45 protein-coding genes, 2 tRNA genes and 1 pseudogene (1 of these 48 running past the window's edge) are annotated in these 57,671 nt (G+C 39.8%); 25 read left to right on the top strand and 23 right to left on the bottom strand.

Features of this window, described 5'->3' with window-relative positions; all coding sequences use genetic code 11:
* Positions 1 to 436 carry the 3' portion of a hypothetical protein gene (locus ASG14_RS07965; protein WP_056870549.1) on the top strand. It extends 344 nt beyond the left edge of the window, so only the last 436 of its 780 coding nucleotides appear in the window; its start codon lies beyond the left edge, outside the window; its stop codon occupies positions 434 to 436.
* A 29-nt stretch (positions 437 to 465) separates the two neighbouring features.
* Positions 466 to 1,113, top strand: coding sequence for a hypothetical protein (locus ASG14_RS07960; protein ID WP_056870548.1), 648 nt, complete (start codon positions 466 to 468; stop codon positions 1,111 to 1,113).
* On the opposite strand, the gene ASG14_RS07955 is transcribed toward ASG14_RS07960, so the two are convergent.
* Positions 1,099 to 1,278: a hypothetical protein gene (locus ASG14_RS07955; RefSeq protein WP_157274872.1), complete on the bottom strand. Its 180-nt coding sequence runs from the start codon at positions 1,276 to 1,278 to the stop codon at positions 1,099 to 1,101. The two genes, ASG14_RS07960 and ASG14_RS07955, sit on opposite strands and share 15 nt — an antisense overlap.
* A 246-nt stretch (positions 1,279 to 1,524) precedes the next feature.
* Between ASG14_RS07955 and ASG14_RS07950 the strand changes: the two genes are divergently transcribed.
* From ASG14_RS07950 to ASG14_RS07930, 5 genes are all read left to right on the top strand, one after another.
* Complete coding sequence (locus tag ASG14_RS07950) at positions 1,525 to 2,217, top strand: hypothetical protein (RefSeq protein ID WP_162238721.1); 693 nt, start codon at positions 1,525 to 1,527, stop codon at positions 2,215 to 2,217.
* Positions 2,218 to 2,257: 40 nt separating this feature from the next.
* The gene (locus tag ASG14_RS07945) at positions 2,258 to 2,953 is read left to right on the top strand and encodes a hypothetical protein (protein WP_056870545.1); all 696 of its coding nucleotides are present in this window, start codon (positions 2,258 to 2,260) and stop codon (positions 2,951 to 2,953) included.
* Between the two features lie 291 nt (positions 2,954 to 3,244).
* Complete coding sequence (locus ASG14_RS07940; protein ID WP_056870544.1) at positions 3,245 to 3,985, top strand: LytTR family DNA-binding domain-containing protein; 741 nt, start codon at positions 3,245 to 3,247, stop codon at positions 3,983 to 3,985.
* A 71-nt stretch (positions 3,986 to 4,056) separates the two neighbouring features.
* Positions 4,057 to 4,647: a hypothetical protein gene (locus tag ASG14_RS07935; protein WP_056870543.1), complete on the top strand. Its 591-nt coding sequence runs from the start codon at positions 4,057 to 4,059 to the stop codon at positions 4,645 to 4,647.
* 21 nt (positions 4,648 to 4,668) lie between these two features.
* Positions 4,669 to 5,919 carry a sensor histidine kinase gene (locus ASG14_RS07930; RefSeq protein ID WP_056870542.1) on the top strand — a complete coding sequence of 417 codons (1,251 nt, stop codon included), beginning with the start codon at positions 4,669 to 4,671 and terminating at the stop codon, positions 5,917 to 5,919.
* Between the two features lie 236 nt (positions 5,920 to 6,155).
* Here the strand turns inward: ASG14_RS07930 and ASG14_RS07925 are convergent.
* From ASG14_RS07925 to ASG14_RS07915, 3 genes are all read right to left on the bottom strand, one after another.
* Positions 6,156 to 6,239: transfer RNA gene (locus tag ASG14_RS07925), tRNA-Leu, on the bottom strand.
* Between the two features lie 49 nt (positions 6,240 to 6,288).
* Positions 6,289 to 6,361: transfer RNA gene (locus tag ASG14_RS07920), tRNA-Gly, on the bottom strand.
* A 92-nt stretch (positions 6,362 to 6,453) separates the two neighbouring features.
* Entirely contained in the window at positions 6,454 to 6,942 is a 489-nt protein-coding gene (locus tag ASG14_RS07915) for a regulatory protein RecX (protein WP_056870541.1), read from the bottom strand.
* Positions 6,943 to 7,003: 61 nt separating this feature from the next.
* Here ASG14_RS07915 and ASG14_RS07910 point away from each other — a divergent pair, with 61 nt between their 5' ends.
* Together ASG14_RS07910 and ASG14_RS07905 are read left to right on the top strand one after the other, a co-directional pair.
* Positions 7,004 to 9,463, top strand: coding sequence for a bifunctional UDP-N-acetylmuramoyl-tripeptide:D-alanyl-D-alanine ligase/alanine racemase (locus ASG14_RS07910; protein ID WP_056870540.1), 2,460 nt, complete (start codon positions 7,004 to 7,006; stop codon positions 9,461 to 9,463).
* A gap of 167 nt (positions 9,464 to 9,630) precedes the next feature.
* A complete protein-coding gene (locus ASG14_RS07905) occupies positions 9,631 to 10,221 on the top strand; it encodes a DUF502 domain-containing protein (RefSeq protein ID WP_056870539.1) in 591 nt (196 codons plus the stop codon).
* A 78-nt stretch (positions 10,222 to 10,299) separates the two neighbouring features.
* Here the strand turns inward: ASG14_RS07905 and ASG14_RS07900 are convergent, their stop codons facing one another.
* From ASG14_RS07900 to ASG14_RS07890, 3 genes are all read right to left on the bottom strand, one after another.
* Positions 10,300 to 10,797, bottom strand: coding sequence for a hypothetical protein (locus ASG14_RS07900; protein WP_157274869.1), 498 nt, complete (start codon positions 10,795 to 10,797; stop codon positions 10,300 to 10,302).
* A gap of 355 nt (positions 10,798 to 11,152) precedes the next feature.
* Complete coding sequence (locus ASG14_RS07895; RefSeq protein ID WP_056870537.1) at positions 11,153 to 11,860, bottom strand: TIGR00730 family Rossman fold protein; 708 nt, start codon at positions 11,858 to 11,860, stop codon at positions 11,153 to 11,155.
* 19 nt (positions 11,861 to 11,879) lie between these two features.
* The gene (locus tag ASG14_RS07890) at positions 11,880 to 13,388 is read right to left on the bottom strand and encodes a sodium:solute symporter (RefSeq protein WP_056870536.1); all 1,509 of its coding nucleotides are present in this window, start codon (positions 13,386 to 13,388) and stop codon (positions 11,880 to 11,882) included.
* Positions 13,389 to 13,603: 215 nt separating this feature from the next.
* Here ASG14_RS07890 and recR point away from each other — a divergent pair, with 215 nt between their 5' ends.
* The 3 genes from recR to ASG14_RS07870 all read left to right on the top strand — a co-directional run bounded on the left by recR (position 13,604) and on the right by ASG14_RS07870 (position 16,247).
* Positions 13,604 to 14,221 carry a recombination mediator RecR gene (gene recR / locus ASG14_RS07880; protein ID WP_056870534.1) on the top strand — a complete coding sequence of 206 codons (618 nt, stop codon included), beginning with the start codon at positions 13,604 to 13,606 and terminating at the stop codon, positions 14,219 to 14,221.
* 134 nt (positions 14,222 to 14,355) lie between these two features.
* Positions 14,356 to 15,174: an SDR family oxidoreductase gene (locus tag ASG14_RS07875; RefSeq protein ID WP_056870533.1), complete on the top strand. Its 819-nt coding sequence runs from the start codon at positions 14,356 to 14,358 to the stop codon at positions 15,172 to 15,174.
* A gap of 218 nt (positions 15,175 to 15,392) precedes the next feature.
* Positions 15,393 to 16,247 carry an alpha/beta hydrolase gene (locus ASG14_RS07870; RefSeq protein WP_056870955.1) on the top strand — a complete coding sequence of 285 codons (855 nt, stop codon included), beginning with the start codon at positions 15,393 to 15,395 and terminating at the stop codon, positions 16,245 to 16,247.
* Positions 16,248 to 16,388: 141 nt separating this feature from the next.
* Here the strand turns inward: ASG14_RS07870 and ASG14_RS07865 are convergent, their stop codons facing one another.
* Positions 16,389 to 17,336, bottom strand: coding sequence for an ion channel (locus tag ASG14_RS07865; RefSeq protein WP_056870532.1), 948 nt, complete (start codon positions 17,334 to 17,336; stop codon positions 16,389 to 16,391).
* Between the two features lie 312 nt (positions 17,337 to 17,648).
* Here ASG14_RS07865 and trpD point away from each other — a divergent pair, with 312 nt between their 5' ends.
* The 8 genes from trpD to ASG14_RS07825 all read left to right on the top strand — a co-directional run bounded on the left by trpD (position 17,649) and on the right by ASG14_RS07825 (position 28,324).
* On the top strand, positions 17,649 to 18,635 hold the full coding sequence (gene trpD / locus ASG14_RS07860) for an anthranilate phosphoribosyltransferase (RefSeq protein WP_056870531.1): 987 nt from the start codon (positions 17,649 to 17,651) through the stop codon (positions 18,633 to 18,635).
* Entirely contained in the window at positions 18,635 to 19,291 is a 657-nt protein-coding gene (locus tag ASG14_RS07855) for a phosphoribosylanthranilate isomerase (RefSeq protein WP_056870530.1), read from the top strand. The genes trpD and ASG14_RS07855 overlap by 1 nt, the downstream gene beginning before the upstream one ends.
* A 31-nt stretch (positions 19,292 to 19,322) precedes the next feature.
* Positions 19,323 to 20,504, top strand: a complete 1,182-nt coding sequence (gene trpB / locus ASG14_RS07850) for a tryptophan synthase subunit beta (protein ID WP_200940330.1) — start codon at positions 19,323 to 19,325, stop codon at positions 20,502 to 20,504.
* 84 nt (positions 20,505 to 20,588) lie between these two features.
* Positions 20,589 to 21,356 carry a tryptophan synthase subunit alpha gene (gene trpA / locus ASG14_RS07845; protein ID WP_056870529.1) on the top strand — a complete coding sequence of 256 codons (768 nt, stop codon included), beginning with the start codon at positions 20,589 to 20,591 and terminating at the stop codon, positions 21,354 to 21,356.
* Between the two features lie 439 nt (positions 21,357 to 21,795).
* Positions 21,796 to 22,401 carry a TetR/AcrR family transcriptional regulator gene (locus ASG14_RS07840; RefSeq protein WP_056870528.1) on the top strand — a complete coding sequence of 202 codons (606 nt, stop codon included), beginning with the start codon at positions 21,796 to 21,798 and terminating at the stop codon, positions 22,399 to 22,401.
* Between the two features lie 71 nt (positions 22,402 to 22,472).
* A complete protein-coding gene (locus tag ASG14_RS07835) occupies positions 22,473 to 23,675 on the top strand; it encodes an efflux RND transporter periplasmic adaptor subunit (RefSeq protein ID WP_056870527.1) in 1,203 nt (400 codons plus the stop codon).
* A 55-nt stretch (positions 23,676 to 23,730) separates the two neighbouring features.
* Entirely contained in the window at positions 23,731 to 26,928 is a 3,198-nt protein-coding gene (locus ASG14_RS07830; protein ID WP_056870526.1) for an efflux RND transporter permease subunit, read from the top strand.
* The gene (locus tag ASG14_RS07825) at positions 26,915 to 28,324 is read left to right on the top strand and encodes an efflux transporter outer membrane subunit (RefSeq protein WP_056870525.1); all 1,410 of its coding nucleotides are present in this window, start codon (positions 26,915 to 26,917) and stop codon (positions 28,322 to 28,324) included. The genes ASG14_RS07830 and ASG14_RS07825 overlap by 14 nt, the downstream gene beginning before the upstream one ends.
* Before the next feature lie 148 nt (positions 28,325 to 28,472).
* Here the strand turns inward: ASG14_RS07825 and ASG14_RS07820 are convergent, their stop codons facing one another.
* From ASG14_RS07820 to ASG14_RS07810, 3 genes are read right to left on the bottom strand one after another with little or no spacing between them, the layout of a single operon-like run.
* Positions 28,473 to 30,599, bottom strand: coding sequence for a xanthine dehydrogenase family protein molybdopterin-binding subunit (locus ASG14_RS07820; RefSeq protein ID WP_056870524.1), 2,127 nt, complete (start codon positions 30,597 to 30,599; stop codon positions 28,473 to 28,475).
* A gap of 12 nt (positions 30,600 to 30,611) precedes the next feature.
* A complete protein-coding gene (locus ASG14_RS07815) occupies positions 30,612 to 31,592 on the bottom strand; it encodes a xanthine dehydrogenase family protein subunit M (RefSeq protein ID WP_056870523.1) in 981 nt (326 codons plus the stop codon).
* A 12-nt stretch (positions 31,593 to 31,604) separates the two neighbouring features.
* Positions 31,605 to 32,387 (bottom strand): 2Fe-2S iron-sulfur cluster-binding protein, encoded by a 783-nt coding sequence (locus ASG14_RS07810; RefSeq protein WP_056870522.1) that lies wholly within the window; start codon positions 32,385 to 32,387, stop codon positions 31,605 to 31,607.
* Between the two features lie 383 nt (positions 32,388 to 32,770).
* Between ASG14_RS07810 and ASG14_RS20515 the strand changes: the two genes are divergently transcribed.
* Both ASG14_RS20515 and ASG14_RS20510 read left to right on the top strand, forming a co-directional pair.
* The gene (locus ASG14_RS20515) at positions 32,771 to 32,920 is read left to right on the top strand and encodes a DUF1508 domain-containing protein (RefSeq protein ID WP_235528541.1); all 150 of its coding nucleotides are present in this window, start codon (positions 32,771 to 32,773) and stop codon (positions 32,918 to 32,920) included.
* A 45-nt stretch (positions 32,921 to 32,965) separates the two neighbouring features.
* Positions 32,966 to 33,103: pseudogene (locus ASG14_RS20510) on the top strand (YegP family protein); the annotation flags it as partial.
* 152 nt (positions 33,104 to 33,255) lie between these two features.
* On the opposite strand, the gene ASG14_RS07800 reads toward ASG14_RS20510, so the two are convergent.
* The 4 genes from ASG14_RS07800 to ASG14_RS07785 form a co-directional block, all read right to left on the bottom strand.
* Complete coding sequence (locus ASG14_RS07800) at positions 33,256 to 33,747, bottom strand: 2'-5' RNA ligase family protein (protein WP_056870521.1); 492 nt, start codon at positions 33,745 to 33,747, stop codon at positions 33,256 to 33,258.
* A 136-nt stretch (positions 33,748 to 33,883) separates the two neighbouring features.
* A complete protein-coding gene (locus ASG14_RS07795) occupies positions 33,884 to 37,114 on the bottom strand; it encodes an error-prone DNA polymerase (RefSeq protein ID WP_056870520.1) in 3,231 nt (1,076 codons plus the stop codon).
* A gap of 5 nt (positions 37,115 to 37,119) precedes the next feature.
* The gene (locus tag ASG14_RS07790; protein WP_056870519.1) at positions 37,120 to 38,622 is read right to left on the bottom strand and encodes a DNA polymerase Y family protein; all 1,503 of its coding nucleotides are present in this window, start codon (positions 38,620 to 38,622) and stop codon (positions 37,120 to 37,122) included.
* A 1-nt stretch (position 38,623) separates the two neighbouring features.
* On the bottom strand, positions 38,624 to 39,355 hold the full coding sequence (locus ASG14_RS07785; protein WP_056870518.1) for an ImuA family protein: 732 nt from the start codon (positions 39,353 to 39,355) through the stop codon (positions 38,624 to 38,626).
* Positions 39,356 to 39,459: 104 nt separating this feature from the next.
* Between ASG14_RS07785 and ASG14_RS07780 the strand changes: the two genes are divergently transcribed.
* Both ASG14_RS07780 and ASG14_RS07775 read left to right on the top strand, forming a co-directional pair.
* Positions 39,460 to 40,086, top strand: a complete 627-nt coding sequence (locus ASG14_RS07780) for an alpha-ketoglutarate-dependent dioxygenase AlkB (protein WP_056870517.1) — start codon at positions 39,460 to 39,462, stop codon at positions 40,084 to 40,086.
* The gene (locus ASG14_RS07775; protein WP_056870516.1) at positions 40,079 to 40,531 is read left to right on the top strand and encodes a hypothetical protein; all 453 of its coding nucleotides are present in this window, start codon (positions 40,079 to 40,081) and stop codon (positions 40,529 to 40,531) included. Before ASG14_RS07780 ends, ASG14_RS07775 begins: the two co-directional genes overlap by 8 nt.
* 169 nt (positions 40,532 to 40,700) lie before the next feature.
* Here the strand turns inward: ASG14_RS07775 and ASG14_RS07770 are convergent, their stop codons facing one another.
* The 3 genes from ASG14_RS07770 to ASG14_RS07760 form a co-directional block, all read right to left on the bottom strand.
* Positions 40,701 to 41,621, bottom strand: a complete 921-nt coding sequence (locus tag ASG14_RS07770; protein WP_082491448.1) for a type IX secretion system membrane protein PorP/SprF — start codon at positions 41,619 to 41,621, stop codon at positions 40,701 to 40,703.
* An 8-nt stretch (positions 41,622 to 41,629) separates the two neighbouring features.
* Positions 41,630 to 47,407 carry a CehA/McbA family metallohydrolase gene (locus tag ASG14_RS07765; protein WP_056870514.1) on the bottom strand — a complete coding sequence of 1,926 codons (5,778 nt, stop codon included), beginning with the start codon at positions 47,405 to 47,407 and terminating at the stop codon, positions 41,630 to 41,632.
* A gap of 439 nt (positions 47,408 to 47,846) precedes the next feature.
* Positions 47,847 to 48,467 carry an L-threonylcarbamoyladenylate synthase gene (locus tag ASG14_RS07760; RefSeq protein WP_056870513.1) on the bottom strand — a complete coding sequence of 207 codons (621 nt, stop codon included), beginning with the start codon at positions 48,465 to 48,467 and terminating at the stop codon, positions 47,847 to 47,849.
* Positions 48,468 to 48,678: 211 nt separating this feature from the next.
* Between ASG14_RS07760 and ASG14_RS07755 the strand changes: the two genes are divergently transcribed.
* The gene (locus ASG14_RS07755) at positions 48,679 to 50,340 is read left to right on the top strand and encodes an FMN-binding glutamate synthase family protein (RefSeq protein ID WP_056870512.1); all 1,662 of its coding nucleotides are present in this window, start codon (positions 48,679 to 48,681) and stop codon (positions 50,338 to 50,340) included.
* Between the two features lie 153 nt (positions 50,341 to 50,493).
* On the opposite strand, the gene asnS is transcribed toward ASG14_RS07755, so the two are convergent.
* The 5 genes from asnS to ASG14_RS07730 form a co-directional block, all read right to left on the bottom strand.
* Positions 50,494 to 51,942, bottom strand: coding sequence for an asparagine--tRNA ligase (gene asnS, locus ASG14_RS07750; protein ID WP_056870511.1), 1,449 nt, complete (start codon positions 51,940 to 51,942; stop codon positions 50,494 to 50,496).
* A 156-nt stretch (positions 51,943 to 52,098) separates the two neighbouring features.
* Positions 52,099 to 53,745: a M28 family metallopeptidase gene (locus tag ASG14_RS07745; RefSeq protein ID WP_056870510.1), complete on the bottom strand. Its 1,647-nt coding sequence runs from the start codon at positions 53,743 to 53,745 to the stop codon at positions 52,099 to 52,101.
* Positions 53,746 to 54,015: 270 nt separating this feature from the next.
* Positions 54,016 to 55,002 carry a transglutaminase family protein gene (locus ASG14_RS07740; RefSeq protein ID WP_056870509.1) on the bottom strand — a complete coding sequence of 329 codons (987 nt, stop codon included), beginning with the start codon at positions 55,000 to 55,002 and terminating at the stop codon, positions 54,016 to 54,018.
* A gap of 53 nt (positions 55,003 to 55,055) precedes the next feature.
* On the bottom strand, positions 55,056 to 55,991 hold the full coding sequence (locus ASG14_RS07735; protein WP_056870508.1) for an alpha-E domain-containing protein: 936 nt from the start codon (positions 55,989 to 55,991) through the stop codon (positions 55,056 to 55,058).
* 10 nt (positions 55,992 to 56,001) lie between these two features.
* On the bottom strand, positions 56,002 to 57,450 hold the full coding sequence (locus ASG14_RS07730; protein ID WP_056870507.1) for a circularly permuted type 2 ATP-grasp protein: 1,449 nt from the start codon (positions 57,448 to 57,450) through the stop codon (positions 56,002 to 56,004).
* Between the last annotated feature and the right edge of the window lie 221 nt (positions 57,451 to 57,671).

The raw sequence follows: 57,671 nt of genomic DNA, 5'->3' as shown, positions 1-57,671 counted from the left end.
AAAGCTTTGGAAACAAAATACTTCGGTGTTGTGGAACAGTAGCGATTGTGGTTTTTGTTTCGAAAATGGCGTAACGCTTGCGCTAAAAATTAAAAATAACACATTAATTGTGGAGCAAACATACTGGCACAATTCCCGCCACACAAGCATGTTTCGAAATGTTTTTCGCTATCAAAACAGCGATTGGTTTTTAATCGGCTCCACTTATAACGACCGTTACAACTGTGGCTTCGACCACACATACGACATCAATTTTTCTACAAAAAATGTACATATAGACTACGACGGAGAAGACTGCGACGATGGGACGCCTCAATTTCCAAAATCGACAAAGAACTTTAAATACCCCTTCAAGGCGATTCCGAAAATGGATGGTTTTATTGCGGGCAAAGTGGAGCTAAAAATTCCAAATTCGAAGCAATATTTTTATTATTAAATTCGAAGCAGAAACCTCAGCAAACTGATATGAAAAAAATATTCTTTGGCTTGATTATGATTTTGTTTGCATTGGCGTGTAACAACAAGTCGAACAATACTCAAACCCCGAAAGATTCGGTTGCGAATGCCATTAACACGAGCAATGCCGATAGCACCATTGTAATGCCGGTACCGGTAGCTCAGCCTCTAGATACAAGTCAAACAAGCAGTGCAGCAACAGAAGAAAAAGAGATTAACTATAGCGATAGCATCAACTTTGAAAAGTTCCACACCGATATCTCTAAGTCGCACATTGCGCCAGCTCCAATAGATTGGTCTAGTTATCCCGGTGCCCGGGATTTTAAAACCCGCATTACCGAATCTTATAAAACCACCGAGGTGAGTTTTGCAGGCCATTATGTGCTATCCACGTTTGGCTGCGGGGCAAGTTGTATTATGGGTTTCATGGTTGATGTTAGAGACGGTAAAATTTACGATTTACCACTAGGTGAAGAAAACTCCTGCCTTTTCGCAGAAGATGCGGTGCTTTGTAAAAGTTCGAGCAGGCTGTTCGTTTCCGGGGTTTGTAAAGAAAATCATGACGATAAACAGGTTTATTACAAAGCATACCTCTGGAATGAAGATAAAAAGGAATTTGCGCCAATAAAGGCAGATGAATTTTTAAATCAAAAATAAAGCAAAGTCTTCAGGTTTTGGAAAACGAGGGTTTGCCATTTCATCGGTTCCATAAGCCCTGCTATCCGTTACAATTTTTTTGTGCTTTCGGTAAGTTTTACCGATAGCAGTAATATTGTGCCAACTAAAAGGCATATGCTTTTGGCCAATAAAAAAGATTTTCACTGTTATCAGGTTTAGAAAATGAGGCATTTTGCTACGAATCGTAAATGGAAGCCAGCGAATTGTAATTGAGAATGCCTTTTTTCAACATGAAGAGGTTTATTTGCGATTTATTACAAAACATGCACACCAGGCTAAAACCCATTTTAATCTTAAGTTCCGTTTTCTTTTGCAATGTTGCGTTTGCCGAATCGAAAAAAAGTTAAAGGTTTTAAGCTTGGTGCTGTAAGTTATACACTTTATGCGCACATGAAGCAGCAAGAACATCTAATGCCAAGCCTGTTGCCAAGTGAAGCCGACATTAAGACTGCGCACTTCATTAATTTGAACGAGACTGAGATGGAAATGTATTCAACCCAAAGAAAAGAGAAACCAACTAAAACACATTTCTTAACATTAGTATCCATGTTGGCAGTTTTCACATTTTTTGTAAACTGCCGCTCAAACCGCAATGGCTATGAGGGCGACTTAGTTCCTATAAAAGCCGAAACCGATAAAATTGCTGGTTACCAGCAAATTGTAGAACTGATTATTAAAAACAACAATCGGATAAAAGATGAAATAAAACACCCGGAAAAGTATGAAGACAGGGACTACAGGGATTTTAAAAGCTTTAAACACAGAAAATACAGCATTATCGATAGCCTGAACCAGCTTTCAGATACATTAAAACTACGCTTTACTACGTTGGTAGAGCATGGATTGCAGATAGAAGGCAAAGATACAACCATCAACTTTAGCTCTTCTGCTGGCGATTACTACATGCGAAGTAATAAAAAGGATAGTGATGCTTGTTGCACGCTTTTTAAGCATTATATTATTTATAGTACCAAAGCCATGGAAGTATTTAAAATTGAAAATGATGATGACGATACGCCGAACGCAGTATATAAAATCAAAGATCGATATTACTACTGCATTAGTTCGCGACTGGAATATTGATTTGAACTACAACCACCAGAAATTAAACTAACTGCATACAATGAAGAAAGTAATCTACAACGCAATTTTAATAGCCATAATTTTGGTAACCATTTATCAAATTATTTGTCTTCCATTCACCTTTTATATATGGGGAATTGGCATGCTCATTTTTTGGATTTGGGTTAAGCGGGATATCACTGAGCTTATCGCGTGGTTATTTGAAAAGAAAAAAACAATCGAAAAGCCATTTCAAGAAAAACGCGTCATCAACATGCCAGATTTTGAAATACAAAAAGGGTCTTATATCGAATTGGTTAAACACTGTTGCCCAACACAAACTCAGCAAAAATTAATGCCTTTTTTTGAAAATTTAACCGATTATCAAGGGAATTACAATTATGGCACAACACTAAATTATGTAGTTGATTGTTCGACGGAGAAAAGTTTAGGTTTTATAGAACGATTAGACTGGAAACAGGAAGTTGAAGACTTAATCCTGATTCTCGACGATATATTGAACAAAAACTATAATGGGTTAAAAGTTGATTTCCCAAAAGAAATAGGCGGAAACACAACCTTATTTCTTGAAGACGTATTTGGAACTTACAACAAATGCTTAAATGAACACGGAATGCAGATGGGTTTTATAGATACGCAGTCTGACGAATACGTGTTTTTTGTGCATAAAGTGTTGGATAGGGATGAGGTTGCAAAACTCATAAATTTTATCGGTTATAACTATTTCGAAAAATAAATTGGCGTCTGGCGGCTATTTCATCGGCCAAATCTAAGCTTCCGTTTTATGATCCGGCTGTTAGGTTTTTGTCAGGGTTTCAGTTTTTGCCCGGTTTTTGCATTATGGTTGCAAAATTTACCAAGCACTGGAAAGTTCCCCGGCTAAATTTGGAGCATAAAAAAGCATTTTAAAAAAAGCCCGGCCTGCTTATTTTATAAAGGAAGGTTTTATAAGAGACATATTTCATAGGAACAAAGAGCGTGTGCAGCAGTATGCAGCTGTTAAATGCCTTATCAATTTCATTAATCAATGCTAACAATTGCCATTATCGAAGATGAAGTAGCCATCAGAAAAGAGATAACTTGGTTACTGGAAAGAGCGCCTGATGTTAAAATTGTTGGGTACAGCACCAACGTTAAGGACGCTATCAAACTCATCGACCTGCAAAAGCCCGATATCATTCTCATGGATATTCAACTCATCGATGGTACTGCTTTCGATATTTTAAATGGGTTGAAAGACATTCCTGAAAATATTATTTTTATAACTGCTTACAATCAATTTGCCATAAAGGCAATAAAATTTGGTGCGCTCGATTACCTTTTAAAGCCTGTTGATGCTGATGAACTTAGCGATGCCCTGGAACGATATCGAAAAAAAAGGGATAAGAATCGTTACTGGAACGAGCGTCTGGCGATTGCCCAACAATCCATTATTGAGGAAAATTTACCCCAGAATATTGTGCTGCACACGATAAGTCAAACCCATATTATTTTAGTAAAGGATATTATTTATTGTAAGGGCGACGGTCCTTACACTTTTTTCTACCTGGAAAATGGAAAAAATCTCTTGGTTTCAAAACCCTTAAAACATTATCAGGAAATATTGGGATCACCCTTTTTTTTGCGCACCCATCAATCGTATTTGGTAAATAAAAACTATATAAATAAAATTTCTAAATCGGAGTATCTGGTGCTGAAAAACGATGAAGAAATTCCTGTTTCCTCCCGCAGAAGGAACTATGTTCTGAATGCTTTATCTGCTCCTTAATGAATTTTCGAATACTACTCTTCAGTTGTATGTTTCTTTTTGTCTGTTCTTGCAAGCAGCGATTCTCCAAATTGGAAAGCGATAAATTACTTGCTTACAACAAGGCAATTGATGAACTCGCGACAAAACCAACCCATCCAAATAACGCCGATAGTATTTTAAATACCTGGAAAGTATTTAATAGAGATGCAGTAGTGTTGGCAGATACCAATTTAAATGCCAGTGTAAAATATAACCTGGGCAGAATGTATGCTCAGAAAAATGTTGATAGCTCGAAATTTTACTTGCAACAAGGACTAGAGCTGGTAGAGCAGGGCAGCGATTTTTTGGCTGTAAAAGCCCGAATTTACACGGGCATGGGCAACCTTGCCTACAGCGAAACGCTCGAACATCAGGCAAACTACTACTATAACAAAGCTGCGATTATCGTACTCGCAGATAGTACAGTAAAGCTGAGCGATATGTCGAAAGCAATCATGTTATTGTCTGCATCGCAAAGCAATAAAAATTTGCAGCAATACAGTCTCGCGTACAAAATGGATTTAGCTGCCTTTAAGCTGATGCCGAAATTACCGCCAAATTCGGTCAATCAACAGAAAGTATTGGTGCAGTTGATAATCGATATTTACAAATCAAATTTGCCCGATAAAGATGTTGAATGATACCTTAAAAAACTAGAAAGATTGCAGGCCACCTATCCTTACGATTTTAACCCCAGGTTTTTGTACGATTGTAAATTGTTCTATTTCGATAAGCATAAAAACGCTGACAGTGTTTTGAAATATGCTTTGCTCAACACGAAGGTTGATGAAAAGATGTATGATGTAAATAGATTGGACGAAACATCGATGAGCAATCTTTATATTTCTTACGTTAACATTCTTATAAATTACACCAGGTTGAAAGACTTTACCAGGGCAGCTGTTTACAAGAAGAAAACAGAAGATTTGCTTAAGCAAAGCAGCAGATTTTTAAAATACGAAGATTTAATAAGAGGATATCAAGCCCGCTCAGACTATTATGCTGCTGTCGGACAAAAGGGCAAAGCGCTTGATGCGGCCAACGAGGCAATCAAACTTCAAAAGGAAAACTTGGGGCGTGAAAACACACAGGCAATTGCGGAAATGAATGCACTTTACCAAATACAGGTCAAAGATAAATCTATTAGTACGCTTAATAAAGATATCAAGCTAAATAACTTAAAACTCGAGCGAAACCGACTTGTTTTGCTCATCACCGCTTTAATTGTTTTGTTGCTGCTTATTTTCATCATCCTGTACTACAGCATTTACAAACAACATAAACTTAAACAAGAAAAAGAAAAAGTACAATTGCAACAGCAATTACTGCGAACGCAAATGGAGCCGCATTTCATTTTCAATACGCTCTCTGCCTTGCAGAGTTTCATTCGCCTGGAAGAGAAAGATAAAGCCATTAAATACCTGCACCAATTCAGTCGCTTATTAAGGAGCAGCCTGGAGTTAAGCCGCGAAAAATTAGTGCCTTTAAGCGACGAAATTGAAACCTTGGAAAACTACCTCAGTTTGCAACAGATGCGATACAACAATGCATTTCAGTTTTCCTTGCAAACTCCAAATGAAGATTTAGATGCCATAATGTTGCCGCCTATGCTTGTACAGCCTTTCGTAGAAAATTCAATTTTGCACGGCTTAAACTTAAGCCAAAATAATGGTTTCATTCAAGTGAATTTTGTTTTGACAGACCAAATTTTAAAGGTTGACATTATGGACAGCGGACAATTCCTAAGCGAAAATAAGGTGCAAAACCATCATTCACTTTCGAGTATTATTTGTGAAGAAAGATTGCAATTGCTAGGGAAGGAGCGTAATCAAAATGCAGGTGTTACTTATGCTAAAAATCGCAACGGCGGGACTTTGGTTACCTTAAACATTCCAACCAGCCCAATAGCGTAGAAATTTTTTATGGGCTAGTTATCAGTATTTTAAATTAACGTGTTTCAGTTTGTTGTCAAGCATTTAAACAAATCTTTGGCGATTTACCTTATCTTTTTATCTTCGAGTACCGTTTTTTGCTGGCTTTCTAGTGCCAGTTAAATCTCAAAATAGGGCGAAACATTTTAGCGCTGAACCAGTTTCCAAATAAAAAAGCCATCTGCTGAGATGGCTTTAATTCGATTATTTTTTTGAAGTACTCGGGGCGGGAATCGAACCCGCACGCCTTTGAAAGCACAGGATTTTAAGTCCTGCGTGTCTACCAGTTCCACCACCCGAGCAGGTGATTAGCCTTTTAAAATAAATGCTTTCTGGTAGGAAAGCATTTAGAGCGAAAGACGAGATTCGAACTCGCGACCCCGACCTTGGCAAGGTCGTGCTCTACCAACTGAGCTACTTTCGCATTTACAAAACAGTGTACCGTTTCGTTTTGGTGATGCAAATATAGACAGATTTATATTTCTGTCAAGAGATTTTTTATTAAAAATTTAATATTTAGTTTAAATTGCTGGCTTTCAGCGCAAGTAAAATCAAATCATTTTCAAATCCTCTTCCCTGGAGATAGGTCATTAGCTTCATTTTTCGTTTTAAAGCGTTTGATTCCCCTAAGGTGTTTGCTTTTTTTACCGCTAAATTTTCCAAAGTTCGCATGTAATCATCATCATCCAAACTGTAAAGTGCTTTTTGTAAAAGTTTATCAGGAACCCCCTTTAACTTTAAGCCTTGTTTAATTTTTATTCTTCCCCATTTTTTGATGTTAAATTTCCCCGAAGCATACGATTTTGCAAACCGTTCTTCATTTAAAAAATTGTTTAGAATTAGTTCAGTCAAAATTTCCTCCAGTTCATCGCCCCGCATTCCCCATTCTACCAATTTATAGCGAACTTCCTTTTGCGAACGTTCCTGGTAAACGCAAAAACTTTCGGCCTTGGCGAGTGCCTGTTTTTTGTCTAATATTATACCTTCTTGTTTACCAGTTTTCATAATTATTTACTGAAATTCGTAAAAATAAGAACGATAACTGTATTTTTCTGAATTTAATAACATGAACGACCCAAGTTATACAATTTCCAAAATTGCTGAAATATTAAATGCTGATGCCAGAATAATTGATACACAGGCAATTATCCAATACCTTATAATTGATAGCCGTTCGGTTGCGGTTCCCGGGAATTCGTTATTTTTTGCCTTGTCTTCGCACCGCGATGGACATGAATTCATTAGAGACGCTTATAATAAAGACATCAGAAATTTTGTAATTACGGAAGAAAAGTATGTGCAAGAATATTCGGATTGCAATTTTATTGTTGTTGCCAATGCGCTGTCTGCGTTACAAAAACTGGCAATAGCACACCGAAGTCATTTCGACCTAAAAACGATAGGAATTACAGGTAGCAACGGGAAAACAATTGTTAAAGAATGGTTGTACCAACTTTTGGCAGCTGATTACAATATTGTTCGCAGTCCGAAAAGCTACAACTCTCAAATTGGGGTAGCGCTTTCTGTTTGGCAAATTGAAGCAGTTAATACCCTTGGGATTTTTGAGGCCGGAATTTCCGCGGTTGATGAGATGGAAATTCTTGCCGATATCATTCAGCCTCAAATTGGCATTCTTACCAATATTGGCGAGGCACATGCAGAAGGTTTCAGTTCGAAGCGAGAAAAACTGAAAGAGAAGCTGAAATTATTTAAGGATACAGAACTATTTATTTATTCTCCTGATTATGTTGGGGAAGTCAGTTTTAGAGATTTGCCTGGCAAAACGAAATTTAGCTGGAGCAGTAAGCAGCCTGCCGATTTACGGATTGTTGCTGTGGAACCCATAGAAGGAAATTGTTATTTACGGGCAATTTACAAGGATAGAGAAATAGAATGTATGCTTCCTTTTAAAGATAAGGCATCAATTGAAAACGGTATGATTTGTTGGGCAACATTGCTGGCTCTTGGATATTCTGCAGAACAAGCAGATTTGCGCCTGGAGAAATTAAGCCATGTAAGTATGCGTTTAGAGCTTAAAACCGGGATTAATCAGTGTTCCATTATCGATGATTCTTATAGCGCAGACATTTCCTCTCTTGCAATTGCTTTAGATTTCCTGAACCAGCAGAATCAACATCCCAAGAAAACCGTTATCCTATCCGAATTATTTGAAACCGGTCAGGATGATTTCGACTTATACACAGAAATCGCTGATTTGTTGGCACAGAAAAAGGTAAACCGATTGATAGGAATTGGACCTCATATTGCCAGATATGCCGAACTTTTTCAACTTGAAACGGAGTTTTTTGAAGATACGCTAGCATTTATAGAAGCCTTTCCTGGCATGCAGTTTAGCCATGAAACCATTCTGGTAAAGGGTGCACGACGATTTGAATTTGGCCGGATCAGTAAACTTTTGACGCAAAAAGTTCATGATACAGTTTTGGAAATCGATTTAAATGCAATGGTTGGCAACCTGCAATTTTACCGCTCAAAAATTAAACCCGGTGTGAAAATTATGGCTATGGTAAAAGCCTTTTCTTACGGAAGCGGTAGTTTTGAAATTGCCAATTTATTACAGTTTCATAAAGTTGATTACCTGGCGGTTGCCTATGCAGATGAAGGTATCGCATTACGTAAAGCAGGAATCACCTTGCCAATTATGGTAATGAGCCCGGAAGAGTCGGCTTTTGAAGCGATTATTAAACACAACCTCGAGCCCGAAATTTACAGTCTGGAAATATTAAACAGTTTCCTAAATGCACTTTCAGATTACGACTTTGATTACCCGATACACATCAAAATTGATAGTGGAATGCATCGTTTAGGTTTTGATAAAAAAGATGTCGAGCACTTATCAGCTATGCTAAAAGATTCACAGCGTGTAAGCGTGCAAAGTATTTTCTCCCATCTGGTTGCCAGTGCAGAGGCCGAGCATGATGGTTTTACACAAGCGCAGATAGATAAATTTAGCGCCATTGCTACGGAACTAATCGCTGTCTTGACTTACAAGCCTTTGCTGCACATTGCCAATACTTCGGGTATTAGCCGCTGGCCCGATGCGCAAATGGATATGGTACGATTGGGAATCGGTTTATATGGTTTCGATTCTGCCCTTGCAAACAATCGTGGCTTGCAAACTACTATGGTGTTAAAAACTACGGTTACGCAGGTTAAAACCCTCGATGCAGGGGAAACCGTTGGTTACAGCAGGAAAGGCGTGCTGCCGAACGGAGGTAAAATTGCTACTGTAAAAATTGGATATGCTGATGGATATAGCCGTGCTTTTGGCAATGGTATCGGTAAAATGCTTATCAACGGCAATTTAGTTGCAACAATTGGCTCGATTTGTATGGATATGACCATGCTCGATGTTTCCGGAGTTGACGTTAAGCCGGGTGATGAAGCAATTGTTTTTAACCGCGAGCATGACATTATGGAACTTGCTAAACAAGTGAACACAATTTCTTACGAAATTCTTACCAATATATCTCAAAGGGTAAAACGGGTCTATTTTTACGAATAAATTGGCTTTATTTTTTGTGATTAAGTCATTTGGTTCAATAGGTTTACTCCAGATATGGTTATTTTTGATAGGATATCGGTTAAGAATGAAGCTTTAAGTTATTCAGGTTGCCAACCATTGCACCAATGGCTAATGAACTATTGAACATTTTTGAATAAGTTTGCAGCATGAACAAAGTAGGGAAAGCCGTTTTAAACTATCTTATCAAAGGTTTATTAATCGTTGTGCCTATCGCTGTGAGTATTTTCATTGTGGTCTGGGCTGTAACAACAGTTGATAGCTGGCTGAATGTTAACAACATTCTCGGCGTAAACCCCCGCACGGGCGAGAGCAGAAACATTCCTGGCTTAGGCTTGCTTACCGTTTTAACAATTATTTTACTCGCCGGAATCTTTGTTACAAATTTGGTAACAGAGCCAATGTACAATTGGTTTCAACGCATGATGCACCGTTTGCCTCTGCTAAACTTCATCTATTCTTCGATAAAGGATTTGACTGAGGCTTTCGTTGGCGATGAGAAAAAATTTAATCATCCGGTGCTTGTAGAAGTGGAGGGCGGGTTGCGAAAGATTGGTTTTCTTACTCAAAATGATTTGCGGAAAATAGATTTGGCTGATGAGGTTGCTGTCTACTTTCCACTGTCTTATTCGTTTGCCGGCCAGTTATGCATCGTGAAAAGGGAAAAGGTGAAAGATTTGAATATCAGTGCCGCCGATGCAATGAAACTGGTGGTAAGTGGTGGTGTGAGTGGACTGTGATATTGCCGGAAGTTACTTCTTGATAATAGACTAAGGAATCAATTTCGATAAGCTAAAACCTTGGTTATCAATGCATGCCTAAACCAGAATATTTCTGGTAAACGACATCAAAATTACCAGTAGTACCAAAGCATATAAAATCCTTGAGTAATATTCGCGTATAAACAGGCCCGTAAAAATTAGAATTTCATCGTCCATATTTGCGTGAATGAGACCGCTGTTAGTTGATGAATTATAAATAATTTGCTTGGCTTTGTGGTTATTTATTGTCCACCGGCTTAGCCAGCTATTCTGGAAGCTCCAATCGAATACTTCGCCAGAGGTAAAAAGTATTTTAGCTTTAAAACCTACCCAGTCATACCGGATAATCGCCAACACTTCATTTTTGTTGTTTAGAATCTTGGTTTCAGGATTGGAATAACCTTCACTTTTTAAAAGATATATACCTTGTTGCGTTGTTGCTATAGCCGAGTTTTTAAGCGAACTAAAATTGAGGGAAAATTTCAGCAATGCGTTGCCAAATACCTGATAATTGCTATCAAATAAGCCTTTTCTCCAATTTAAAGTTTGCTCCATATTTTTTGGATTTTTATAATTTAACAATCATGCGATGTCGCGATTAGCAATTCTTGGTACGAGAGCAGCAACAAGTTCAGCGGGTATTTTGTTGTAATTTTTTTATTAAAGCTGGCAAAATTAGCATCCTGCCGTCGTATCAAGGCACTTTTTTTGCTGAATGAGTTTCGCCATTCTAATTACGTTATTACTTAGATAACGGTTTCTAAAAGTTGTTACATATAAATTATGAGGCATAAAAAAAGCGTTTGTAAAACAAACGCTTAAACAATTATTAATTTTTGAAGGATTACATGCCAGATGACCTCAAGCTCTAAAATTTTCGCAATGGTTATAGCCCTTCAAACAATCTAATCTAAAAATTCGGTTTCAATACATACTTATCATAGAATCTAAAAATATGCTCAGCAGCCTCTTCAGCAGTATCTACCAATCGGAAAAGATTTAAATCTTCTTCATGAATATTGTGTTCTGCCTGCAACATCGTCCCTTTAATCCAATCGATTAATCCGCTCCAGTAATCTTTGCCTAGCAATACGATTGGAAAACGGGCAATCTTGCCGGTCTGAATCAAAGTCAAAGCCTCAAAAAGCTCATCCATTGTGCCGAAACCGCCGGGTAAAACCACAAAACCCTGACTATACTTCATAAACATCACCTTGCGTACAAAGAAGTAGTCGAACTCGAGCAACTTGTTATGGTCTATATATTTGTTGTGGAATTGCTCAAATGGCAACTCAATGTTTAAGCCAACCGATTTACCGCCATTTGTATGTGCACCTTTATTACCAGCTTCCATAATGCCGGGGCCTCCGCCGGTAATTACGCCATAACCGCGGTCGGTTAATAGCTTGCCACATTGTTCTGCAAGTTGGTAATATCTGTTTGTTTGTGCCGTTCGGGCAGAACCGTAAATCGTAACACAAGGGCCAATTTTGGCAAGTTTCTCAAAACCATCCACAAACTCAGCCATTATTTTAAATATCTGCCAGGAATCCGTTACCTTGATTTCCTGCCAATCTTTATTTTCAAAAGCACTTCTAATTTTTTCTTCACTCGTCATATAATCTGTATACTAAATATTAAAACCTGGTTTGCGCATCAGTTTTTTTGCTGATGAAAAGCAAGCCGATAAATGTGATTAAACCGTTTATTAAAATCAGTTCTACACTAAAAACGTAACCCCCCAATAATTCTTTTGAGTAGCTAGAAAGCAAGTAACATAAAAAAGGCGATAATATGCAAACTATCGGCACTAATTTATCATGCAAGCCGCGTTTTTTTACAAACAGTCCAAAACTATAAAGTCCTAAAAGCGGGCCGTAGGTATAGGAGGCTATGGTAAAAATTAAACTCACGACCGATGAACTATTCAATGCATTAATAACGATGATAACCAGAAACATTAAAATTGAGAATGCAATATGAACGGTATGCCTTTTCTTAACCGCACTTCCATCATTCTGTTTATCGGCTTTGGCCATCCCTAAAAAATCTACACAAAAGGATGTTGTTAACGCTGTAAGAGCAGAATCTGTAGTCGCGAAGGTTGCAGCTGTTAAGCCCAGCATAAAAATAATAGCAGGCACGGCACCTAAATTATTTAGCGCAATTTCAGGAAAAAGCAAATCTGTTCTCGGTTTACCAGTTATGTGATCCAATGGAATATCGATGCCGTTTTTTGCAGCGAAAATGTATAGCAAAGCGCCAACACTTAAAAAGAAAACGTTTAAAATTACAAACACACCGGTAAAAGTAAACATGTTTTTTTGCGCCTCTTTTATGGTGCCCATGCTTAAATTCTTCTGCATTAAATCCTGGTCCAAACCCGTCATGGCAATGGTTACAAAAATACCACCAATAAACTGCTTGCTGAAATACCATTTGTTAGTTAAGAAATCATCCCAAAAGAATATTTTTGAATAGCTGCTGTCTTTGATGGTTTCAAAAGCCTGCGGAATACTAAAATTTAAACTATTACAGATGAAATAGATGGTTAAGAAAACCGATAAAACCAGAAAAAACGTTTGCAGCGTATCAGTAATAATGATGGTTTTTAAGCCACCTTTAAAGGTGTAAGACCAAATTAAAGCCAAAGATATTAATATGGTCAGCCAGAACGGAATGCCATAATTATCGAAGATAAAACGCTGTAGAACAATTACTACTAAATAAAGCCTGGTTGCCGAGCCAAGTGTGCGACTTAACAGAAATATTGATGCTGCGGTTTTGTAACTGTAATGGCCCAAACGCTGTTCAATATAACTATAAATGGATGTTAGATTCATCCTGTAATACAGAGGCAGCAGCACGGTGCAAATAATTATAAAACCAACGGCATTACCTAAAACAAATTGAAAATACTGAAACTGGTTTCCTGCGGGGGCACCAACTTCGCCGGGAACGGAAATAAATGTTACACCTGAAAGCGCTGTTCCAATCATTCCAAAGGCCACTAAGTACCATTTCGAATTCCTGTTGGCAACGAAAAAAGAGTTGTTATCAGAAGAGTTTTTTGAGGTTACAAATGAGATAATTATCAGTACCAGGAAGTAACCGATTAAAAAGCACAAGAGAATGGTTGGCGACATAGTTTTGTTTTAAGGTGCTAAATGTAAGAAATTACGATTTAAAGTCAAGGGTTTAGAGAATTGTAATATTGGTCGGTAGATAAATTGCCAGTTTAATATATGCTCGGCAACGTAGTTAATTAGTTTTTCGATTGCGAAATGCAGTCGTTTAGCAATATCATAATATAACAACCAAACAATTTTTCGAATCAAACTTTTAGTATATTTTTGCATATATGAATTTTTCATCCAAACTGCTGGAAGATGCGGTAAACGAATTTTCGAAATTACCGGGTGTTGGGCAGAAAACAGCTTTACGACTGGTTTTACATCTTTTAAATAAGGAACAGGAAGAGGTGAATCAGTTCGGGAATACGTTAATTAAGCTTAAGCAACAAATAAAAAACTGCAGCATTTGCTACAACATTTCCGATCACACCATTTGTGAAATCTGTACTTCGCACAAGCGAGATAGAGAAACGATTTGTGTGGTTGAAGATACCCGCGATGTTATGGCGATTGAAAATACAGGTCAATATTTTGGCGTTTACCATGTTCTTGGCGGCTTAATTTCGCCTATGGATGGTGTCGGTCCTGCAGATTTATACATCGATGGCTTAGTTCAACGCGTTTCAGCAGGCGATGTTAAAGAAGTGATATTGGCGCTTAGTCCTAATATGGAGGGCGATACCACACTGTTTTACCTTTATAAAAGATTAAAAGAGTTTAACATCCCGATTACAACAATTGCCAGGGGAATTGCTTTTGGTGGCGAACTGGAATACACCGATGAGATAACGCTTGGCCGTTCTATTATTACCCGCGTACCGTACGAAAACGCGATGATGAAATAATAATTTATAGAGCCGGTTTGTTAAATAGCCAGAGCTCGCCTTTGGTGCCAGTCTTTAACCAAAAACCGCTGAAAATTCTGTAAATGGCATCCAATCACATACTCAACACAGCTACCTAGATATTTGCGAATAAAATGAATTTAAAAGATAAAGTTATCATCATTACAGGTGCATCAAGCGGAATTGGAAAAGCCTGCGCCGAAGAATTTGCTAAACGCGGTGCCAATTTGGTTTTGGCGGCAAGGCAATATGTTACCCTTTGCGAGATAACAGCCGATTTAGAACGTAAATACGCGATTCGGGCAGTTGCTGTTCAAGCGGATGTGAGTAAAGAAGCCGATTGCGAATTAATCATAAAACAAACTTTAGTCTCTTTCCAGAAAATTGATATTCTCGTAAACAATGCGGGTTTATCAATGCGGGCACTTTTTAACGATTTAGATTTATCGGTGTTGAAAAATTTGATGGACGTAAACTTCTGGGGAACAGTTTACTGCACAAAATATGCCCTGCCAGAAATTTTAAAAACCAAAGGCACTGTCGTTGGAATTTCTTCAATTGCTGGCTTTCGTGGTTTACCTGGACGAACGGGTTACTCGGCCTCTAAATTTGCCATGAATGGCTTTATGGAATCTTTGCGCACTGAATTGCTAAAAACCGGTGTTAACGTTTTGTTGGCTTGTCCGGGTTTTACGGCATCAAACATTCGGGTAACTGCTCTTTCCAAAGACGGTGCTGCGCATGGGGAAACCAGCATGGATGAGGGTAAAATGATGACATCGGAAGAAGTTGCGACAATTATTGCAGACGGTATTGAACAGCGAAAAAGAACGTTGATTATGACCGGACAGGGGAAATTAGCTGTTTGGATGAATAAACTCTTTCCCTCATTTGTTGATAAGAAAGTTTTTGATCTGTTTGCGAAAGAGAAAAATCCATTGATTAAAGGGTAGGTCATCAATAGCCTAACACGCTTCTCTTTTTGGTATTGGGTTTTTTTATTGCTTCTGGCACTTCACCTTATTTTTTTCGTAAAGGATTTGCCTGGCATATTGGATTTAATGGTTAGTATTTTTAATAAGCCTGAAGTATTTGTCAATCAAGCTCTAATAAAATCCACTTTGCCAACAATTTCGTTTGTTTACTGTTGAATGGAAAAGCCATTTTAAATATGATAAAATATTTCTTTTTAGTGATGCTCTTGTTTCAAACCATTATATCATCCGCTCAGGTAAAAACAGCAAAAAACTTAAATTACGCAGGCAACACAGACGAAAAAAACACGCTCAATATTTTTTATAAAAAAGATAGCATAAAAAATAAGCCTGTTTTGATTTTTATTCATGGCGGCTCCTGGAGCAGTGGTAAAAAAGAAACTTATTGGTGGCTGGGTAGAAACTTTGCCAGAAAAGGAATTGTAACAGTTATTATTAATTATCCGCTGGCGCCTGATGCACAATTTGAAAAAATGGCCGCCGATTGTGCTTTGGCTGTGAAATGGGTACAACAAAACATAGCGGACTACACCGCAAGTCTGGATAAGATTTTTGTAATGGGGCATTCGGCAGGTGCGCATCTAGGCGAATTGATTAATGCTGATCCAAAATATTTTAAGCAAGCCGGTCTCAAAAACCCAATCAAAGGGATGATTTTGAACGACCCTTTCGGACTGGATATCTATCAATATTTAACTGAAGCTGAAAAGGATGACTATTACTACGATTTTCTAAGAACTTTTAGTAAAAAACCTGAGGTTTGGAAAGTTGCCTCACCTCTGGATTACGTAAACAACATTAAAAATCCGCATTTGCTTTTTTATGGAAGCAAAACCTATCCTGCCATCAAAATACAAACCCCAAAATTATACGAAAAGCTAAAAGCCAATAACGTAGTTGCAGAAATGAAGGAAGTGAAAGGGAAAAGCCATGTTCCGATGATTACACAAATGATATTCGGTGGAAATGACTTGTATGATGATATTGTTAACTTTGTGCTCCGGGTATCATCAGCCGGAGATAAAAAATAACATCGATTTTTATCATCTATCCTTGCACCAAACGTTGATTAAAAAAAGGAAATTAGCAGACAGTTGTGGTTTGACCATCGCTGTGCTGGCGCATCTGTTCTGTTCAAACGCCAAAACGCTAAACGGGAAGGATGCTACAAATCAGGCTATTGCAATTTTTTCGGTGTGTTCAAAAAGACTAAAATCCATTACTGTTTTGCCAGCATCGTCATTATAGTGCATAATTTTAAATTTAGCGTTCCACTCGATGTCTTCATCCTGGTAGCTCGTTCTGGTATGGATGGTTTGCGCAAAAGTATCGTCGAACGCCCTCAGAATCACAAAAATTTCAACTTCCGCTACTTTCAATTCGTCGAGATTTTTTTCAAACATCGGACTGTCTTCCGTTATCGGATGGACCAGCGTCCAGTTTAAAGAAAGCAAACTAATTTTATTGCGCTCTAGTTGTAACGGATAAAAGCTACGTTTTAGTTTTCCATCAACTGTTTCATTAAAAGTCATAAACATTTGAGCTTCAACATCGATTAGCGAGTTTTTTCTCAAATTGGCGAGGCGACACATCAACCCTGTCTGGTTTTGATAAGGCGCAACAACCATTTTCTTGGTAAAAGTTACTTTTGAAGTTGGGCGGCTGAAACGGCCATATAGCAAACCTGTTGCCAATGCGAAGGCAAGTAAACCCAGCATACTTTCAAAAGCGGCCAAAATACTGGTTATAAAACCTTGCGGAGAAATGTGCCCGTAGCCCACAGTTGATATCGTTTGTGCGGAGAAAAAGAAGGCATCGAAAAACTGATCTCTTAGCGTAACGCCCTTTGCACCATCCAGATTTTCTATGCCAACAATATTGTATGCAAGCGCAAAAAGCGTATTTACAATGAGGTAAGCAATAAGAATCACAAGAAAAAACCGCGACCAGCTCATGGTAACCAGTCGGGTGTAGGTATCGTCAAATTTAAACCAGGGTAAACCTGTGCGCTCTACATTTGGTGTCCCGTCCGTATTTAAAACCCGCTGATTTTTGATAACCGGAGCCGAGCCGAAACCCAAATCATCATTAAACTGTACTTTTCTCTTGAAAAAAGCCATATATTTTTACAAAGATTTTGGAATTATAAAAAACTATATCAATATTTGTTCGGTACAAACATGATAATTAAAAACTTAAATAACAATTGGTGGTGGCATAACGAAATTCGTTAGGCAAATTCTGTTGTTATATATTTTAAAATATTTTATTAACGATAAAAAGGATTGCCCAAAAAGCAATCCTTTTTTTATGGCATTTTTTAAGCAACGCTAGCGCGTTGTGAACAATTAACCGCAGATAGTAAGTATGAACCCAGTGAAAAATGTTGTTGCAAAATTTCTGTGTTCATCTGTGGATTAAAAAAATTAAAGATGAAAAGAATATTAAATCATTTATTTGAAAATAAAAGTTTCAGTAGGGAAGAGGCGAAGAGTATCCTGATATCGATTACACAAGGCGAGTTCAATTCTTCACAAATTGCGGCGTTTATTACGGCTTATGCCATGCGTAATATTACCGTTGATGAGTTACAGGGTTTCCGTGATGCTATGCTCGATTTAGGTGTTAAGGCAGATTTTTCCGGATTCGAGTTAATCGATCTTTGTGGTACAGGTGGCGATGGAAAGGATACATTTAACATCTCAACACTTTCATCATTTGTGGTGGCCGGAGCTGGGCATAAAGTTGCGAAACATGGTAATTACGGCGTTTCTTCGGGTTGCGGTTCTTCAAACGTAATGGAATTTCTGGGTTACAATTTTACAAACAACCAGGATGTTTTAAAACGCAACCTGGATTCGGCAGGCATTTGCTTTTTACATGCGCCGCTTTTTAATCCGGCCATGAAAATTGTAGCGCCAATTCGTAAAGATTTAGGTATAAAAACCTTCTTTAATATGTTAGGCCCTATGGTAAATCCATCCCAGCCGAAATACCAGATGGTTGGCGTATTTAGCCTGGAACTGGCTCGCTTATACAATTATCTGTATCAGGATACCACAAAAAGTTATACCATTGTGCATGCGCTTGAGGGTTACGACGAAATTTCGCTAACCTGCGACGTAAAAACCTTTAATAACAAAGGAGAAAGCATTTTAACCCTAAATGATATGGGCTTCGATAAAGTTTCTCCCATGGATATTAAAGGTGGCGACAGCGTAGAATCATCAGCCAAAATATTTATGGAAGTGTTAAATGGAGAAGCTACAGATGTTCAAACAAATGTTGTTTTGTGCAATTCGGCACTTGCAATTAAAACCATAAAACCGTCAGCGAGCTTTGCAGATTGTTTTTACGAAGCTGAAGAATCCTTAAACAGTAAAAAAGCTCTTGAAAGTTTTAAAAAGCTCGTAGCCTGATGGAAGGATTAAAGGTAAAAGTTTGCGGAATGAAGTTCGCGGCAAATATTGCGGCCGTTGCAGCATTACAGCCCGATTATTTAGGCTTTATTTTCTATGAGAAATCGCCAAGATTTATTAGCGATGTTTCGGCAGAATTAATTAAGTACATCCCAGCTGAAATTAAAACAGTCGGCGTTTTTGTTGACGAGGATCTGGAAGTTGTTAAGAAAAAAATAAATCTTTACCAGTTGAAAGCTGTTCAGTTACATGGAAGCGAGTCGGCTGATTATTGCCAACTGCTCAAAAACGCTTTTAACAACCTCGAAGTTATTAAGGCTTTTGGTGTGGATGAAGATTTCGATTTTGCCGTTTTGGATGCTTACGAGAGCTGTGTAGATTACTTTTTGTTCGACACAAAAACCAAAGCCCATGGCGGATCTGGAAAAACTTTTGACTGGCGCATTTTGTCTGGCTATGAATTGAATAAGCCATACTTTTTAAGTGGCGGGGTAACGCTGGAGCACGCGGAAGCGTTAATAAAAATTGAAGATAGCCGCTTATACGCTGTTGATATTAACAGTAAATTTGAGGTTGAGCCTGGACTTAAAGACGCGGAGCGGATTAAGGCGTTTAAAAGTATTTTGTCGCAGCAAGGCAGGCCTCTTTCTTTATGATGTTAGAACTGATGGATTGATAAAAAATATTATGAAATATAAAGTAAACGAAAAAGGATATTACGGAGATTTTGGTGGAGCATACATCCCGGAGATGCTTTATCCAAACGTAGAAGAGTTACGTCAAAATTATTTAAAGATTATTGATGATGCCGGTTTCCAAAAAGAATTTCATCAATTATTAAAAGATTATGTAGGCCGCCCTTCACCGTTGTATTTGGCGAAACGGTTGTCGGAAAAGTATGGCGCAAATATTTTTTTAAAGCGGGAAGACCTAAACCATACAGGTGCACATAAAATTAACAACACAATCGGGCAGATTTTGCTGGCCGAGAAGCTTGGTAAAAAAAGGATTATCGCCGAAACAGGCGCAGGTCAGCATGGTGTGGCAACAGCAACGGTGTGTGCATTACGTAATCTGGAATGTGTAATCTACATGGGCGAAGTCGACATTGAACGCCAGGCACCAAACGTTGCCCGCATGAAAATGTTAGGCGCTAAAGTAGTTCCTGCAAGTTCGGGTAGCAAAACACTGAAAGATGCAACAAACGAAGCGATGCGAGATTGGATAAACAATCCTGTTGATACACACTACATCATTGGTTCTGTGGTTGGGCCGCATCCTTATCCGGATATGGTTGCGATTTTCCAATCCATAATTTCTGAAGAAACTAAAAAACAGCTTTTAGAGCAAACCGGTAGCGACCAGCCTGACTACGTTTTAGCCTGTGTTGGCGGTGGGAGCAATGCCATGGGCATGTTTTATCATTTTATGGATGATGAAAATGTTAAACTTGTAGCCGTTGAAGCAGCGGGGAGGGGCGTTTCAAGCGGGTTTTCTGCAGCGACTACCTACCTTGGCAAGGAAGGCGTTTTACACGGCAGCAGAAGTATTTTAATGCAAACCAACGACGGGCAGGTGGTAGAGCCGCATTCGGTTTCGGCGGGTTTGGATTATCCGGGAATTGGCCCTCAACATGCGCATTTGTTTAAAACCGGTCGAGGACAGTACGTTTCAATAACCGATGAAGAAAGCTTAGATGCAGGCTTGTTACTAACCCAGCTGGAAGGCATTATTCCGGCGATTGAAAGTGCTCATGCTTTAGCTCATCTGGGAAAAATGCAATTCAAAGGTGGCGAAAATGTAGTAGTTTGCCTATCTGGGCGGGGTGATAAGGATTTAGATACGTACATTAAATATTTCAACTTATAACAGCGTCGACATTGCAGGGTGTAAACAATTTTCCGGTGAGCAATTAAGATTCCCTGGGCCTTAACATGGCGAAAAATTAAAATCATGAATAGAATTAAAGAGCTCTTCGAGAAGAAGAAAAATATATTATCAATTTATTACACAGCGGGTTATCCAAATATTAGTGATACCATCGAAATTGCAGAGTTGTTGGAAAAACATGGCGCTGATATGCTCGAGATTGGATTTCCTTACTCTGATCCTGTTGCTGATGGACCGGTTATTCAAGCCAGTAGTAAACAATCTTTAGACCAGGGCATGACTTTGAAAGTGCTTTTTGAGCAGCTTAAAGACTTGCGCAAGCACGTAAAAATCCCGGTGTTGTTGATGGGTTATGTAAACCCGGTTTTGCAATTTGGTGTAGAAAATTTTTGCAATGCCTGCGCTGAAGTTGGCGTTGACGGTTGCATTGTTCCTGATTTACCGATGGTTGAATATGAGGAATTTTATAAAGGTTGTTTTGAAGAACATAATTTAAGCAACGTTTTCTTAATTACGCCTCAAACGGCTGATGAACGAATCCACAAAATTGATGGTTTGACCAATGGATTTATTTACCTCCTTTCATCGTCGGCAACAACCGGAAAAAATCTCGAAGTTGGAGATACGACAGCCCAATACTTCGGGAGAATTAAAGCTATGAACCTTAAAAACCCAACCATGATTGGTTTTGGTATTAGCGACAGGAAAACGTTCGATAAAGCCTGTTCTTATGCTAACGGAGCCATTATTGGTACTGCTTTCGTTAAAGCAATAGAAAATGGCAACTTGGAGGAAAGTGTAAGTAACTTTATGAAGGAATTTAAAGGATAAGAATTAGTAAAATTATTGTGTGGGAAGCTTATTTTCTTTGTTAGTTTCCTGCAATCTCTTTTATTTTTAAACCCGACCGAAATGGAAATACTTTTTCCGTTACCATCGTCAAATTTTGCTATGCCCTTAGAAATTAAAGACAAATTTGCATTACTGCACAACAGAAGTTGAAAAAGATTGTAATAAAGGGCGGGAGCGCTGTTACAAAAAAGCGACAGACATTGCTTTCCAAAAACACAAAATCTCCAAAAAAATCAATTTTCGAATGACAGTAGAAATATCTGATGGATTTAAGTTCCACAGAATACGGCTTTAAAGCATTTTAAATACACATTTTTTAAAGGCCAATTTGATTTGACAATTCGATGATTCTAGATTTCTGAAATGGTTTTACATTTGCTTAACGGTGTTAGATTATTTACACCTAATAATTCCAGTCATGGGAAGTAAAGAAAGAATTCTACGTTTGAAAGAAGAAACCAGAACAAGCATTCTGGATGCCGCCTTGAATATTGTTCAAACAGAGGGTTGGCAGGCTTTGAGTATGCGTAAAATTGCAGACCAGATTGAGTACACTGCGCCAATTATTTACGAATATTTTTCTAACAAAGAAGGAATTTTGCTGGAACTCACCAGAAGAGGTTATCAAATGTTGGGCAAAGACATTCGTGAGGCACGCGACAAGCATGAAAATCCTGAAGATAAAATGGAGGCCATGTGGGTGGCGTATTGGAACTTTGCATTTGCCCACAAAGAGTTTTACCAATTGATGTACGGCGTAGATATGGTGTGTTGCAATGTGAAAAGCACCATGCCTGAGGCTGAAACGGTTAGTTCTATGCTGGGTGATGTTATTGAATCGCTGTTTGAAAAAAAACCAGTTTCTGATAACGATATCTGCATGAAATATTACACTTACTGGTCTATTATCCATGGCTTGATATCCATTAACCTTGTGCGGCCTAACGGCAGAACAACAGACGAACTAAACCAACAAATTTTAAAGGATGCTATAAAAGGCATTACCTTATCTATAAACAGCTAATTTTTTTTACCCTGTAATTTAACACTGTTAGATTATTTATACATCATAAATCCACAATTAATTATATTCATATGAATGCTATCCACCGTTTGTTTATTTTACTTAACAGTGTTAAACAATTTAATAATGTTAAGTTAACGTTAATTATTTTATCATTTTCTGTTTTTCTAGCAAGTTGTAAATCGGCTCCAGACCAAGCTGCGGCTGCGCCACCGCCGCCGGTTTTGCCTGTGAGCACGGTAAATGCAAGTGCTGAAACCACATATATTGAGTATCCTGCATCAATTCAAGGGGCTGTAGATATTGACGTTCGCCCTCAGGTGAGCGGTTACCTGCAAAGTGTTTTGGTAAATGAAGGCGCTTTTGTTTCTGCCGGTCAAACGCTTTTCAAGATAAATGATAACCCATATCGTGAGGCCTTGAACAATGCAAAAGCAAGCTTACATGCCGCTGAGGCTGCGATTTTAAATGCCCAGCTGGAGGTTGATAAGTTAACTCCACTTGTTCAAAACAAGGTAGTTTCCGAGTTTCAGTTAAAAACAGCTAAAACTGCTTATAAGATTGCGCAGGCAAATGCCGAGCAGGCAAAGGCAAGTGTTGCCTCGGCCCAGATTAACCTGGGTTATACCAATGTAAAGGCAACCGTTAGCGGGTATATTGGCCGTATTCCCAAAAAACAGGGAAGTTTAGTTTCGCCAAGTGACCAGCTTGCTTTAACTCAGTTGTCAGACATCCACGAAGTGCATGTTTATTTTGCACTGGCGGAAAATGATTTCAACAGTTTTAACACTAACTACCCTGGCAAAACGCCTGCAGACCGAATTAAACATTTGCCTGCCGTAGAGCTCGTTTTAGCTGATAATTCTGTTTATCCAACAAAAGGAAAAATTGATATGATTGATGGTCAGTTTGATAAAAATACTGGCGCAATTACTTTGAGAGCAAGTTTTCCTAATGCCAGTGGTACTTTACGTTCAGGCAATACCGGCAAACTTCGCTTAGGTTTAAAGCATGATGACGCAATCTTAATTCCACAATCAGCTACTGTAGAAATGCAGGATAAAGTTTTCGTTTTTGCGCTAAAGAAAGGCAATAAGGTTAACAAAATGCCCATCACCGTTATCGGTAAAAGTGGCGATAATTATCTGATAAAAGACGGCGTAAAATCTGGCGACCAGATTGTACTCAGCGGTTTAGATCGTTTGCAGGAAGGTCAGGTGATTACCCCTGAAAAGGCTACAGACAAAGCTGCAAGCTTAAAAACTAAAAGCTAAACATTAAAGCAAAAGCTTAAAGTACATTTCAAGAACAAAAATAAAACTTAAAACAATGTTCAAAATATTTATACAAAGGCCTGTACTGGCAACCGTTATCTCCATTTTGTTGGTGATTTTAGGTGTACTCGGCCTTACTAAGTTGCCCTTGCAACAATTCCCTGATATTGCGCCACCCTCGGTTTTAGTTACTGCAGTTTATCCGGGTGCGAATGCCGAAACGGTTTTGCGTTCTGTAGCGCCATCGCTCGAAGAATCGATTAATGGTGTAGAAAACATGACTTACATGAGCTCTACGGCCAGTAATGATGGTTCATTAGCCATTACAGTATTCTTTAAATTAGGTACTAATGCAGATCAGGCAGCTGTAAATGTGCAAAATCGTGTAGCGCAGGCTACCAGTCAGCTCCCGGCAGAGGTAGTGCAGCAGGGCGTAACTACTGCTAAACAGCAGAACAGTTTTATTATGGCTATTGGTTTATACACCGATGACGAGAAAAAATACGACCAGACTTTTGTGGCAAATTACGCACAAATTAATATCATTCCTGAAATTAAACGTATACCAGGTGTAGGCTCGGCTGCAATTTTTGGCGGTGTAAAAGACTATTCGATGCGTGTGTGGTTAAACCCAACACAGATGGCCACTTATCAGGTTACGCCAAACGAAATTATGAAAGCGATCCAGGACAAGAGTTTGGAGGCTGCTCCTGGTAAATTTGGCGAGAAAAGTAAAGAAGTTTTTGAATACGTAATTAAATATAAAGGCAAATTAACCAAACCCGAAGAGTATGAAAATATAGCTATACGTGCCAATGCCGATGGTTCGATTCTACACTTGAAAGATGTGGCAAGAGTTGAACTTGGGGCTTATTCTTATAACAGCATTACCCGTTTAAATGGTAAAAAAGGTATTGTAATTGGAATTATTCAGTTGGCTGGTTCAAACTCCAACGATATCCAGGTTGCGATTAATAAGCTGATGGCTAAACAGGAAAAAACTTTTCCGGCCGGTATTAGAAAGAACATTTTTTACAGTACCAAAGTTTCATTAGATCAATCGATTGAACAGGTGGAGCATACCTTGGTAGAAGCGTTTATTCTGGTTTTCATTGTTGTATTTTTATTCCTGCAGGATTTCCGCTCAACTCTTATTCCGGCCATTGCAGTTCCGGTTGCTATTTTAGGAACCTTCTTTTTTATGCAGTTGTTTGGTTTTTCCATCAACTTATTAACGTTGTTTGCGTTAATTCTGGCCATTGGTATCGTGGTAGATGATGCGATTGTGGTAGTGGAAGCGGTGCATGCCAAAATGGAGCATAAGCATTTGGGCCCGAAAGCGGCCACACACGAGGCGATGCACGAAATCACCGGTGCCATCATTTCCATTACCCTTGTTATGGCGGCGGTATTTTTACCTGTCGGATTTATGGAAGGCTCTACCGGAGTTTTCTATCGCCAGTTTGCCTTTACTATGGCCATAGCGATTGTAATTTCCGCGGTGAACGCACTAACTTTAAGTCCGGCGCTTGCGGCCTTGTTCTTAAAAGACAATCATAAACCGCAGAGCGAAAACCCAGAGGTTAAACCAAATTTTAAACAAAGGTTTTTTAATGGTTTTAACCATAGTTTCAATTCCTTAACTAACCGCTATGTTGGCGGACTGAAATTTTTGGTTCGGCATAAATGGTTAAGTATGGGCGGTTTGGCTCTGATTACATTGGCCACAGTTTTTATGGTTAAGACCACACCGGCCGGCTTTATTCCGACAGAAGACCAAGGATTTATCGCCATTGCCGTAAACACGCCGTCAGGAACATCGTTGGATGGAACTCAAAAAGTAATGACAGAGGCAGAAACGCTATTAAGTAAACTCGATGCCTCAAGGGATGTAACTGCGATTTCGGGTTTCAACCTCCTTACCAATTCAACAAGTCCTTCTTCTGCAGTGGTTTTCGTACTGTTGAAACCGAATGAGGAACGCGGAGCGGTGAAAAACATTGAGGAAATTATGAATCAGGTTCGTGGGAAATTAGGTGCAATTTCTGGCGGAAGCTTCTTCGTATTTAGCTTTCCAACCGTTCCGGGATTTAGTAACGTGGAAGCGTTGGATATGGTACTGCAAGACAAAACAGGTGGTAAACTGGATAAATTCAGTGGTATTTCTCAGCAGTTTATCGGCGAGTTAATGAAACGCCCGGAAATTGCCGTCGCATTTACCAGTTTTAAGGCCGATTATCCGCAGTTGCAACTGGACATTAATGATGAAAAAGCCGACCAACTGGGCGTAAATGTTAAAGATATTTTGCAGACAATGCAGACCTATTTTGGTAGTGCCCAAGCGTCAGATTTTAACCGTTTTGGTAAATATTATCGTGTGGTTGTGCAGGCCGATGTTCAGGATAGGGCAGACCCATCCAGCATTGACAGGGTTTTTGTAAAAAGTAACCGCGGCGAAATGGTTCCGATTAATACTTTGGTAAAACTTAGTCGTATTTATGGTTCTGAAACAGCATCAAGGTACAATTTGTTCAATTCGATTTCCATCAATGCCATTCCAAAACCGGGCTTCAGTTCCGGACAGGCGATTAAAGCGATTGAAGAAGTTGCTGAAAAACACTTGCCTGCGGGTTATAGCTACGAATTCTCAGGCCAAACAAGAGAGGAAATTTCTTCAGGTGGGCAATCAACTGTGATATTTCTATTGTGTCTGGTATTTATTTACTTTTTACTATCGGCACAATACGAAAGTTACATCTTACCACTTGCCGTAATTTTATCCATCCCGGCTGGAATATTTGGTGTGTTCGTCGCCATCGGTTTAACAGGAATTCAAAATAATATTTATGTTCAGGTAGCACTGATAATGCTTATTGGTTTGCTCGCAAAAAATGCAATTTTAATTGTGGAGTTTGCGGTACAGCGTAGGCGTGCCGGCCAACCACTGGTTTCATCTGCTTTAGAAGCGGCAAAATCAAGGTTACGCCCAATTATTATGACTTCCCTTGCCTTCATTGTAGGCTTAATTCCAATGATGGGTGCTACTGGTCCGTCTGCTCAGGGTAACCACTCAATTAGTATCGGCGCAGCCGGAGGAATGATTTCAGGAGTAATTTTAGGTTTGTTCATCATTCCTGTACTCTTCGTTTTATTCCAGGCTGTTCAGGAAAAATTTTCAAAAAAATCACAAGAGGAGGTTCGTTCATATCACGAGGAACCGACTATAAATCACGAATTATATGAAACGGTTTAATATTTTTACCATCCTGCTCCTTGCGTTAATCTGGAGTGGATGTTCGGTTTCTAAAGATCTGGCTTTGCCAGAAAGTTTGGCGCCTAAAATGTTTAGAAACATGGCACCAAAAGATTCTTCAAGCATTGGCGATTTGCCTCTGAAGAATTTCATAAACGACCTTACCGTACAGAATTTAATTGATACGGCTTTGGTCAAGAACTACGATATGCAGATCGCGTTGAAGAACATTGATGCGGCCGAAGTGTTATTTAAACAATCTAAACTGGGTTATTTACCGGAGCTGAAATTGCAGGTTACAGCGAGCTCCAGTCGCCCATCTGATAACAGTTTAAACGGTTTAAGCCTTAATCAGTTTACTGGTTCTACCCATATTGAAGATTATAATGCAAACCTTGGTGTATTTTGGGAGGCTGACATCTGGGGCAAAATCCGCAACCAAAAAGCGGGTGCCTTAGCAAGTTTTTTGCAAACGGAAGAGGCTCGTGAAGCCGTTCAAACCCGTTTGGTTGCAAACGTTGCGCAAGGGTATTATAATCTGCTGATGTTGGATGCACAATTGGAAATCGCGAGGAAAAATTTAAAACTGAATGACAGCACTTTAAGAATTATTAACCTGCAGTTTGATGCTGGTCAGGTAACTTCGCTGGCCATTCAGCAGGCAGAGGCGCAACAGCTAAATGCGGCGCAACTGATTCCCCGCCTGGAGCAAAATGTAGCGTTACAGGAAAATGCCCTAAGCGTTTTAATTGGTACTTTACCGAAATCGATTAACCGTACAAATCGCTTAGATAAAATGGCAATACCTCAGGATTTAAATGCAGGGTTTCCATCAGCATTGCTTAGTCGCAGGCCCGACATTAAATCCGCAGAACTTGCTTTGAATGTTGCGAATGCTAAAGTTGGCGTTGCAACAGCAAGTCTGTACCCATCTCTGGTCATCAGTGCAAGCGGAGGCATTAATTCTTTTAAAGCAAGCAACTGGTTTAGTATGCCGGCCTCGTTATTTGGGTTGGTTTCTGGTGGCATTACACAGCCGATTTTTCAACGAGGTCAGCTTAAATCCAACTTGGAGCTTGCCAAAATTGACAGAGAAAAAACTGTTATTCAATTTCGCCAATCGGTAATCAATGCAGTAGGCGAAGTTTCTGACGAGTTAACGAAAGTAGAAAAACTGAAAGCCCAATACAGCATTGCTGAAAAAAGAGCGCAGACATTACAACAGGCTTCAAAAAATGCGAGCTTACTATTTAAAAGCGGCATGGCTAATTATCTCGAAGTAATTACTGCCCAAGGCAATTTATTGCAAAGCGAGTTGGAACTAACCACCATCAAAACCGAGCAGCTGAACGCGGTTGTTGGCTTGTATAGGTCATTAGGCGGCGGTTGGAACTAATTCAGCATTCGTTACGAGTTAAATTGTTAACTATTCAAAATAAGTAATACCATATAAGGCATTAAACAAATGTGTTTACAGTTGCTGATGTCTTATATGGTTTCTCTAAGCTTTGCTTTGCGGCTACTTAAGCAGTCTCACAACATTTTTAAAGAAGCTTATCTGGTGTTATTGGTAACGATCTTATTCGCTTGCCCGTTGCATTAAAAACAGCGTTGGCTACAGCAGCAGCTACACCAACAATACCAACTTCGCCAATACCCTTTACACCCATTTTATTCGGGATAATATCTTGCTCGTTCACGAACATTGCATCCAAGTTACCGATATCGAGATTGCTTGGCACGTGATAGTCAGCAAAAGATCGCGTTGCAAAATTGCCATATCTGGGGTCGATTACGGATTCTTCTGTTAAAGCCATTCCAATTCCCCACACGTTGCCACCAATTATTTGTGACCTTGCTGTTTTAGGATTCAAAATTTTGCCTGCGCCTGTAACGGCCAGAAACCGGGTTACTTTAACCATTCCAGTAATCCCGTTTACCCTAACCTCAGCAAAGTTTGCATTGAAACTATGGGACGAAAATTTTTCGGCGTCGGCTGGTGCTTTTGAATTGGAACGCGTTTCAAATTCAGCGGTATTTTCTGAAATCATCAACTGTGCCGCTGTTGGGCGGACAAAAAATTGCTTTCCGGATTTGGCCAGCAATTCATGTGTTATTTTGGTACAGGCATCATTAACGGCGTTGGCAAAACTCGACGCACCAACAGAACCAACAGAACCTGCTGCCGGAGGTAAATCCGAGTCGCCAAGTTTAACGCTAATCTGTTCCACAGGTATGCTCAAACCATCTGCGGCGGTTTGCGCCAGTATTGTATGTGTTCCTGTGCCTAAATCAGAAGCAGCAATTTCAACGGTCGCATATACTTTTCTGTCTTTTAACTTAAGTTTAATTATTGCCGAACTTTCTCTTTGCCTTGCAGGATAGGTACCGCAGGCAACACCATAACCAATAAAATCATCGCCAACTTTGTTTGTTCCCGGCCCTAGTTTCCTCATGTTCCATCCAAACGCTTTGGCACCTTCCTGCAAACACTTAACGGTTGTTCTAGATGACCAGGGCTTTCCGTTTGAAGGGTCTTTTTCCGGTTCATTTTTTATCCTTAATTCTATCGGATCCATGTTAAGTTTATAAGCCAGTTCGTCCATTGCAGATTCCAGCGCAAAACTCCCAGTCGATTTTCCCGGGCCGCGGGTGTAGGTTGGTAAGATTAAATTCATCGGAACAACCCGATAACTTATCAGACTATTTGGAACAGCATACATTATCTTGGTGCAATCGCCGCAAGGCTCAATGTACTCGCTGTCTACAGCGGTGTGCGAAATGATCTCATGGGCCAAGGTTAGCAATTTACCTTCTTTTGTTGCACCGATGCTCAGCTTTTGAATGTTACGTTGCCTCAAACCCACCGAATTAAACATTTGCTGCCTGGTAAGTGCTAATTTAACTGGCCTTCCAACCATTTTTGCGGCCACAGCGGCTAACACCAGGTTTGCCCATTGTCCGCCTTTTGAACCAAAGCCGCCACCAATAAAAGGTGAAACAATTCGAACTTGTTCTGATTTTAAGTTTAGGGTTGCGGCTGCTGCGCTCTGAGCGCCGTTTATAATTTGTGAACCATTGTAAAGCGTTAACTTTTCACCTTCCCAAATTGCCATTGTAGAATGGGGTTCCATAGGATGGTGATGTTCTATTGGCGTTTCATAGGTTTCTTCTACTTTAACTTCTGCAGTATCGAGGGCCGATTTTCCGGCACCACGAACTAAATCAGCCAATTCTTTCCCTTTTGGCATCTCCGGCGTTTGTGCAAGTTTTTCGAAATCTATTTTTTCGGATTTCTTGGTGTATTCCACTTTAACCAAATGTGCTGCAGCGGTTGCCTGTTCAAAAGTTTCGGCTACAACCATACCAATGTGCTGGCCATGAAAAGTAATTTGAGGGCTTTGCAGCAAAGCGCCGCCCCTTAAACCGCCTTCGGGGTTTAGTTTCGGTGCATTCTCATGCGTAATCACTTTTAAAACGCCAGGATAACGTTCAGCTTCACTGGTATCGATTTTTTTAATTTCCCCGGCGGCGATGGTACTTTTAAACAATACCGCGTAGGCCATGTTTTTCGCAGGATAATCGGTAGCGTAGTTTGCTTTACCGGTAATTTTCAAAATCCCGTCAATGCGATCGATACCTTTACCGATAGATTTTTTGCTGTCTTCCATGCTAAATTTTATCTAACCTTTAAGCGCCATTTCTAGCGCATTAATCAGCGTTCTTTTGCCCATTTCTATTTTAAACTTGTTGTGCGAAAGTGCCTTTGCTCCGGCCATTTCTATTTCTGCGGCCTCGGTAAAGTTTGCTGTCGTCGCCACTTTACCTTTAAGAAATTCTTCTGCTTTCAGTGCTCTCCATGGCTTATGTGCAACGCCGCCCATTGCAATACCAGCAGATTGTATAATGTTCCCGCTCAGGTGTAGGCCCGCGGCAACTGAAATCAAGGCAAACGCGTACGAATTTCTATCCCGAACTTTAACGTATGCAGAATGCGTTGAAAAATTGTTTTTTGGTATCTCGATGGCTGTGATGAGTTCGCCATGCGTTAAGCTATTATCTCTCTCCGGATGATTTCCCGGTAGCAAATGAAAATCCCTGAATGCTATAGTACGTTCTGCTTTGCTATTTTGAACTTTAACAGTTGCATTTAAAGCAGCAAGTGCAACGGCCATATCAGAAGGATAAACGGCGACGCAATGTTCAGACCAGCCGAAAATTGCATGCATTCGATTGAACCCTTCAAGTGCTGCGCAACCGCTTCCGGGCACCCTTTTATTGCAGGGCATGGAAATATCGTAAAAATAACTACAACGTGTACGCTGAAGTAGATTGCCACCATTTGTTGCCATGTTTCTTATCTGAGCGGAGGCTCCGGCCAATATTGACTTACTTAACATTGGCAAGTTTGAACGCACCAATGGGTGATTTGCAGTATCGGTGTTTTTAGCAAGGGCTCCTAAAGAATACCCGCCTGTTGTTGCCTTAATTTCTTTTAGCTTGAGGTTTCCAATGTCGATAAGCTCATTAGGAAGCGCAACATGCTCCTTCATTAAATCAAGAAGGTTTGTTCCACCTCCCAAATATGCGGCTTCGGCATTTTTACTGAGCATGGTAACCGCTTGCTCCTGACTGGTAGCCGAAATAAACTTAAATGGTTTCATAGTTGCTTATTATTAATCCGTAAAAAGCCAGGTTTGAGGAACGTCTTTACCGGTTTGGGCTTCTTTAATTGCCGCAACAATGTTGGGGTATGCACCACAGCGACAAATATTTCCCGACATACGCTCTGAGATTTCTTCATCGGATAACATAAGAGGTTTTGCTTCAGCACTTATATTTTTAGTTACAAAACTAGCCTGGCCTTCCTTTGCTTCTTTCATCAACGCTACAGCAGAACAGATTTGCCCAGGTGTACAGAAGCCACACTGAAAGCCATCGTGTTTAAGAAATGTAGTTTGCATGGGATGGAGCTCATTACCTTTTGCCAGCCCTTCTATCGTGAGAACTGATTTACCCTGACAGGTGGCCGCTAAGGTGAGGCACGATAAAACGCGTTCACCATTTACGATAACAGTGCAAGCGCCACACTGGCCATGGTCGCAACCTTTTTTTGTTCCTGTTAAGCCAATTCTTTCGCGAAGCGTATCCAAAAGGGTCATTCTCGAATCAACCAGCACACTTCTAGTACCTGAATTTACTTTAAAAGTTACATTAACGCCATTTTCGATGGCCTCGGGTAGGAGATCAGGAATTTCATCTGGCGCCACCGGGCGAGCAAATAATTGTGTTGCGCCAAGTGTGTAACTAGCCAGTAAACCGGCGGTAGCCAAACCCATAAGCTTAACGAAATGACGCCGGTTAAAACCAGATTGGATGACTTCTTCCAGCTCTTCTGGCATTAAATCGCCGAATAGCTTTAATTCATCAGGGGTAAGTTGCGTTTTGTTTTGTTTCATGCTCCTGGCTTTTTGGAAATTTAAGCAGTTGGTATAGCGATTCTTCGATACACAAGATTGTAAACAGCAATGCTTGATTATGGTTTTTAGCTTCTTGTAAAAATCTTGTGCAACAATTGACTGGCACAGAACTTTTTAGCCCTAATATGATTCCTGCAGTTCGTTCACCAATAGAAACTCACCAAAGAACCGGCGTTTTAATAATGTTTGACAAACTCATTTTATTCTAAAAAGATGTGGGAATCGGAGTAAATAATATTCAACATCGCCTTATTTGCCTGCTTTAAGAATTATCTTTTTACATGGTTTTTTAATCAAAAATTCATATTTTTCCACCATCCTATTGTTATGCCCCATGATTACGTTAACCTAAATTTAAAACCATGGGAAAATTTGTAATCAAAAAAAGAACAAACGGCGAGTTCCAATTTAATCTTGATGCCGGTAACGGACAGCCAATTCTAGCAAGCGAGGGCTATGCATCAAAAGCTGGATGTGAAAGCGGTATTGATTCGGTAAGAGTTAATTCGTAGGATGACACGAAGTTCGATCGTAAAACAGCGGTTAGTGGTAAAGCCTATTTCAATCTTAAAGCGGCCAATGGACAAATAATTGGAACCAGCGAAATGTATGAAACATCAGCAGGCTGTGAAAATGGAATCAAATCGGTGGCAACAAACGCACCAGATGCGCCAGTTGAAGATACCACCACATAACCTAATTAAAAGACACACCTAATGATTAAAGGCGCCCCGTTTGGGGGCGCTTTTTTTTCGATTTTTTTAAATTTCAATTATGCTTACAATGGGTTACCATTGCCTGTATTGTTGAAGCTGGCCTAAAACTGGCGACTAATCCTCGAAGCTTACTAGGACCAAAAGGGGAGGTGCGTGGCATGTTTCCATGGTCCATCCAGGTAATACCATAAGTCTAATCCTTCAATTACAATCTTAAATGGTTCAAACGAAGAAGCAATTTCCTGAAGCAACTGCTTTGCATCTTCTGGTTTAACCTTATTTTGAATGGTAATATGTGGCCTGTAGCCTTGCTGATCTTGTAAGGAAAGCTGTGCTTGAAATTTATGCTTTAGTGAAGAACGAATTTGTAAAAGTTCTGGCGAGGAAAGAAAGTAGGCAACACCACGGCCGATACTTTTTATTTCACTAATGGTTGCTTCGAAAGGCTTTTCGAGCACTTGCTCCAAAATTTCGTAGGTTTCAGGGGCATCAGGCAATTTATGGAATAATGTCAGGTGTGCTTTCAAAAGATTGATTTCCTTAGGAAAATGCTGTTGACGCATCTTATCAAAAAACACCTGATTTTCAGAATCTATTCTTGCTGTTAATATTAAGGAACTCATTTCAGTTAGCTTGATAAGTTATGTTTTTTGTTAGGGAAATAAGGAGATTTACGCTATTAATTTAATGTACTCAAAATATTTGATTTTTGATTTACCGAAGCAAACTCCAATTATTTTACTTTAGAATTTACGATTATTATCTAAAGTTTCTCGCTTCTGGTATGGCTTTTTCTGATGCATCTTCCCTTACAAGCGTCCGTTTATTTTGCGCAGCAGGAAATGGTGCTCTTTCATCAGACCTTGAAAGGGTGAGTAAAGGCAGTTCTTCTTTTTCACCTTTGGTTAAGGAACGAAGCATTTTAGTAAGGTCGAAACAGCGTTGAACGATAATATGTACTACCTCACCTTCGCGTTGGAGTTTTCCTTCTACCATGAGGAGCCTGGCGCCAAGTATTTCTTTTCGGTATTTTTCGAACAGATGTTGAAAAACCACAAGATTGGCTACTCCGGTTTCATCTTCAATGGTGATGAAACAAACGCCTCCGGCAGTCCCAGGGCGTTGCCTTACCAGCACCAATCCGGCAACTTTTATCAGTCGTCCATCCCAGCTTTCAGCGGTTTCCTTTGTTGATAGAATTTTTAAAAGCTGCAATTTTTCGCGTACAAAACTTACCGGATGTGCCTTCAAGGATAGTGATGTAGTTGCATAATCCTGGACAACATGTTCAGAAACACTCATCAACGGTAATTCTATCTGTGTTTCTTTTTCAGTTTCTGAGGGTTGACCTTGAAAAAGAGCTATCGGTTTATCTGCAAGCGCTGAAACTTCCCACAGAGCCTGACGGCGGTCGAGGCCAATAGAACGAAAGGCATCTGCATCAGCCAAGCGCTCCAAGGTAGCTTGCGAAATGCCTTTGTCCATAAGTTCAGGGATGGTTCGGTAGTGCTGACTTCGGTTTTGGCTAAGCTTTTGCATTTCCTCTTCCCGGATGCCTTTAATCTGACGAAAGCCTAAACGAATTTTGTGGTATTTATCGTTTTTGCCTTCCAGTAAGTTATCCCATTCTGAAAAATTAATATCTACAGGCAATACTTCGACGCCATGGTTTTTGGCATCAATTACAATTTGCGCCGGCTGATAAAAACCCATTGGCATACTGTTTAACAAAGCTGTGGCAAATACATCAGGATAATAACATTTAAGCCAGCAGGAAACATAAACCAGAAGTGCGAAACTTGCAGCATGGCTTTCAGGGAAACCATAACTGCCAAAGCCTTCCAGCTGGCGGAATATCCTTTTCGCAAATTCCTCTGTGTAGCCTTTTGCCAGCATGCCATCGATAAGTTTTCGCTCAAATTGATTAACAAGTCCTTTGAATTTGAAAGTTGCCATACTCCGGCGTAATTCGTCGGCTTCTGTAGGTGTAAAGCCTGCAGCAACAATGGCTATTTTCATTGCCTGTTCCTGAAAAAGAGGAACACCTAAAGTACGTTTCAGTATTTCTTCCAGTTCTTCTGATGGGTATTCTACATTTTCCTCGTTATTTCTACGACGTAAGTAAGGATGCACCATGTCGCCCTGAATTGGTCCCGGGCGGACGATAGCCACCTCAATTACCAAATCATAAAAACATTTAGGCTTAAGGCGGGGCAACATGGATTGCTGGGCACGACTTTCGATTTGAAAAACACCAATAGTATCTGCATGACTAATCATTTCATACACCTTTGAATCGTCTTTTTCATTGATTTTTGCCAGACTAAGGTCGAGGTTATAATGCTGTTTAGCCAGGGTGAAAGCTTTACTGATGCAGGTTAGCATACCCAACGCCAGCACATCGATTTTCAAAAAACCGAGTGCATCAATATCGTCTTTATTCCACTCAATATTGGTACGGTCGGCCATTCGGGCATTAAGAATGGGGCAAAGATCCGTAAGTTTTCCCTGGGTAATTACAAAACCTCCAGTGTGCTGACCTAATTGTCTGGGAAAGCCCATCATTTGGCCGGTTAACTGCAATACTTTTTTAAGGTGGGGGTCTTTAGGATTTAAACCTGCTTCTATTATGCGCTCTGGCTCGAACCATTCATCGGTAAATTCCCAAATGGCAGAGGAAAGCTTGTTTACTGTATCAACAGATAAACCCATTGCCTTACCAACATCTCTAATGGCACCTTTTTGGTGCTGCTGCGTTACAGTAGCCACAATAGCAGCCCGGTCTCTTCCATATTTTTGATAGATGTATTGAATTACTTCCTCACGCCGTTCATGTTCAAAATCAACGTCAATATCAGGAGGTTCATTCCGTGCAGAAGAAATGAAGCGTTCGAAAAGCAGATCGAATTTAGTTGGATTTACAGAAGTGATGCCAAGGCAATAACAAACTGTAGAATTGGCAGCAGAACCCCGACCCTGGCAAAGAATACCCTTTGAGCGTGCGAATTTTACAATATCATAAACAGTGAGGAAATAAGAAGCATAATTCATTTCTTCCATAAATGCGAGTTCGTAACGGATATTATGCGCTATTTTATCAGGAATATTTTCGCCAAACATTTCGCTGGCACCAAGCCAGGTAAGGTGAATCAATTCTTGAAGTGGTGTCCGCCCTTCAGAGGTGATTTCTTCTGGATATACATAATTGAGACTATCAAGTGAAAAGGTGCAAGCTTGAGCAATGTTGTTCGAGTTTTCAATCGCGTGGGGATATTGAAGGAACAACCGTTGCATTTCTTCCACCGGCTTCAAGTGTCGTTCGGCATTTTGATGAAGCAAAAATCCTGCAGTGTGTATGGTGCATTTTTCTCGAACACAGGTTAAAATATCTTGCAGTTCTCTTCTTTCATGGTTATGGTAATGTACATCATTGGTGGCCGCAAGCGGAATTTGCAACGTTTTCGAGAGTTGCGAAAGGCGAAATATTCTTTTTTGGTCATCTCCCAGATAACTTTTTGAAACCGCAAGGTAAAGCTTATCACCCAACTCTTTTCGGTATTCTGCCAATTGCATTTTAAAATTATCTTCAAAATCGAAAAGGGTATTTAGCTTATCCGGCGGGATGGCAATAAATATGATGTCTTTAGCATGATCATAAACATCGGCTTTGTTAATGTGGCATTTTCCCTTTTCGGCTCTGCTGTTGCCGAGGCTAAGCAATGCAGATAGACGTCCGTATGCTTTAATATTTTTAGGATAGGCAAGCAATGAAGGCCCATCCAATAGGTCGAGCCGGCAGGCTGGAATAAAATCTATTCCAGCTTTTTTTGCTGCAACATGTGCACGTACAATCCCTGCCAGCGTATTTCTGTCGGTTACTGCTATTTTTTTATAACCATAAAAAGCTGCCTGTTCAACCAATTCTTCCGGATGCGAGGCGCCGCGTAAGAAACTGAAATTGCTTGTTACCTGTAGTTCACTGTATTGCATAATTTTTAAGCGAAAAAGCCATGAATAAACCAACCAGAAGGTTTCTCACCATTGTAATGGCCAGAACGGAACAGCCAATAGCGTTTCCCCGATTCATCTTCAACGGTGTAATAATCACGATGCTGACCTTCATCCAGCCACCATTCGCGTTCTATTCTTTCAGGTCCATCGGCTTTTTTTATTTTATGGGTTTGTTCTTTATAACGAAATAGCATTGGTGGGTAATCCGGAATCGGAGCAGTCACTTCAATTGCTTCAGGCTTGTTTAGCAGCTGAACCGGCCGTGGTCTGTCGTTCATCCATCCAATTTCAAGTTTCTCACTAAAAGAATTCACAGCTTTTATAGATCGCTCTGGCCAATATCTGGCCTGTGGCAGGTAGCGGTGAATAACAGAATTTCCTAATTTGCCTGCGAGCCGGTCTAATAATTCTGCCAAACACATTTCATCTAAGCCGCCTTCTTTTTGCCATAAAATTTCCTGCACAGGATTAAGTTCTTCTACTTTTGTGGCTTCCATAATGAATAGTTCTATACCCAAAGCAGGGGCAATGGAAGCAATTTTAAGTTCGAAAAGTTTAAATAAATGGCTCGGGTTGCTGTTAGGCATATTAGTGCCGATATTTACGCTAATAATTTTTCCATCAACACGGTAACAGTTTAAAGAGGCAGCCCTCAAACCCATACCATCATTGCTTAATTGTTTACAAAGTAATTCGAGCAAGTTTTTAATGGCAATTTCAATCCCTGTTGCAGTTCTAATGGGTTCTATACTCGGCAGGCGCTGCTCATAAGGTTGTGGTACCTGGATAGGCTTTATGTGTTCTTCTTCATCACCTAAAGCTCTGGCAATTTGCTGCAACATATTTTCGCCAAAACGCCTGCGCAACACAGACCGCGGCATGGAAATAAAGCTGTTTATGGTGTTTAACCCTAACTTATTTAATTTCTGCAAGGTTATATTTTCTAACTGGAGTGCCGCGGGTGGTAAGGGTAATAAAGCTTCGTGTTGTTTTTTGCTTTTTACAATAGGGCTAATGTTTCCATAATGTGCTACGGCACGTGCAGCACCGATTGTGTCGGCAATTGCACCACGAACATCGTAACCAAGATTGCGCAGCCGGTTAATTATTTCTTTATAATATCCTGCTTCACCACCCCATAAATGTGTGCAACCGCTAATATCAAATATCAATCCGCAAGGCAAATCTACAGCTACAATTGGTGTGTAACGAATACACCATTTACCCAGGGCTTTTAAAAGCCGCTCATTTTGTTTAGGGATTTCCTGAAAAACTTCTAAATCCGGTAGGATAGCCATAGCATCTGCTAGCGGCATTCCGATGAAAATGCCTTGCTTTTGTGCATTATTATTACATGCGGAGACTACTACGCGATTTGCTACAGTCGATTTAAAAACAAAGGATTTATCCTTAAGCTCAGGTTTGCGTAAAGTCATCCGGTTTGCCAGTAAATACCTGAACCATATCGTCATATATCTTTTTTCCATGCTAAACTGCTTTAGAAAAGTTTATAGTCTCAACAACTGGTTGTGTACTTAAAATCTTGAAATTATCTGCAAACCATTGAACAGTCCATTTTCCGGGTTTTCCATTTTTTACTTTCAACAGTTCAACACTCCAGGTTGGAAAACCCAAACCCGGAAGTTCATCTTCAGCAGCTGTGGGCAATGGCGATACTTTCCAGCGTGCCGCACAAGGGCTTGCTGTCATTCTTTCCTCATTCCTTCTGAGGATAAAACCAGTTACCTTACTTTGCTCTACAGCAAGTTGAAGCCTGCGAGATTGCGTGAAACTCAGGTCGCTTATTTCGGCAATTACCGCTGCAAGGCCATTACATTTTAGGGCTTCCTCCGTTGCCCAAAGTACATCTGTTTCTTTATTTACATCAATGAAGATAATCCTGTCTGGCTCGATGCCAAAACTTTTCAATGCCGGGGGAAATAAATTTCGATTGGTAGAAACCCATATCATCGGACTACCTTTTGCAGAAAGTGTTTTTAATAATCCGCTTATAAAGCCGGCACTGGCAGCATGATCTTCATTAGCCATGCAAAGAAATTCATGTATTGCGCCAGTCGGGAATACCGAATTTGGAAACGAATCCTCAATCTTTTGCAAACCAAAATTAATACCGCCCGATTTACCTGCTACGCTAAAGCCCTGCATGCGGAAAATTTCTTTCCGAAGATGTTCAATCAGGTTTTTTTTAGTAGGCATCATATGCTATCATTATTATAAACCACAAAATGGTTTTCTTTTAAGGAGATAACAAATATAATGCTAAAAATATTAGTAATTCAAAAAAAGTTTTGCACTTTTGTTTTATGGAACAGTTAAGTTTTTTTGCCGAAAGCGGACAAACGAAAGGCTTGCCAAATGATGTACTTGAGTACCATGAAGGATTTATTGATGCCTTTCAAAGCGATATGTTATTATCTCATTTACTGGTATATACGCCATGGAAACAAAAGATTTTGCGTTATTATGATAAGGAAGTTATAACGCCAAGATTAAGTGCATGGTACGGTGATGGCGAAGAAATTGATTATGCAGCCTTGGGTAAATCGATTCCTGTAAACTGGACTCCGGCACTTCTAAAACTAAAAAAATTAGTTGAACCGGTTGCAGGTATTTCATTTAATAGTGTCCTCTTAAATTATTATCGTGATGGGCAAGATTCCGTAACCTGGCATAGCGATAATGAAACAGTAATGGGTTCCCACCCTGTTATTGCCTCCTTATCTTTTGGACAAGTACGGTCTTTCGATATCCGGTTGAAATCAAATCATCAGGAGAAATACTCAGTTAGACTTGGTCATGGCTCATTATTAATTATGAAGGGCGACCTTCAACAGAAATGGGATCGTCGTATTGCTAAATCAAAAAAAAACATGAAGCCGAGAATTAACCTCACTTTCAGGCACATCATTAAACCTTTTACCAATGATTAAGTTTCAATACATATATGAAGATTCGGGCACAGATTTGGGTTTAAGTGCCTGTATTTTGATACAGGAGAATTCAGAAAGTCCGTTTTTAATTTTGGATGATGATGAAATTTTGGGCCAATTAGATATAGAAACTGGTTGTTGGCATAGTGATAATGTAAGACTGGAACAAGAATTCATCAAATCAGTAAGTCGTTTTATTAAAGCACAGCAGTTTTTGAAACTTCCTAAAAAAATTAGAGACAGGTGGCCTGATGAAGTCCAGGAGGTTATTGTTAAGTCTGAATCTGCTTATCTGGTGGTTACCAAACCTGGAATCAACTTCATTTCTTTTGAAAAAATTTTTAGAAATTTTATTGAGGAATTAGTCAAGGACGAGTGGGAGGTAGTTTTTGAGGTTTTCTCTGCTAATTTTGATGATGACTTCGTTGTAAAAGTTAAAATCTAATCGCTAAAAGTAATCATTAAAAACAGCCGGAATCGAAAAAATAAATCTTATTGTTAAGGTAAATTATTAAAAAAGCCGCAAATCAGAAGTAAATCTCCTGGTTTGCGGCTCATTAATTTTTATTTGCCGAGCCTGGAAAACCAGTCGACAAAACATTCTAAGTATCAAGCTATTTTTTCTTGCCGATATTTACCCGAAGGTTTATTTCGAAATCGCCATCGGTATACCCACTTATTGCAGAAGTAGCCGTGTTGTAATAAGCCATAAAATACAAAGTAGATTTGTAATTCATGCCGAAACCTACAGTTGCATTCTGAGTGTTGTGGTACATTGCCATCACAGATAACTTATCATTTGCGAAGTTTGCGTTGATTCCTGCATCCCACAAATTCTTATAGTTTTTAATTCCTCTAAAAATTCCCTTAGGCTCCAGGCTTATAGCATTAATACCTTCTCCAAAACTAAACTTATAGCCTACCGCAGAATAAAAGGTAGGCTTATCTGCATAGTTCAAGTCATCATCTCTAAAAACGGAGCGCATGTTCGGAATGGCAGCTTCAATATTTAAACCTGGCGAAGTGTAAGATACACCGAAATCGCCATCGAAATAATAACCTCTGTCGTTAAAGCGGGCTATCGCTGGGTCATTTAGGTCGCTGTTTTTAATGCTGCTTAAATCGAGCTTGTCCTGACTAGCTCCAAAGGAGATACCAAAATTTAACTTTTGGTCATCAGCATTCAAAGGTAGGTGATATGCGAAAGTTCCAACCATTTTTGTGCGCTGCAAACCTCCCGATTTTTCATTGTATATGTTAGCTCCCCAGCCAACTTTGCCTGCCTGCTGATCTAATGTTACACTTTGAGTAAGTGGTGCACCGGGAATATTCGACCATTGCTTGCGGAAACTTCCATTGATGTTTAAACCCTCGTTTATACCTGCCATTGATGGATTAACCAAATAACGGTTTTGAAAGTACTGTGCGTTTAAAGGTAGAATCTGTGCTTTTGAAACGCTAAAAAATAGCATACTTGCTGCAAATAGAAACGTTACGCGACTTATTTGCTTTATATAAAATGTAATTGCTCTCATGTCTGTAATTAGTCTCTGATGATGTTAATAAATCCTTTGAAAGTACCAATGTTGTTTCCTAAATCGATGATGTAATAATAAGTTCCTTCGGCGAGCGGACTGCCATTTATAGTTCCATCCCAATCATTGGCGTATGTTCTTTTGGTGTATAGTATGCGCCCGGCTTTGTCAAAAATTCTCAAAGTGTTGTTTGGATAATAATCGATGTTTTTGATAATGAACTTATCATTATAACCATCGCCATTTGGCGTAACCACTGTGCTTGCTTCTAATTTATAATCATCGACAACATTAATGAAGATACTTTGCTCAGCTGTGCAACCACTGGCGTTGGTTACCAAAACGCGATAATTTCCGCTCTGTTTTGGGCGGATGGTTACGGCTGCAGCATTTTGTCCGCTGGTCATGTCTGCACCTGTCCAGTTGTATTGAGTACCGCCGGTCGCCGTTAAAATAATTGCTTCGCCTTTAGATATGCTGATCCCTTTATTGCTGCTAATGGCAATTACAGGCAGCTGATTTACAGTAACCGTTGCATTCCCAGTTTGGGTTTGCGTTCCGTAAGCATCAGCTACGCTTACCAGTGCGTACACAAAAGTACCGGTAGCGCCAGTTGGTGCAGCCACAGTGGCCGAAGCGGTATTCGTACTAACCGTTTGATTACTACCGCCGTTTAGGGTATACGTAAATGTGTATGGCGCAGTACCACCCGAACCCGTAAACGTAATTACCGGCGGGCTGCTAAAATTACAAACTGAAGTTGTACCACTAATGGTTGCCACCGGTAGCGGACGAACCAGGATGGTCGCTGTACCAGTTTGGGGCTGACCGCAGTTTACATCAGCTACGCTAACTAAATTATATACAAAGGTTCCAACAGTTGTTGTTGGCGCTGTAATTATTGCGGTATTACCTGTTGAAACTATTGTTCTGTTTGTTCCACCGTTAATATTGTAGGTGAAAGTGTATGGTGCAGTTCCATTTGCCCCGGTAAAGGTTAAGGTTGGGGCTGTGCTATTTTGTGGCGTCGCTGTTGAACCAGCAATCGTTGCAGTAGCCAAAGGCCTGATGTTTACAATAGCTGTGCCTGTTTGGTTTTGCGATGCGTTTACGTCAGCCACGCTTAACAAATTGTAATTGAAAATTCCAGCTACATTTGCCGGTGCGGTTAAAGTAACGCTTGTGTTTGTGCCGGAGGTTGTTAAAGTCTGACTCGTTCCTCCATTGATGTTATAAGTGAAAACATAAGGTGCGGTTCCGTTTCTACCCGTAAATGTAATGATAGGTGCATTGCCATTGATGCAAACAGCAGTTGTGCCGCTAATAGTTGCAACAGGAATTGGATTAACTTTCACCGTTGTAGTTACATTTTGTGTTTGTGTGCTGTTAGCATCGCTTATACTGGTAACCGTATACACAAATGTGCCAACTGTTGCTGTTGATGCGGTTACGGTTGCAGTATTTGTAGATGAAGTTATGGTTTGGTTTCCACCGCCATTAATATTGTAGGTAAATGTAAAAGGTGCATTGCCGGCTGCGGCAGTGAAGGTAATTACCGGCGCCGTTGCATTTAAAGCCACAGAAACATTGCCGCTTAAAGTTGCTGCAGGTTTCGCGTAAATTAGCAAATTAGCTGGCTTGTAATTTATTGCGTAATTGCTTGAAAGTGCTAATGACCCTTGAGTGATGGCATAATTTCCCGCGGTTTCGCCCGGGTTTCTGCTCAATGTACCTGTAAATGCATCGGCGCCTATAAGCGCAGGGCTAGCGCTGTACGTAAAAGCCGGGTCTACGGTAGATTCCACTTTTGTTTTTGCATCAGCAGTTACGGTGATCGGTTTAGGCACTATTGTTAAAACCTGTTGTTTCGCCACTGCCTGATTGAAAAATGTATCACCTGTCTGGTTAGCGGAGATAGTAACTGTTCCAGCTTTAACAATATGGATATCATTGTTATTTACTGTTGCAATATTGGTATCGCTACTGGTGTAAGTTATGTTTATCGCTGTATTGTCACTGCTTGCACCTGCAGGGAAATCAGGGTCTCCATAGGTCACTGTTTTGGTTGCAGCGAAGGTTATGTTTTGGTCCTTTTTAACGGTTGCGTCATCACGGGAGTACCAGATTGGTGAGGTGATAATTCTACTTCCATCTGCCTCTAAAATATCGGCATAATAATACCCTGTGGATAAATTCGCTAAAGCATTATCGGTATAGCTTAAACTTGTTGATGTACTTGTAGTTAATTCTACCGGATTTACGCTACTTCCCGGTGTTCCATAAAGAATCTTAATACTGGTTACCGGACTTGTGGTAACAGAAGTAACTTCAATTAATGGTGCACCAGCAGTTTTAAATACACTTCCAACAGGTTGTTTATTTATGGTGAAAACTATTTTTGCAGCCGAATCCTGCGAAGCATAAAAGCGCATTTTTTTAATTGCATCCAATAAATCATTTTCGGTAAGGGCAGGAGCGAGCACCACTAAACGGGCTCTTGTATGCCGGCCAAAAGTTAAGTTGTGGTTGTCATGGTCGATACTTGCGCCAAGGTGATAGCCTTTGGCCAGCATACGGTTGTAATAACTCAGATAACTCATAGAGCTGGCCGGGTCTGAATAGGTAATGTTGGTTGAAAATGCCGGTCCACTTTCCAGGGCTGTTCCAACGATTGCGCTGTCGGCACTTAAATCATATGTGGCAGAAATGTTGTTATAATCTGTTGTGTTTGGATGCGCCAATGTTGCCACAGCATTAAGGCCATGTCTATTAATAATTCTGAATAATCCGGTTGCACCCGTATACACACTTTTCGGGACATAAATTTGATTTTCACCCGGTTCCCATCCAATCAATGAATCTATACCGTAAACAATTACGTGTCCGCCACCACTTATTACACCCCACTCCATACCGTGCATGGCAACGAAAGTTGATGTGGTTGCCCGCTTTGCAGCATCAATTCCCGGTTGCCAGCTCGCCAGCGACATGCCCGCCTGGGTGTGGTTATGTTCAGAAATTCCAAGGAAATCCAAATTCATGGAGTTCTTGGCAAAGGCATAGTCATCTTCCGGTTTCTTGGTTAAATCATCCTTATTTCCGTCAGAATAACTGCTATGGCTGTGCAAGTTTCCATAATAAAAATTTAATTTATTAAGTTCTAAGATGCCCGTTTTCAGGTTCCCCAAAAGCGGCTGCGTAGTTAAATATAGCGGTCCGCCACTGCAGGCGCTGTTAATTGAAAATATAAAAAAGTAGTAATTTGTGTTTTGTGTTAAACCATTTCTAATGAACGTATTACCCGTTCCTCTTTTTACTACAATACCGCCACCCAGCTGGTCGCCAACTGTGTATGTAGTTTGGTTTACCGGTGCAGCACTTAAGGTATTGCTGGTACTCATCACTACCAAATATTCATCAGCATTGCTGGTAGGTGTAAATGCCCCCTGTATAAAGTTGTAATTTGAAGAGGTTATGGTGAAGTTTGTTGGCTGTGAAACTGGTGCGGTACATGGCAATAAGGCTTTTGTTGCCTGTTTTCCTGTTAAAATTCCTGTGTTTAAATATTTCGGTCCACCCGTACAAGAAATGTTATTTAGCGGAATGATGAAATAATTATAGCTTGTATTATCCGTTAAGGCGTTATCAGTAAAAGTATTTCTTACAATTCTGTTTGCAATGATGCCGCCTCCAAAAGCAGAACCAACATTGTAAACAGTTCCATCAAAAGGTAGGGCACTTAAAGTTGCATTTAAACTTCTGATAATTAAGTATTCATTTGCATCCGCCGACTTGGTGAAAGCTGCGGTAATGCTATTGGTGGTAACAGTTGTAAAAGTTAATGTTGTTGCAGGGGAAGACGGTGCGGCGCAAACAGGCAGATTTGGCGGAAAATGAACACCTAATCGGTTTACATCGTCGTCATCAATTGCATTTTGAACGATTGCCAGGGCAGTTCTGGTCCAGTCGTTATCCACATAAGCCGGACTAGGTGCTGTAACATTTAAGCTTCTTACATAAGAAACATCTTTAGCATTAACGCCTTGTCCGAACGCATCAATTATGTTATTGTTAGCATCTAGCAAGGCAATGCCGTCATTACCATTAAAGTTAATAACGGTGTTGCTGTTTTGAATAGCACTTGCCGGACTTAAATACGGTACATCGGTGTTGCTATTGCCGGTGTTTCCTAAAATAACAGAACCCCGTGCCGGTATAGTGAAATTTAAATTTACGATTTGCGATGGAGCTCCGGTAATGTTTATTGTTCCGGCATCGCCTGAAATGTTGTAAAGCGCTAACTTTAACTGAGGCGACGCAGTATTGATTGGCGTATTGCTTAGGTTGGTCAGCTCAATCCATTTATTGGTTGATGTTCCCTCATAGTATTGGCTTATAATTATTGGTGCACTTACCAGGGGCGGATTGCTTGTTGATGCATCAACCGATGAAACTGTGGTTTGCAAATTTAGAGCTGCATCTTCTGAAACGACGTAAATCCGGTATGTTGTATTTGTCATTAAGCCACTTATCGTAGTTGTAGCATCAGCATTTGCATTATTTGGAAAGGAAGCCGCTTTAAGTGCGGGCGAACCGTTCGCGTCTAAACCAACTTTAACCTGCACCGGACTCGGCGCAGCAGCACCTGATGTAAGTAAAACGTAATAACTTGTTCCGTTTTCGTTAATGTTATTTGTTAAATCAAGGGTATTAAGCGTTGCATTTGTAACCTTGGGATAAGTGTTTGTTGTAGCGGGAGGCGTTACATCACCAGCAACCCCGGTTCCTGTTAATGCAACATTTACTGCAGTTGTACCGGTACTCGAAATTACCACATTACTTGTAGCAGATCCAGTGACTGTAGGACGAAATCTTACATAAACTGTGGGCGTGGTTGATATCTCTGAAAGCGTGTAAGAGATTGAATTGCTGAAATTTGTATTGTCTTTTGATACTGTGAAAGGCAACGTTGTGGTAATGTTTGCGTTAGCAGTTAAATTTGTGCCAGCTAACGTAAAACTTTGACTGGCAGAATTTGTAGCTATTGTTTGATTTCCGAAAGCTAAATTAGTTGGGGTAGCTACCAATGTTGGTGTAGCAGTGCCGGAACCAGCGGTAAACGTTAAATTGAAATTGTCTACTCCTGTAGATGGTCTGTTTCCTGAACCTGTTGTTGTAGTTAAGTTTACAATCCTAATCCATACATTGTTTGCATTATTATCCAGGGCGCTGCCAAAATCAACGCTAATCTGGTTGTTTGTAAATTGAGTATTTCCGGTAATTAGTGTTCCTGTAGTTGTTGGTGCAGTGAATGTAGTTGGCGTAGCCCCTATGCCATAATCAACACGCCATGTGGCTACCCTAGGTGAAGATGCATCCAGAGACTGAAGGTTGAAGCTTAATTTAAAATTCGTCTTTCCTGTGGTATTAGCAAGCTGAAAGACAAAAGCGCCATTGCCATCACCAACTGCAGCAGTCTGCCTCAAGCCCAATGCTCGATCTGCAGCTGCAGCTTGCGCAGTAGCTATTGCCGTAGAACCTGCGGTTGCCGAAGCAAAATTTTTAAATGCACCGGTGGCGTTGTTCCAGGCCGTGGCCGTAGTTGTAAACGCAGCAATAGTGCCTAAGTTAGTTGCATTGGCACCTGTTCTAACAGTAAATCCATTTGGAAGACCTGCTCCAATTCCATCAAAGTTTTCTGTATAAGGTGAGGTTGTTAAGCTTACCTGAGAAAACAAATGTGTGGAAATAAGAAATACCAATGAGAGTAGTAAAATTTTTTTCATATGATTTTATAGGGATATAAAATGATTTATTAGCGAAATGCTGAATAACCGGAAACAGAATCGTTTCAGTTAAGATCGGTTATAACGAAACTTTAAATGTAAAGTTTTACCATTCAGATTGTTAAGGATGAAAACTAGATAATTAACCCATCAGGCGAAGGTAAGCTCCATTGAAGAGCTTAAATTAAAACGAAATAGGTTGGTAACATTTGACTAGCAAATGGTTGAGCTGGCAAACAGCTTTATGGAAGTAGTTTTTTCGTCATAGGGGATGTTTAGGATGCGAAAATAGGTTTCGAATATTAATTCAATGTTGAGGGGATGTTAAATTAGTTTGTGGTTTGCATAAACGGTAGTTAGCCGTTCATCACATAAATTTATCGATTATAAAGAAGATTGTTTCCAATGTTGATAAAAATAGTATAGCGATAGTATTTGATTAAAGAAAATCCTCGATGTTTCCTTTTCCTTCCCTGATAATTTCGAACTCACCTGTGGTACAATCAATAACTGTAGAAGCTTCGTTGTCGCCATACCCGCCATCAATTACAAGGTCTACCAAATCTTCATATTTCTCATGTATTAGTTCTGGGTCTGTAGAATATTCAATCAATTCATCATCATCTTTAATCGATGTAGAAAGAATTGGATTGCCTAATTCTTTAACAATACACCTGGCAATGTTATTATCTGGTACACGGATACCCACAGTTTTTTTGTTGGAGCTTAACAGCTTTGGAACATTGTTATTCGCGTTAAAAATAAAGGTGAAAGGACCTGGCAAAGCTTTCTTTAATATCCTGAAAGTGGTATTATCTATAGGCTTAATAAAATCAGAAATGTGACTTAAATCATGGCAAATGAAAGAAAAATTTGCTTTTTCAGGCTTTATACCTCGTATTCTGGCAATCTTTTCAATCGCTTTTGGATTAGTAATATCGCAACCTAAACCATATACCGTATCTGTTGGATAAATAATTATTCCTCCTTTTCGTAGCACATCAACAACTTGCTCAATAGCTCTTTCGTTGGGATTTTCTGGGTATATTTTGATAAGCATGGTTCAAAAATAACAATTAATGGTGTGAGTTGTTTAAGAACGGTAATAAAGATTCTAAATATCTATAATAGTTGTACATCGCTTTATTATATTTAATTTTGATGTTTATTGAAAGTTAAATAAGAAATGAATCCATAACGCCGATTTCTTCCAACTGAAAAATGACTCAATAATCATCTGCAATGCAGATACATACGTAAATTGACAAAACATGAGAAAAGCTTTTGTAGCAATTGCTGCCTTTTTAATTGCCTTAACCATTATGTTGGGCTTGTATCATCCGTTTCTGTGGTGGACATTCCTTTTCACCGGCCCGTTTGTACTTCTTGGTATTTACGATTTGTATCAACCGAAACATAGTATTGTTCGTAATTACCCGGTTTTCGGTCGCCTAAGGTATTTTATGGAAGAGTTGCGACCGAAGGTTTATCAATATTTCGTGGAAAGCGATACGAACGGAACACCTTACAACCGACTTAACCGTTCTTTAATTTATCAACGGGCAAAAAAAGATAATGATACAATCCCATTCGGAACACAGCTGAATGTTTACGAAAACGGTTACGAGTGGTTGAGCCATAGTATTGCAGCAATATCACACCACGAACTGAACAGTGATCCAAGGGTTTTAGTCGGCGGACCAACGTGCAAACAACCATATTCGGCAAGCATTTACAATATCTCGGCCATGAGTTTCGGCTCTCTAAGTCAGAATGCAATTTTAGCTTTAAACGGCGGAGCCAAGATGGGAAATTTTGCGCACAATACCGGAGAAGGTGGCATCAGCGATTATCATCGCCAGCCGGGCGGCGATTTAATCTGGCAGATTGGAACAGGCTACTTTGGTTGCAGAAACAATGATGGCACGTTTAATTACGATGCCTATGCCGAGCGGGCTAAAACAGCGCAGGTTAAAATGATAGAAATTAAGTTGTCGCAGGGAGCAAAACCAGGACATGGCGGCATGTTGCCAGCAAAAAAGGTTACTGCTGAAGTTGCAAGAATTCGTTTGGTGCCAGAAGGAAAAGATGTACTGTCGCCACCGGCACACTCTGCATTTAATTCGCCCATTGGTTTATTAGAGTTTGTGAAAAAGCTTAGGGATTTATCAGACGGGAAACCTGTTGGGTTTAAATTGTGCATCGGCAGGAAAAGTGAGTTTTATGCAATTTGCAAAGCGATGGTTGAAACTGGCATTTACCCCGATTTTATTACCGTTGATGGTGGCGAGGGTGGAACAGGGGCTGCGCCTCAGGAATTTTCGAACTCTGTAGGTATGCCTTTACGCGAGGGTGTTGCTTTTGTGTATGACGTGCTGAACGGTTTCGATTTAAAGAAACACATAAAAATTATCGCATCGGGCAAGGTGGCTACCGGCTTCGACCTGGTTAAAAACATTGCTTTGGGCGCAGATATGTGCAATGCGGCCCGCGGGATGATGTTTGCTTTGGGTTGTATACAGGCGCTCGAATGTAACAGCAATACCTGCCCCACAGGTGTAGCCACGCAAGATCAGAGTTTAATGAAAGGTTTGGTGGTTGAAGACAAGACTGTTCGTGTAAAGAATTTTCATAACCTAACAGTTGCAAGCGCTGTTGAGTTACTGGGGGCTGCGGGTTTAAGGGAGCCAAGTCAACTTAGCAGGGCATACATTAACAGGCGGGTGAGTCCGAGTGTGATGCAATCCTACCTGGAGAGTTTTCCATACATCCCGGCAGGTAGTTTGTTGCAAACTCCTTATCCAACCCGTTTCGAATTAGGAATGGCTTTAAGTAGCTCGCAAAGTTTTGCGCCAACAGATTATAAAGTATCGGCAGTCGATTATTCGCATGCGAATCCATATAGCGATACCATGCACGAGGAGGGAAGGTAGATTATTCAGCCTCCTACGAAACATCAATAGGCCGGTTCCACGAACCACAACACTTCTTATTATAGATACAAAAAAACCGTTTGAATAGCTCAAACGGTTTTTTTATGATTATTCTTTTAGCTTTAGTCTCTACTTTTTAGCTGTTACTACTAACTAAAACTCGGCGTTTTTTGGGAAACGGGGAAAAGCAATTACGTCGCGGATGTTTGTCATTCCCGTCACAAATAAAACGAGGCGTTCGAAACCTAAACCAAAACCGGCATGTGGTGCCGAACCGAAACGGCGGGTATCGAGGTACCACCACAGCTCGTCCTGAGGTATATTCATATCTTCCATACGTTTTGTCAAGCGGTCTAAACGCTCCTCACGCTGCGAACCGCCAATCATTTCGCCAATTCCGGGGAATAAAATATCCATTGCCGCAACAGTTTGTCTGCCTTCTGCATCAGGTTCATTCTGGCGCATGTAAAACGACTTAATATCTGCAGGATAATCTGTTAAGATAACCGGTTTTTTAAAATGTTTTTCTACCAGGTATCTCTCGTGTTCACTTTGCAAATCAGCACCCCACTCATCAATTAAATACTTAAATTGTTTTTTCTGATTTGGTTTTGAAGACTTTAAAATTCTAATTGCCTCTGTATAGGTTAAGCGTTCAAACTCATTTGCCAAACAGAAATCGAGTTTTTCCAATAAACTAAATTCGCTGCGCTCATTTTGAGGTTTTTGCTTATCTTCTTCGGCCAAACGGGTATTTAAAAACTCGAGCTCATCCTTGCAATTGTCTAAAGCATATTTAATAACATACTTCATCATATCTTCCGCAAGCTGCATGTTATCCTCCAAATCTGCAAAAGCAACTTCAGGTTCAATCATCCAGAATTCTGCCAAATGGCGAGTTGTGTTCGAGTTTTCGGCTCTAAAGGTTGGGCCAAACGTATAAATCTGCCCGAACGCCATTGCCGCCAATTCACCTTCAAGCTGACCTGAAACCGTTAAGTTGGTAGCACGGGCAAAGAAATCCTGCGAGAAATCTACTTTACCTTCATCTGTACGGGGCGTATTGTCGAAATCTAATGTTGTTACCTTAAACATCTCACCTGCGCCTTCTGCATCACTAGCGGTAATCACCGGCGTATGCATGTAAACAAATCCGCGTTCGTTGTAAAACTGATGAATAGCGAAAGCCAATGCATGGCGAACCTTAAAAACTGCGTTAAAAGTATTAGTTCTGAAACGCAGGTGTGCGATTTCACGTAAAAACTCTAAGCTGTGCTTCTTAGGCTGGAGAGGGAATTTTTCCGGGTCGCTATCGCCTAAAATTTCAACTGATGTGGCTTTAATTTCTACCGTCTGACCTTTTCCCAACGATTCTACTAACTTTCCTGTTGCGGAAATGGCAGCGCCAGTGGTTATTCTTTTTAACAGCTCATCAGGTAAATTATTAAAATCAATAACTACCTGGATATTGCCCATGCAACTTCCATCATTTAATGCGATAAACTGATTATTACGGAAAGTTCTAACCCATCCCATAACCGTTACCTCTGCGCCAAATGCAGTCGATTTTAATAAATCTTTAATTTGCTGTCTCTTAATCATATCGTATTTGTAAAAGGCGCAAATTTATGAAAAAAATTGAGTTAGATTATTTGAATTGGTTAAATGTTTAAATTGTTAATTCTAATTGACCACCACGCTGCTGTTTTACAAAACAAGTCCAGGCGGTTGTATCAAACAAAAAAGCTAATGGAACGTTTATTTTTGCATAGATTTATCTCTCGCTGCATTAAACTCCGAACCTGGTTTCCAACCCGGGAAAGTTGTTTCGTTGCTCAATTTGTAACCAGCGCTAAATAATATGTTGCCAATTTGTGCAAAGCCACCCACATTCATATCGGTTGTGTAGTTGTCTGATGGTTGATGATAGTCCTTTTCATTATAAGCTAACCTTTTCTTTTTACCCCAGTCTGCGCCATGTTCTTTACTATCGAAACCATTTACAATATCTATTGCCGGTACGCCAACTTTGGCAAAATTAAAATGGTCTGAGCGATAATAGCTACCTGCGCTTGGTCTTGTATCACCAACGGCTTTGAGGTTGTTGGTATTCAGAATTTCAGTTATATAATCTTCCACCTCATTTTGTCCTTTGCCTTTTATGGAGATGTCTTTTGTTTCGCCATAAAATCCAAGCGCATCCATATTTAAATCGGCAACCGTTTTATTGAGTGGGAATAGCGGGTTCAAAGCATAATATTCAGAACCTAACAATCCCTGCTCTTCTGCAGTTACTGCCAGAAAAACGATTGTTCTTTCGGGTTTTACCTTTACATTTTTAAATGCTTTGGCTACAGCAAGCATCGCTGCAATTCCACTTGCATTATCAACCGCTCCGTTATAAACCGAATCGCCATTAATAGCTTTACCGATACCCAAGTGGTCCCAATGTGCGGTGTAAATAACAGTTTCATCGGGGCGTTTGCTGCCTGTAATTTTGCCGATTACATTTTGCGATGTAGAATATTTGTATTTGTTCGTTAGTCCAACAGTAACAGATTGGTTCAGATTTACCGCTTTGAAATCTTTCTTTCTTGCATATGCTCTAATGTCGCCAGTGATGCCGGCATTTGCCAATAGTTTAGTAGCGGCTTCTTCTGTCATCCAACCTTCCAGTTTGCACCTCGATTTATATTTATCTGCCGCCTGCAAATATAATCTCGAGCCTGTGTTACTGCTTGTAATTACCTGCCAGCCGTAACTCGCAGGCTCTGTTTGATGGATAATGATGATGCCGGCTGCGCCCTGTCTTGCCGCTTCTTCAAATTTATAGGTCCAGCGGCCGTAGTAAGTCATGGTATCACCACGGAAAACTGTTTTGTCGTTCGCCTGAAAACCAGGGTCGCTGATAAGCACTACAACGGTTTTGCCTCTGACATCCAGATTTTTATAGTCGTTCCATTTAAATTCTGGTGCAACGATTCCGTAACCGGCAAAAACCAGTGGAGAGTTCTTAAGCTGTATCGTGTCTTGTGCCCGTCGCGTAAAAGCTACAAAGTCCTTAACTGCCTTAAAGGTTAAGTTTCCTTTTGTGCCGCTAATTTCCATATTTTCTGATGGGGTAGAGGTAACTTCTACCATTGGTACTTTTTGAATGTAGCTTTCGCCATTTCCAGGTTCTACACCAAGTTTTTTTAATTCTGATGAAATGTAATTAACGGTTTTCGTTTCTCCTTCGGTAAACGGCTTTCGTCCCTGAAGAGAATCGTTAGCCAGCACGGAAATATGCGATTTTATGGTTTCCGAATCAATCGGGCCTAAGTTTTCCGATTGTTTATTTTCTTTACAGTTGGATAATGCAGCAATGCTTAACACTGCCAGAAATCCTATTTTAGCTTTATTCATGTTATTGTTTATTGGTTAATTGGTTCAATAGTTCATTGGTTCATTAGTCATTAGTTTATTGGTTCACCATGATATCATTTCGATTATTGGCCATACGTTATTGATTATTGCTCTTTCCTCATTTATAATTCTCCCATCGGTAATGCAAAAAGTCACCGGATGAATATAAGCAAAATGCACTTATTCATCTGATGACTTTTTTAATTGTTAATAAACTGGAGGATATTTTTTAATCGTAATCGTGTATTGTTCCTAACCCTTAAATCCTGGTTATTGCTGTTGCTGCTGCTGCATCGCCTCCATATATTGTTGGTAGCTATTTTGTTTTCTGGCCGATGTTACCGTTGCAGACGGCTTTGAGTAATTAACTTCTTTCGGTTGAAAGTAATTTTCGTTTTCATTAAAATCTTCATCATTGTAACCAACAGAAACATTCACTTCCATAATATGCTCAAAGCCACCTTTGTAAACGCCTTTAACGGGCGAGCAATCTGTAAAGTTCCGGCCAACTGCAAGCCGGACATGGTTTTCGTTCGAAATGCAGTTGTTCGTTGGATCTAAGCCAAGCCAACCATATTCAGGCAAAAAAGCTTCGGCCCAGGCGTGTGTTGCACCTTCGCCACGCATACCATCACGGTTGGGGCAAATGTATCCACTCACGTAACGTGCCGGTATGCCTGTTAAACGTAACATTGCTGTTAAAACGTGCGCAAAATCCTGGCAAACACCCGCCTTAAGTTGCATTATTTCTTCTATCGTGGTATCAACAGCCGTTATGCCCTTTATGTATTCGAAGGTACTAAATACATGTGCGCAATATTTAATGGCCGTTTGGTAGGGTGTATCTTCCTCAGTTTTTATCGATAAGGCGGTTTCTTTTAACTGGTTTATACCATCAAAACTTTCCTGACGTAAATAATCGATATACGGAACTTCATGTTTAATGCCCTCCAGGCTATTCCATTGTTCGCTGCTAAACATATCATCCTGCGGAAGCGGCTTTGCAAAAGTTTCTACACTAACTTTCGAAAAGATTTTAAGCTGATTATGCGCTTCATTCTGCGTAAAGGTGCCAACCTCATTTCCATAGTAATCTATAAAAATTTCAATTTCCGGACTGCCAGAAATATTCAGGTCGTGTTGCACAACTTTTTGGAACTCATCCTTAATCGGAAACAAAATAATTTGGTTTGCACTATCCCTAACAGGTAATTCGTACTTGTAATTGGTAATGTGTTTAATTTTAAAAACTGGCATAGATGCTTTTAGTTTATTCTAATTTGTATCTGGACTAATAGGGACGATCAGTTTTATGAATTTGCGAAATAAAATTCATTTAACGAGTTTCCGATGCCGAACAGTTCGGCACGTATCTGCGTTAAATAATCATGTAATTCGGTTTCACCCATGGTATTTACCGAACTGTAAGTTATCATACTCCTTAAGCGGCCAATTTTAAATGAAAGGTTATTGTAATGCTCAATGTTGTTTTCACTCTTAAGTCTGCCAAAATATCTTTCTATGTTGTGCATCGAATAGAGCGCCGAGCGAGGAAAGTCGTTGTTTAACATCACCAATTCGATGATATTTTTAGCATCAAAACCCTGCCGGTAGGTTTTTAAGTACAATTCATAACCTCCGAGCGATAAAAGAAGGTGCTTCCAATAAGCGATATCGGTAAGTAAATCCGGATTGGTGCTAATCGAACTAAATTTGATGTCTAATATATCTATCGACTGAATGCTGCGTTCCAGGTGCTTTCCAATTTTCATAAAGCTGCGGCTTTCTCCGCGTTCCATCGTACTGTCTGCCGTACCGTGGTATAACATAACCTGCTTTATTAAAATATCCAGCGCCGTAATCGGGTCGTCTTTTTGTACATACCAAAGCAGTTTTTCGTCTTTTACGGTGTGGTAATATTCATTTAAGCATTGCCATAAATCTTTCGGAATGTGTTCCTGAACACTTCTTGCATTTTCTCGGGCAAGCGTAATAATGTTTAAAATTGAATTTGGATTCTCCCGGTTTAATAAAAGGTACTCTATTACTGCACGACTATCATGCTGGATGTTCAACAATTCATTTTCATCATCCGAAGAGAAAATTCTGATGACCGGTTTCCAGGTAAATTCCTGAATCGTATCTTGTGATGAGGCGTAATTTATCTTTAGCATGCGCAACATACCATCGCTGCGCTCTACATATCTGCTTAACCAATATAAGCTCGATGCTACTCTACTTAACATATTCCTGTTCTTAAGATGTTAAAACCCATGTATCTTTACTGCCGCCACCTTGCGAACTGTTAACTACAAGTGAACCTTCTTTTAAAGCGACTCTCGTTAACCCGCCTGGGACTATTGAAATTCCCTCTGGCCCGTTTAGGGCGAAAGGGCGTAAGTCTATCCTTCTGGGCGAAAGCTTCCCGTTGATAAAGCATGGGGCAGAGGAAAGGCTGATGGTTGGCTGAGCAATAAAGTTTCTTGGATCTTTTAAAATCTCCAGCTTATATTCTTCTATTTCCTGTTCGCCGGCATCATGGCCCATCAGCATTCCGTAACCGCCGCTGCCATTTGTTTTTTTGATAACCATTTTGTTTATGTTCGCAAAAACGTATTCAAGTTCATCGCGGTTACTGAGTTGGTAGGTAGGTACATTTTTTAAGATAGGCTCTTCGTTCAGGTAATATTTTATCATATCGGGAACATAGGTGTAAACCGCTTTATCATCGGCAACACCGTTTCCAACAGCATTTACAATGGCCACATTTCCCTTTCTGTAAGCAGCCATCAATCCTGCAACACCCAGTACACTGTTGGGATTAAAAACCAGCGGGTCGAGATAATCATCGTCAACACGGCGGTAAATCACATCGATTTGTTGCAAGCCTGTTGTTGTTTTCATGAAAACCTTTTGATTTTTGACAACTAAGTCGCGGCCTTCTACCAGTTCTACACCCATCAGCCTTGCTAGTGTGGTATGTTCATAATAAGCAGAGTTGTACATGCCAGGGCTCAACATTACGATGGTTGGGTTAGAAACCGCTCTTGGTGAAAGCGCCAAAAGGTTCTTATATAAAATAGCCGGATACTCTGTAACGCTCCTTACGCCGCACTGTGGAATTAAATCCGGAAATAGCCTTTTGGTAATTTCGCGATTTTCGAGCATGTAACTTACGCCAGATGGCGTGCGCAGGTTATCTTCAAGGACATAAAACGTTCCATCGTGGTCGCGGATGAGGTCGATGCCCGCAATATGTATGTATATGTCGTGTAAAACGTTTACGTTATGCATTTCCCGCAAAAAATGCGGACAAGAATAAATTACCTTGGTCGGAACAATTTTATCTTTTAAAATAAACTGATTGCTATAAACATCTTTAAGAAACAAATTTAGCGCCTTCAGGCGTTGTTTGATCCCTTTTTCGATAAACAACCATTCGTTTGAGGTAATGATACGCGGAATGATATCGAAAGGAAAAATTTTCTCTATTCCTTCACCACTATCATAAACCGTAAAGGTAATACCCTGACTCATGAAAAGTTTTTTTGCAAGTTCTTCTTTCTTGTTCAGGTTGTCCAGAGATTCTCTGGAAAAATTATTGATGAAATTTGCATAGTGATTTCGAAAATTATCACTATTTAAAAACATTTCATCGTAAGTATTCGGTTGATTTAAGTAATTTTTTATAAAATTTTCTATCATTCGACTTAAATATTTGTTTAAAGTATGATTTTGAACGTATAAAACTTTATTATTTTGACTAAAAATTAAATTATTACGGTATTTTTTGTTGAATTAGCCTTTTTTACTGTTGAATTTATATTCTATTATTGTTTTAATTGAAAAATTATTCATTTTTTTTAAATTATTATTGTAAATATCAAATAAGTTTGTACATTTGTAATGCTCGTTAATTATTATTA

Source organism: Pedobacter sp. Leaf194, assembly GCF_001423945.1.
In the GTDB taxonomy this organism is placed as follows: Bacteria; Bacteroidota; Bacteroidia; order Sphingobacteriales; family Sphingobacteriaceae; genus Pedobacter.
Note: the sequence above shows the minus strand (reverse complement) of the source record. Positions and strands in the feature narration are given on the sequence as shown.

Excerpts from the sequence above, each read along its gene's own strand:
- ASG14_RS07960 (WP_056870548.1), top strand. The coding sequence starts at position 466 with ATGAAAAAAATATTCTTTGGCTTGATTATGATTTTGTTTGCATTGGCG.
- ASG14_RS07950 (WP_162238721.1), top strand. The coding sequence starts at position 1,525 with ATGAAGCAGCAAGAACATCTAATGCCAAGCCTGTTGCCAAGTGAAGCC.
- ASG14_RS07945 (WP_056870545.1), top strand. The coding sequence starts at position 2,258 with ATGAAGAAAGTAATCTACAACGCAATTTTAATAGCCATAATTTTGGTA.
- ASG14_RS07940 (WP_056870544.1), top strand. The coding sequence starts at position 3,245 with ATGCTAACAATTGCCATTATCGAAGATGAAGTAGCCATCAGAAAAGAG.
- ASG14_RS07915 (WP_056870541.1), bottom strand. The coding sequence starts at position 6,942 with ATGAAAACTGGTAAACAAGAAGGTATAATATTAGACAAAAAACAGGCA.
- ASG14_RS07910 (WP_056870540.1), top strand. The coding sequence starts at position 7,004 with ATGAACGACCCAAGTTATACAATTTCCAAAATTGCTGAAATATTAAAT.
- ASG14_RS07905 (WP_056870539.1), top strand. The coding sequence starts at position 9,631 with ATGAACAAAGTAGGGAAAGCCGTTTTAAACTATCTTATCAAAGGTTTA.
- ASG14_RS07900 (WP_157274869.1), bottom strand. The coding sequence starts at position 10,797 with ATGGAGCAAACTTTAAATTGGAGAAAAGGCTTATTTGATAGCAATTAT.
- ASG14_RS07895 (WP_056870537.1), bottom strand. The coding sequence starts at position 11,860 with ATGACGAGTGAAGAAAAAATTAGAAGTGCTTTTGAAAATAAAGATTGG.
- ASG14_RS07890 (WP_056870536.1), bottom strand. The coding sequence starts at position 13,388 with ATGTCGCCAACCATTCTCTTGTGCTTTTTAATCGGTTACTTCCTGGTA.
- recR (WP_056870534.1), top strand. The coding sequence starts at position 13,604 with ATGAATTTTTCATCCAAACTGCTGGAAGATGCGGTAAACGAATTTTCG.
- ASG14_RS07875 (WP_056870533.1), top strand. The coding sequence starts at position 14,356 with ATGAATTTAAAAGATAAAGTTATCATCATTACAGGTGCATCAAGCGGA.
- ASG14_RS07870 (WP_056870955.1), top strand. The coding sequence starts at position 15,393 with ATGATAAAATATTTCTTTTTAGTGATGCTCTTGTTTCAAACCATTATA.
- ASG14_RS07865 (WP_056870532.1), bottom strand. The coding sequence starts at position 17,336 with ATGGCTTTTTTCAAGAGAAAAGTACAGTTTAATGATGATTTGGGTTTC.
- trpD (WP_056870531.1), top strand. The coding sequence starts at position 17,649 with ATGAAAAGAATATTAAATCATTTATTTGAAAATAAAAGTTTCAGTAGG.
- ASG14_RS07855 (WP_056870530.1), top strand. The coding sequence starts at position 18,635 with ATGGAAGGATTAAAGGTAAAAGTTTGCGGAATGAAGTTCGCGGCAAAT.
- trpB (WP_200940330.1), top strand. The coding sequence starts at position 19,323 with ATGAAATATAAAGTAAACGAAAAAGGATATTACGGAGATTTTGGTGGA.
- trpA (WP_056870529.1), top strand. The coding sequence starts at position 20,589 with ATGAATAGAATTAAAGAGCTCTTCGAGAAGAAGAAAAATATATTATCA.
- ASG14_RS07840 (WP_056870528.1), top strand. The coding sequence starts at position 21,796 with ATGGGAAGTAAAGAAAGAATTCTACGTTTGAAAGAAGAAACCAGAACA.
- ASG14_RS07835 (WP_056870527.1), top strand. The coding sequence starts at position 22,473 with ATGAATGCTATCCACCGTTTGTTTATTTTACTTAACAGTGTTAAACAA.
- ASG14_RS07830 (WP_056870526.1), top strand. The coding sequence starts at position 23,731 with ATGTTCAAAATATTTATACAAAGGCCTGTACTGGCAACCGTTATCTCC.
- ASG14_RS07825 (WP_056870525.1), top strand. The coding sequence starts at position 26,915 with ATGAAACGGTTTAATATTTTTACCATCCTGCTCCTTGCGTTAATCTGG.
- ASG14_RS07820 (WP_056870524.1), bottom strand. The coding sequence starts at position 30,599 with ATGGAAGACAGCAAAAAATCTATCGGTAAAGGTATCGATCGCATTGAC.
- ASG14_RS07815 (WP_056870523.1), bottom strand. The coding sequence starts at position 31,592 with ATGAAACCATTTAAGTTTATTTCGGCTACCAGTCAGGAGCAAGCGGTT.
- ASG14_RS07810 (WP_056870522.1), bottom strand. The coding sequence starts at position 32,387 with ATGAAACAAAACAAAACGCAACTTACCCCTGATGAATTAAAGCTATTC.
- ASG14_RS20515 (WP_235528541.1), top strand. The coding sequence starts at position 32,771 with ATGGGAAAATTTGTAATCAAAAAAAGAACAAACGGCGAGTTCCAATTT.
- ASG14_RS07800 (WP_056870521.1), bottom strand. The coding sequence starts at position 33,747 with ATGAGTTCCTTAATATTAACAGCAAGAATAGATTCTGAAAATCAGGTG.
- ASG14_RS07795 (WP_056870520.1), bottom strand. The coding sequence starts at position 37,114 with ATGCAATACAGTGAACTACAGGTAACAAGCAATTTCAGTTTCTTACGC.
- ASG14_RS07790 (WP_056870519.1), bottom strand. The coding sequence starts at position 38,622 with ATGGAAAAAAGATATATGACGATATGGTTCAGGTATTTACTGGCAAAC.
- ASG14_RS07785 (WP_056870518.1), bottom strand. The coding sequence starts at position 39,355 with ATGATGCCTACTAAAAAAAACCTGATTGAACATCTTCGGAAAGAAATT.
- ASG14_RS07780 (WP_056870517.1), top strand. The coding sequence starts at position 39,460 with ATGGAACAGTTAAGTTTTTTTGCCGAAAGCGGACAAACGAAAGGCTTG.
- ASG14_RS07775 (WP_056870516.1), top strand. The coding sequence starts at position 40,079 with ATGATTAAGTTTCAATACATATATGAAGATTCGGGCACAGATTTGGGT.
- ASG14_RS07770 (WP_082491448.1), bottom strand. The coding sequence starts at position 41,621 with ATGAGAGCAATTACATTTTATATAAAGCAAATAAGTCGCGTAACGTTT.
- ASG14_RS07765 (WP_056870514.1), bottom strand. The coding sequence starts at position 47,407 with ATGAAAAAAATTTTACTACTCTCATTGGTATTTCTTATTTCCACACAT.
- ASG14_RS07760 (WP_056870513.1), bottom strand. The coding sequence starts at position 48,467 with ATGCTTATCAAAATATACCCAGAAAATCCCAACGAAAGAGCTATTGAG.
- ASG14_RS07755 (WP_056870512.1), top strand. The coding sequence starts at position 48,679 with ATGAGAAAAGCTTTTGTAGCAATTGCTGCCTTTTTAATTGCCTTAACC.
- asnS (WP_056870511.1), bottom strand. The coding sequence starts at position 51,942 with ATGATTAAGAGACAGCAAATTAAAGATTTATTAAAATCGACTGCATTT.
- ASG14_RS07745 (WP_056870510.1), bottom strand. The coding sequence starts at position 53,745 with ATGAATAAAGCTAAAATAGGATTTCTGGCAGTGTTAAGCATTGCTGCA.
- ASG14_RS07740 (WP_056870509.1), bottom strand. The coding sequence starts at position 55,002 with ATGCCAGTTTTTAAAATTAAACACATTACCAATTACAAGTACGAATTA.
- ASG14_RS07735 (WP_056870508.1), bottom strand. The coding sequence starts at position 55,991 with ATGTTAAGTAGAGTAGCATCGAGCTTATATTGGTTAAGCAGATATGTA.
- ASG14_RS07730 (WP_056870507.1), bottom strand. The coding sequence starts at position 57,450 with ATGATAGAAAATTTTATAAAAAATTACTTAAATCAACCGAATACTTAC.